The organism is Flavobacterium segetis, assembly GCF_900129575.1.
Lineage (GTDB): Bacteria > Bacteroidota > Bacteroidia > Flavobacteriales > Flavobacteriaceae > Flavobacterium > Flavobacterium segetis.
The window spans coordinates 1-57,671 of sequence record NZ_FQWE01000012.1; the positions used below are offsets into that span (position 1 = coordinate 1).

41 protein-coding genes (1 of these 41 running past the window's edge) are annotated in these 57,671 nt (G+C 33.2%); 19 read left to right on the forward strand and 22 right to left on the reverse strand.

Annotated elements, in window-relative coordinates; translation table 11 throughout:
- On the forward strand, nt 1–361 hold a 361-nt coding region (locus tag BUA99_RS13940), incomplete at its 5' end, for a transposase (protein ID WP_234972978.1).
- A gap of 204 nt (nt 362–565) precedes the next feature.
- On the opposite strand, the gene BUA99_RS13945 is transcribed toward BUA99_RS13940, so the two are convergent.
- Complete coding sequence (locus BUA99_RS13945) at nt 566–2,704, reverse strand: hypothetical protein (RefSeq protein WP_072993686.1); 2,139 nt, start codon at nt 2,702–2,704, stop codon at nt 566–568.
- Nucleotides 2,705–3,392: 688 nt separating this feature from the next.
- A complete protein-coding gene (locus BUA99_RS13950) occupies nt 3,393–4,058 on the reverse strand; it encodes an SCO family protein (protein ID WP_072993689.1) in 666 nt (221 codons plus the stop codon).
- Nucleotides 4,059–4,490: 432 nt separating this feature from the next.
- Here BUA99_RS13950 and BUA99_RS13955 point away from each other — a divergent pair, with 432 nt between their 5' ends.
- Nucleotides 4,491–6,554 (forward strand): M13 family metallopeptidase, encoded by a 2,064-nt coding sequence (locus BUA99_RS13955; RefSeq protein WP_072993692.1) that lies wholly within the window; start codon nt 4,491–4,493, stop codon nt 6,552–6,554.
- A gap of 148 nt (nt 6,555–6,702) precedes the next feature.
- A complete protein-coding gene (locus BUA99_RS13960; RefSeq protein ID WP_072993695.1) occupies nt 6,703–8,766 on the forward strand; it encodes a M13 family metallopeptidase in 2,064 nt (687 codons plus the stop codon).
- Nucleotides 8,767–8,823: 57 nt separating this feature from the next.
- Here BUA99_RS13960 and BUA99_RS13965 read toward each other — a convergent pair whose 3' ends face one another.
- The 5 genes from BUA99_RS13965 to BUA99_RS13985 all read right to left on the reverse strand — a co-directional run bounded on the left by BUA99_RS13965 (nt 8,824) and on the right by BUA99_RS13985 (nt 15,173).
- Nucleotides 8,824–9,765, reverse strand: coding sequence for a DMT family transporter (locus BUA99_RS13965; RefSeq protein ID WP_072993697.1), 942 nt, complete (start codon nt 9,763–9,765; stop codon nt 8,824–8,826).
- Nucleotide 9,766: 1 nt separating this feature from the next.
- On the reverse strand, nt 9,767–10,609 hold the full coding sequence (locus BUA99_RS13970) for an SDR family oxidoreductase (protein ID WP_072993700.1): 843 nt from the start codon (nt 10,607–10,609) through the stop codon (nt 9,767–9,769).
- Nucleotides 10,610–10,889: 280 nt separating this feature from the next.
- Nucleotides 10,890–13,283 (reverse strand): M28 family peptidase, encoded by a 2,394-nt coding sequence (locus BUA99_RS13975; RefSeq protein WP_317045047.1) that lies wholly within the window; start codon nt 13,281–13,283, stop codon nt 10,890–10,892.
- Between the two features lie 16 nt (nt 13,284–13,299).
- On the reverse strand, nt 13,300–13,647 hold the full coding sequence (locus BUA99_RS13980) for a hypothetical protein (RefSeq protein ID WP_072993707.1): 348 nt from the start codon (nt 13,645–13,647) through the stop codon (nt 13,300–13,302).
- The gene (locus BUA99_RS13985; RefSeq protein WP_072993708.1) at nt 13,644–15,173 is read right to left on the reverse strand and encodes a bifunctional GNAT family N-acetyltransferase/carbon-nitrogen hydrolase family protein; all 1,530 of its coding nucleotides are present in this window, start codon (nt 15,171–15,173) and stop codon (nt 13,644–13,646) included. Before BUA99_RS13985 ends, BUA99_RS13980 begins: the two co-directional genes overlap by 4 nt.
- A 183-nt stretch (nt 15,174–15,356) precedes the next feature.
- Between BUA99_RS13985 and BUA99_RS13990 the strand changes: the two genes are divergently transcribed.
- On the forward strand, nt 15,357–15,680 hold the full coding sequence (locus tag BUA99_RS13990) for a single-stranded DNA-binding protein (RefSeq protein WP_072993710.1): 324 nt from the start codon (nt 15,357–15,359) through the stop codon (nt 15,678–15,680).
- A gap of 252 nt (nt 15,681–15,932) precedes the next feature.
- Here BUA99_RS13990 and BUA99_RS13995 read toward each other — a convergent pair whose 3' ends face one another.
- From BUA99_RS13995 to BUA99_RS14010, 4 genes are all read right to left on the reverse strand, one after another.
- A complete protein-coding gene (locus tag BUA99_RS13995) occupies nt 15,933–17,372 on the reverse strand; it encodes a nucleoside recognition domain-containing protein (protein WP_072993712.1) in 1,440 nt (479 codons plus the stop codon).
- A 447-nt stretch (nt 17,373–17,819) separates the two neighbouring features.
- The gene (locus BUA99_RS14000; protein ID WP_072993714.1) at nt 17,820–18,533 is read right to left on the reverse strand and encodes a 3'-5' exonuclease; all 714 of its coding nucleotides are present in this window, start codon (nt 18,531–18,533) and stop codon (nt 17,820–17,822) included.
- Nucleotides 18,534–18,641: 108 nt separating this feature from the next.
- A complete protein-coding gene (locus BUA99_RS14005; protein WP_072993716.1) occupies nt 18,642–19,112 on the reverse strand; it encodes a methylated-DNA--[protein]-cysteine S-methyltransferase in 471 nt (156 codons plus the stop codon).
- Nucleotides 19,113–19,200: 88 nt separating this feature from the next.
- Nucleotides 19,201–19,590 carry a c-type cytochrome gene (locus tag BUA99_RS14010; protein ID WP_072993718.1) on the reverse strand — a complete coding sequence of 130 codons (390 nt, stop codon included), beginning with the start codon at nt 19,588–19,590 and terminating at the stop codon, nt 19,201–19,203.
- A 618-nt stretch (nt 19,591–20,208) separates the two neighbouring features.
- Between BUA99_RS14010 and BUA99_RS15035 the strand changes: the two genes are divergently transcribed.
- Nucleotides 20,209–20,337, forward strand: coding sequence for a FeoB-associated Cys-rich membrane protein (locus BUA99_RS15035; protein ID WP_143151780.1), 129 nt, complete (start codon nt 20,209–20,211; stop codon nt 20,335–20,337).
- Here BUA99_RS15035 and BUA99_RS14015 read toward each other — a convergent pair.
- The 3 genes from BUA99_RS14015 to BUA99_RS14025 form a co-directional block, all read right to left on the reverse strand.
- A complete protein-coding gene (locus tag BUA99_RS14015; protein WP_072993720.1) occupies nt 20,334–21,152 on the reverse strand; it encodes a ZIP family metal transporter in 819 nt (272 codons plus the stop codon). The genes BUA99_RS15035 and BUA99_RS14015 overlap by 4 nt on opposite strands.
- A gap of 2 nt (nt 21,153–21,154) precedes the next feature.
- Nucleotides 21,155–21,802 (reverse strand): metal-dependent transcriptional regulator, encoded by a 648-nt coding sequence (locus BUA99_RS14020; protein ID WP_072993800.1) that lies wholly within the window; start codon nt 21,800–21,802, stop codon nt 21,155–21,157.
- A 153-nt stretch (nt 21,803–21,955) separates the two neighbouring features.
- Nucleotides 21,956–23,827, reverse strand: coding sequence for an Nramp family divalent metal transporter (locus tag BUA99_RS14025; RefSeq protein ID WP_072993722.1), 1,872 nt, complete (start codon nt 23,825–23,827; stop codon nt 21,956–21,958).
- Nucleotides 23,828–23,972: 145 nt separating this feature from the next.
- Here BUA99_RS14025 and BUA99_RS14030 point away from each other — a divergent pair, with 145 nt between their 5' ends.
- The 7 genes from BUA99_RS14030 (at nt 23,973) to selD (ending at nt 31,751) form a co-directional block, all read left to right on the forward strand.
- Nucleotides 23,973–26,183, forward strand: a complete 2,211-nt coding sequence (locus tag BUA99_RS14030) for a TonB-dependent receptor (RefSeq protein WP_072993726.1) — start codon at nt 23,973–23,975, stop codon at nt 26,181–26,183.
- The gene (locus BUA99_RS14035) at nt 26,183–26,647 is read left to right on the forward strand and encodes a thioredoxin family protein (RefSeq protein WP_072993729.1); all 465 of its coding nucleotides are present in this window, start codon (nt 26,183–26,185) and stop codon (nt 26,645–26,647) included. The genes BUA99_RS14030 and BUA99_RS14035 overlap by 1 nt, the downstream gene beginning before the upstream one ends.
- 302 nt (nt 26,648–26,949) lie before the next feature.
- Complete coding sequence (locus BUA99_RS14040) at nt 26,950–27,465, forward strand: fasciclin domain-containing protein (protein WP_072993732.1); 516 nt, start codon at nt 26,950–26,952, stop codon at nt 27,463–27,465.
- 90 nt (nt 27,466–27,555) lie between these two features.
- Complete coding sequence (locus BUA99_RS14045) at nt 27,556–28,707, forward strand: lycopene cyclase family protein (RefSeq protein ID WP_084673566.1); 1,152 nt, start codon at nt 27,556–27,558, stop codon at nt 28,705–28,707.
- Between the two features lie 97 nt (nt 28,708–28,804).
- Nucleotides 28,805–29,215, forward strand: a complete 411-nt coding sequence (locus tag BUA99_RS14050) for a BrxA/BrxB family bacilliredoxin (protein ID WP_072993738.1) — start codon at nt 28,805–28,807, stop codon at nt 29,213–29,215.
- A 475-nt stretch (nt 29,216–29,690) separates the two neighbouring features.
- Entirely contained in the window at nt 29,691–30,716 is a 1,026-nt protein-coding gene (gene mnmH / locus BUA99_RS14055; protein ID WP_072993741.1) for a tRNA 2-selenouridine(34) synthase MnmH, read from the forward strand.
- Nucleotides 30,717–31,751, forward strand: a complete 1,035-nt coding sequence (gene selD, locus BUA99_RS14060) for a selenide, water dikinase SelD (RefSeq protein WP_072993744.1) — start codon at nt 30,717–30,719, stop codon at nt 31,749–31,751.
- Between the two features lie 320 nt (nt 31,752–32,071).
- On the opposite strand, the gene BUA99_RS14065 is transcribed toward selD, so the two are convergent.
- Complete coding sequence (locus BUA99_RS14065; RefSeq protein WP_072993747.1) at nt 32,072–32,683, reverse strand: beta-class carbonic anhydrase; 612 nt, start codon at nt 32,681–32,683, stop codon at nt 32,072–32,074.
- Between the two features lie 652 nt (nt 32,684–33,335).
- Here BUA99_RS14065 and BUA99_RS14070 point away from each other — a divergent pair.
- The 7 genes from BUA99_RS14070 to BUA99_RS14100 all read left to right on the forward strand — a co-directional run bounded on the left by BUA99_RS14070 (nt 33,336) and on the right by BUA99_RS14100 (nt 41,568).
- Entirely contained in the window at nt 33,336–33,527 is a 192-nt protein-coding gene (locus BUA99_RS14070; RefSeq protein ID WP_143151781.1) for a hypothetical protein, read from the forward strand.
- 737 nt (nt 33,528–34,264) lie between these two features.
- The gene (trhO, locus tag BUA99_RS14075) at nt 34,265–35,650 is read left to right on the forward strand and encodes an oxygen-dependent tRNA uridine(34) hydroxylase TrhO (RefSeq protein WP_072993753.1); all 1,386 of its coding nucleotides are present in this window, start codon (nt 34,265–34,267) and stop codon (nt 35,648–35,650) included.
- Nucleotides 35,651–35,835: 185 nt separating this feature from the next.
- On the forward strand, nt 35,836–37,125 hold the full coding sequence (locus BUA99_RS14080; protein WP_072993756.1) for a PSP1 domain-containing protein: 1,290 nt from the start codon (nt 35,836–35,838) through the stop codon (nt 37,123–37,125).
- On the forward strand, nt 37,109–37,588 hold the full coding sequence (locus BUA99_RS14085; RefSeq protein ID WP_072993760.1) for a gliding motility lipoprotein GldH: 480 nt from the start codon (nt 37,109–37,111) through the stop codon (nt 37,586–37,588). The genes BUA99_RS14080 and BUA99_RS14085 overlap by 17 nt, the downstream gene beginning before the upstream one ends.
- 9 nt (nt 37,589–37,597) lie before the next feature.
- Nucleotides 37,598–39,907 (forward strand): penicillin-binding protein 1A, encoded by a 2,310-nt coding sequence (locus tag BUA99_RS14090; RefSeq protein ID WP_072993762.1) that lies wholly within the window; start codon nt 37,598–37,600, stop codon nt 39,905–39,907.
- A gap of 246 nt (nt 39,908–40,153) precedes the next feature.
- Nucleotides 40,154–40,852, forward strand: a complete 699-nt coding sequence (locus tag BUA99_RS14095; protein WP_072993764.1) for a CoA transferase subunit A — start codon at nt 40,154–40,156, stop codon at nt 40,850–40,852.
- 59 nt (nt 40,853–40,911) lie between these two features.
- Nucleotides 40,912–41,568 (forward strand): CoA transferase subunit B, encoded by a 657-nt coding sequence (locus BUA99_RS14100; RefSeq protein WP_072993767.1) that lies wholly within the window; start codon nt 40,912–40,914, stop codon nt 41,566–41,568.
- Between the two features lie 242 nt (nt 41,569–41,810).
- Here BUA99_RS14100 and BUA99_RS14105 read toward each other — a convergent pair whose 3' ends face one another.
- The 7 genes from BUA99_RS14105 to BUA99_RS14135 form a co-directional block, all read right to left on the reverse strand.
- A complete protein-coding gene (locus BUA99_RS14105; protein ID WP_072993770.1) occupies nt 41,811–42,686 on the reverse strand; it encodes a PorP/SprF family type IX secretion system membrane protein in 876 nt (291 codons plus the stop codon).
- 61 nt (nt 42,687–42,747) lie between these two features.
- Nucleotides 42,748–44,907: a cadherin domain-containing protein gene (locus BUA99_RS14110; protein WP_072993771.1), complete on the reverse strand. Its 2,160-nt coding sequence runs from the start codon at nt 44,905–44,907 to the stop codon at nt 42,748–42,750.
- A 73-nt stretch (nt 44,908–44,980) separates the two neighbouring features.
- Nucleotides 44,981–53,743, reverse strand: a complete 8,763-nt coding sequence (locus tag BUA99_RS14115) for a T9SS type A sorting domain-containing protein (RefSeq protein ID WP_072993775.1) — start codon at nt 53,741–53,743, stop codon at nt 44,981–44,983.
- Nucleotides 53,744–53,752: 9 nt separating this feature from the next.
- A complete protein-coding gene (locus BUA99_RS14120; protein WP_072993778.1) occupies nt 53,753–54,607 on the reverse strand; it encodes a tail fiber protein in 855 nt (284 codons plus the stop codon).
- A gap of 318 nt (nt 54,608–54,925) precedes the next feature.
- Nucleotides 54,926–55,825, reverse strand: a complete 900-nt coding sequence (locus BUA99_RS14125) for a histone deacetylase family protein (protein ID WP_072993781.1) — start codon at nt 55,823–55,825, stop codon at nt 54,926–54,928.
- A gap of 3 nt (nt 55,826–55,828) precedes the next feature.
- On the reverse strand, nt 55,829–57,223 hold the full coding sequence (locus BUA99_RS14130) for a hypothetical protein (protein ID WP_072993784.1): 1,395 nt from the start codon (nt 57,221–57,223) through the stop codon (nt 55,829–55,831).
- Between the two features lie 93 nt (nt 57,224–57,316).
- Nucleotides 57,317–57,671, reverse strand: partial view of a chloramphenicol acetyltransferase gene (locus BUA99_RS14135; RefSeq protein WP_072993786.1) — the 3' portion only. The gene runs 269 nt beyond the window's last position; 355 of the gene's 624 nt are visible here — the last part of the coding sequence; its start codon lies off the right edge, out of view; it ends in the stop codon at nt 57,317–57,319.

Below are 57,671 nucleotides of genomic sequence, written 5' to 3' on the forward strand. Positions count from 1 at the left end.
TAGTGCCGTTGAAGAAAACAACAAACGGTATCAGGAAAACCCACAACTATATCGCACCAGGCAAGAGATCAACGAACATATCTTTGGAACCATTACGAGACAATGGGGCTACAACCACACTAATTTAACGGGACTAGAAAAAGTAAATGGTGAACACAGCTTAATTATGCTAGTGTACAACATCAAACGCTCCATAAACATTCTGGGCGTACCCGACTTAATAGATAAACTCAAGAAATGGAAGTCACCTTACAAAACCAAAGGTGTTATTATTTTTAGGAGGGTTTATTTAAGCCTTTTTAAGGACTTAATCGAAATGAACCTAAAATTGCTGCCTAAAAAACAAGCTTGCTTAGCGTAGTTCTATGCAATTATACAGCAATGGATTTTGAGGTTATTTAGTGAAAAACGGAGTTTTTTCACAACCTGACGTCTTGGCGCTTGGCGAGGTTGGGGACTTTTGAAACCGAGTATTTTCGGTTGAACGTAAATGTAGTAAAAAAACGCTAATTCCACTAAAACCCCAATCTCGCCAAACGGCTGTTATCTGCAGTTCTTCTTTACATTATATATTCAATTCTAAATTTTCAAAATTTTCAATTTCATTTAATTTTTGTTTTACTCTTTCTAAAATCGGATCAATAATATTTTCTTTTGCTTTGGCAGTAAGTAAATAATGGTCTTTAATTAAAGCTAAAGATTTTTCTGAATCCACTTCAACTAAGCCTAACTCAATTAATTTTGGAATTCTTTTAGACACATATTGATACGAAAAATCTGTTAATTCACCTAATTTTTTACAAGGTAAGGATACTGGTGAAAATTGACTCAAAGAATGTAAAATTTTAAATTCATCGTAATCAATATTTATAAGAGATTTAGATTCTATTCTTTTTATTTTTTGTATAATTTCTTCACTAGAAACTGACAGATTTACTTTTGTCATTGTTCCATCTTTTAAACATGTTGGACAACTCATATCAAACATTTCTAAATTTTTCTTTAATTCAAAATTAAACTCGTGACCATTTATACACTTAAACACTTGCGTTGAATTAAAGTGTTCTCTGATAATATGGTTAAGACTAAATCTAGAATCACTATAATATTTTCTTTTTTCAGTATCTTTAGGTCTACCATAAATTAAATTATGTTTTCGACATAAACCGTAGTCCAAAGCAAATAGTGTAGAAGAAATATTACTTTTATCTTTTATTTTATTGTAGGTACTTAAAAATCCATTTAATTCGAGATTATTTAATAGTTGTGCAAAATCTTCATTTACAACAAAGTGGCTTGTAGGCTGTTCTTTTCCATCAAACAATTTACTTGTTGACTTATTTATATTCTGTTTGTTAAATTTTTGCTTTTCGATTACTTTTTCCAATAAATTTATTTGACTTGCAATATTTATTTTATCATCAAAAGGTCTTGTAATATATTGATTTGCTATAAAATAACTTTCTGTTATTTCTTCGTAATACCGTTGTGCAGCATTTCCCAAAGCTGCTTTAGTAACCTTTTGATCGTGAATTAAATTTGATTCATAACAATATGATAAAATGTATCCTAATTTTCTAGGAATATTCATTGAGATTTCGAAAAGAATTTCATGTAATTCATCTTTTTTTATATCAAAAAAATCATAAAAATTTGCTGATTTAAAAAACTGTGAAGCTCTATTTTCAATTAATCGTATGTTATAATCCAAAGCAAGTTCTTCAGATTTAGAAATATTTTTGTAAATATTATAAGCTTCAAAAAAATCTAAATGGACAAAATCGATTTTTGATCGATCAATTTTACCTAGATAAAGTCTACCCCTGTATGTAGCAATTTTAAACTTAATAAAATTTTCAGATAAGTTATTTAAAGGAGCAATAAACCAATCTATAAATATTGACTGAGCTTCTATTTCAATTTCAGAAAAATCATCTAAATATAAATATAAATTTTTTACCTCTAAGATATCTTTTATAACCAAAAAATTATCAATGATTAATTCTTTGATATTAAGGAAATTTAGAAAAACACTACTGAATTGTTCTTTTATTTTTTTGGTTTTTGAAGCATCATCTGATATATTTAACTCTGGTTTGTCGGACAATTTGATACCAACATTTGAGTTATTTATAGTTTGTTTTTCAAGTTCCGTACCAATCGATTCAAATAAGTTAATATCAATTTTTTCAAAGGCATCTTTTAAGTTTAAATCAATTTTAGTCAGTTCTTCCTGAATTCTAATAATTTTAGCGGTGTCAAGTAATAAATACTTTGAAAAGAAGCCTGATGAAATAAAGTTCTCAATTTTTTTATTAATTTCTTTTATTACCTCTTTAAGAAAATTTTTATAAATTAAATACTTCGTTATTTCTTTGTTAGATATGTATTGTACTTGATTGTAGTCAAGAGTTGGTGTAGCTTTGTCAAATATAGTTTTTACATCAATATATATTGGAAATGCACTTTTTGAGTCAAATTGATCCTCAATTGATTTTTGAAAAATTGTAGATTTACCTGTACCTTTTCTACCAATTATTATTGTTGTATTAGGTAGATTAACTTTATCATTGATAGCATTATTAGGAAATAAATCTGTATATACTAATGAAATTAAACTTGTTCCCTTGGTGTCGGTTAATTCTGCCTTTTGATTTAATTTAAGGGACTCAGCAAATTTGAAAAATTCTTTAATATCGTTCATTTTAAGAAATGTGTTTTTTTGTAAAAATATATAAAAAAACTTATTAATAACGATTTGTTAACAGAATTGCAGATAACTAGTATATAGGCGAAACAAACCTTCGTATATCCACCCAAATATGGGTAGATTGGCGAAGGTTTGTTTCGCTTTATTGCTTTTCAAATAGATAAATAATTCTTTACAAATCATCAAATGAAATTTTATTTTGATTACTGTTTCAAGGGGTAAATCGCTCTTAAATTTTCTTTACTTTTCCATTTAATTTGCAACACGTCAAGTATATTCAAGATGTTGTAGGTCGAAATAACCGTTTTACTTAATTATAAATAAGAATTGTTTAATCGTTTGTGCTAAGATAATTGACAGGCCAAAGCGGCAATCATTATTAATTTTTTTAGACTATGGCAATCACCTTTAGTAGCTATCGGAAAAAAGAGTTTTGTAGGATGTGTTTTTTAAAAGTAAAATAATAAATTAAAAACTATTGAAAGTACAGTTATTCAATAGAAATCTAAAAAATTGATTTTAGTTATTGATTGATTTCAAAGCGGGAAATAACATTCTAAATAATCGATAAGTAAAGAGAAAATTGTCACTTAGTATTCTTTTAAAAAAGACTACTTTGACCATCGTTTTGTGTTGAACAAGACAATTCAGTTTTGTATTAAATCTATCTAAAGGTTATTTTTTATTCTTTGCTTAGAAAAGTGATGTCCTCGATTAAGCGTTTCATATCCTCTTTATCTGTTCCGTCATAAAAACCACGAACTCTCTTTTTAGCATCAACTAAAACAAAATTTTCAGTATGAACCATGTCGTATAGTTCTTCTGGTTTGCCTAGTTTTACTGCTAAATAGGATTTTCGAGCCATTGCATAAATTTCTTTTTTATCTCCTGTGACTAAATTCCATTTAGAATCATCTACATTATGCTCTTTGGCGTAAGCCTTCAAAACAGGAACAGTATCAGTCTCTGGGAAAACGGTGTGAGAAAGCAATTTTACTTTTGGATTATTGGCGAAAGCCGTTTGGATTTCAGATAGATTTGTAGTCATTTTTGGGCAAATGGTAGCACATGTGGTAAAGAAAAAATCAGCCACATATATTTTACCTTCATAGTCTTTTTGAGTGATTGTTTTTCCGTTTTGATTGGTAAACGAAAAATCAGCAATGGTGTGGTACTTGCTTTTGTACTGAACCGTACTATCTACTAACTCGGGGTTTACATCTGCGGGATTAAATATGGGCAATGTTTTTTTTGGCTTTAAAGCCGAATAAAATAATGACAAAACGATTACAGAGAAAACAACAAAACCCCCTAAAAAAAGACCGTATTTTTTTAAAAATGCTGACATGATTCAATTTTTATGCAAAAGTACAACAACGTGATTTGTTTCTCATTCATATTAACAGAATCTTAGTCCGTGTTGATTGTTGAAAAAGGAAATAGAATTGAACTTTTTACTAAGAAGGATTTAATGTTTTATGCGACAAGAGAAAAAATTAATTTTACTTACAATAATTTCAAAATTTCTAAGCATGACTACCTGTTCAATTTTTTACAATAGCAATGTAATTCCCAATGGTTTTTTTAAAACTAAATAGTGTGACAATGGCTATAAACGAAAAGAGGTATTTCACGATTCATTTTATTTAATTCAAAAATAGTGATACTATTTGGCAAAGTTTGCAACTAATGTTATAGAAGGCTGAAAGACAATTAGGTGAATTGTATATTTTCCTAAATTTTATCAATAGCTTTGTAATTGTAATTAAACTTAAATAAAATGAAAATAAAACTGAGTAAACGACTTCTTTTTGTGATTCCTGCAATTATGGGCTTTTCTGTATCTCAAGCGCAATCTAACGCAACAGTTAAGGAGCCAGGAATTAATATTGCTAATATTGATAAAAAAGTCAGACCTAATGACGATTTTTTTAGATACGTAAATGGAATTTGGCTAGACAAAACCGAAATTCCAAGTGATCGAACTTCTTGGGGAAGTTTTAACGAGTTACTGAAAAAGACAGATAAGGATGCAATGGATATTTTGAAGGAAGCTTCTAAAAATCCAAAATATAAAGCGGATACGGATCAAGGAAAAGCAATCAATCTTTTCAAAACTATTTTAGATACCGTTGCAAGAAATAAAAACGGTATCACTCCTTTACAACCATATTTAGCTAAAATTGATGCTATAAAAAACACTAAAGATTTAGAAAAAGTATTAATTGAAATGGAACCTATCGGTGGAATTGGTTTTTTTGGCCTTTACGTCGGTGCTGATGATAAGGACAGTAATAAGAATTCTGTTTTCTTAGGAACTGGTGAATTAGGATTACCAGATAAAGATTACTATTCAGCAGATGACAAAGATTCTAAAGAAAAACGTCAAAAATACGAATTGCATATTGCAAAAATGCTACAGTTCATTGGCGAAAGCCCAGCTAAAGCTAAAGCAAGTGCGATAAAAATTTTAGCGCTTGAAATGGCAATGTCTAAACCAAGATTAGACCGTGTGGAGCAAAGAGATGGCAGGTTGCAATATAACCCAATGACTATAGCTGATTTGCAAAAATTAACGCCTGCTATAAACTGGAAAAATTACTTTACAAGTCTTGGATTTACAAAGTTAGATACGGTGATTGTAAGTGAGCCAAAGTACATGAAGGCCTTGCAAACTATTTTTAAGGAAAATAAGGTAGAGGACTGGAAGGAATATATGAAATTTACATTGTTGCAAAGTGCAGCCAGTCAGTTGTCTCTTCCGCTGGAAGCGGCCACTTTCGATTTTTATGGTAAAACATTAACTGGAGCGCTTAAGCAAAGACCTCGCGAGGATCGTGCACTGCAAAAAATAAATGGCTCTATTGGTGAAGCGTTAGGAAAATTATATGTAGAGAAAATGTTTCCGGCTGAGGCCAAAGCAAAAGCGGAACAAATGATCCAGAATGTAGTTTTAGCATACCAAAACAGAATCAATAATTTGACGTGGATGTCTGGCGATACTAAAGTAAAAGCGATTGAAAAATTAAAAAAAATAACCATCAAAATAGGGTATCCTGATAAGTGGAAAGATTATTCTGTTTTGAAAATTACAAGTATTGAGAACGGAGGAAGCTATTTTGAAAACGAACAAAATCTTGCTCGATGGGCTTTTCAGGAAGATATAGATAAATTGTACAAACCAGTTGATAAAACAGAATGGGGAATGTCTCCACAAACGGTTAATGCGTACTACAATCCTTCCTACAATGAAATTGTGTTTCCAGCAGCGATTTTGCAACCACCATTTTACAATTACCAAGCAGATGAAGCCGTAAATTATGGCGGAATAGGAGCCGTTATTGGTCATGAAATCTCTCATGGATTTGATGATTCAGGGGCGCGTTACAATGCTGATGGAAATTTATCTGACTGGTGGACTGCTGAAGATTTGAAGCAATTTACAACTTTAGGAACTGCGCTAGCGGATCAATACAGTGCGTTAGAACCTTTACCAGGCACGTTTGTAGATGGTAAATTTACTTTAGGAGAAAACATAGGTGATTTAGGAGGCGTGAACGCAGCTTATGATGGTTTACAACTTTATTTAAAAGCAAATGGAACGCCAGAATTAATTGATGGTTACACACCACAGCAGCGTTTCTTTATATCGTGGGCAACAGTTTGGCGTACAAAAATGCGTGACGAAGCAATTAAAAATCAGGTAAAAACGGATCCGCATTCTCCCGGAATGTATAGAGCTTATGTGCCAGTTCAAAACATTGACGCATTTTATGATGCCTTTACTATAAAATCAGGTGATGGAATGTTTATCCAGCCTGAAAAACGTGTAAAAATTTGGTAAAAATTTAAGCAGAAATTACAATTTTTAATCCCATTCGCTATTTTTAATAGTGTTTGGGATTTTTTAATATGCAAACCATCTAATTTTTAACAAATAATTAAAAGATTTATTGATAGCTTTGTGAGGATAACTGATTAACTACAAAAAAATGAAAAAAATGAAAAATAAGCAATTGCTTTTTGTCATTCCTGCAATTATGGGTTTTGCTATGGGTCAAGCCCAAAACGCTCCTGCAACTAAGGAACCGGGAATCAACGTTAATTACATGGACAAAAAAGTAAAACCTAGTAACGATTTCTTTCGTTATGTAAATGGAACTTGGTTGGACAATACTGAAATTCCAAATGATCGAACTCGCTGGGGAAGTTTTGATGAATTGCGTAAAAGAACGGATGCTGATGCGCTAGCAATTCTAAAAGACGCCACTACAAACCCAAGTTATAAATCTAATACTGATCAAGGTAAAGCGGTAAATTTATACCAAACCATCTTGGACACAGTGGGAAGAAACAAAGCGGGAATCGCTCCACTGAAACCATATCTAGCTAAAATTAATGCGGTAAAAAACACTAAAGATTTAGAAGCTTTACTGATTGAAATGGAGCCACTTGGTGGTATTGGATTCTTTGGTGCTGGCGTAGGGACAGATGCAAAAAACAGTAGTCGCAATGTGGTTAATTTAGGACCAGGTGGAGTGGGACTTCCGGACAGGGATTATTACGTTTCTGAAGATGCCGATTCTAAAGAAAAAAGGGCTAAATATGTCCTACATGTTGCTAAAATGTTGCAATTTTTAGGAGATTCTCCAGCAGTTGCTAAGGCTAATGCGGATAAAATATTAGCTCTTGAAACTGAAATGTCTAAACCAAGATTAGATAGAGTAGAGCGCAGAGACCGACGTAAATCATACAATCCAATGACGGTAGCTGAGTTAAGTAAATTAACGCCATCAATCAACTGGAATACATATTTTACTAAAATAGGATTAGCAAAGGCAGATACGATTATTGTTTCTCAACCTAAATACATGACAGCTCTAGAGACAATTTTTAAAGAAAATAAAATAGCAGACTGGAAAGCATACATGCGCTGGAGTTTACTAAATAGAGCTTCCAGCCAGTTGTCTACCACTATCGAAAATGCAAATTTTGACTTTTACGGAAAAACCTTAACCGGAGCTGTTAAACAAAGACCACGGGATGAAAATGCGCTGCAAACGATCAATGGAACTTTAGGAGAAGCTTTAGGAAAATTGTATGTAGAGAAAAAATTTCCAGCTGAAGCCAAAGTGAAAGCGGAGAAAATGATCAAGAATATTTTTATAGCTTTCGAAAATAGAATCAATAATTTAGCTTGGATGTCAGCTGAGACTAAAGTTAGTGCGGTTGCTAAATTGCACAAATCAAGAATCAAAATTGGTTATCCTGATAAATGGAAAGATTATTCAGCTTTGACAATTAACAGTCCAAAAGAAGGTGGGACTTATTTTGAAAATGCTAAAAACTTAGCGCAATGGCGTTTTAATGAAAATATAGCTGAGTTGAATAAACCAGTAGATAAAGATAAATGGGGAATGTCACCACAAACAGTGAATGCTTATTACAATCCATCTAATAATGAAATCGTATTTCCAGCAGCAATCTTACAGCCGCCTTTTTACAATTACCAAGCGGATGAAGCCGTGAATTATGGTGGAATAGGTGGTGTTATTGGTCATGAAATCTCCCATGGATTTGATGATTCTGGATCGCGTTACAATGCAGATGGAAATCTTGTAGACTGGTGGACAGCTGAGGATTTAAAACAATTTTCATCTTTAACAGGAGCGCTTGCAGCTCAATACAGTGCACTTGAACCATTGCCAGGAACTTTCGTAGATGGTAAATTTACTTTAGGTGAAAACATAGGTGATTTAGGTGGTGTAAATGCTGCTTATGATGGTTTACAAATTTATTTGAAAGAAAACGGGAACCCAGGTTTAATTGATGGTTATACACCTGAGCAACGTTTCTTTATTTCTTGGTCAACAATATGGCGTTCAAAAATGCGTGATGAAGCACTGAAAAACCAAGTAAAAACTGATCCGCATTCTCCAGGAATGTATCGTGCTTATGTACCATTGCAAAACATAGATAATTTCTATAAAGCTTTTGATATTAAAGCAACTGATGGAATGTATATCGCGCCAGAGAAAAGAGTTAGAATCTGGTAATAAATTTTTAATAATGTATAAATCCCATTCACCTCGGTGAGTGGGATTTTTTATTTTTTATGGAGTGGCAATATTTTTTTTTCGAGCTCTTCGTAATGAATAGTTTACTAAGTATAATCCAAATAAGGTGACGCTTCCACCAATTGCAATTGCTGCATTTAGTATTTCTCCAAAAATTAAGGCACCTAGAAGAACAGCAACAATAGGATTTATATAGGAATAGATGGTACTAATTTCAGCCGGAAGGTTTTGAAGAGCGTAAATAAATGCAATGAAAGTAAGTATCGACCCAAAAACTACTAAGTAAGCAATAGACCACCAAGACATAGCTGGAATTTCGCTTAAAGGAACTGATAATCCAGTGGCGCCAGCATAAGCAAAAACGATAATGCTAGACAAAAACATTTGTATTCCTAAACTAAAATAAGGATTAAATGTAGCTGCTTTTTTCTTAGTGTATAAAGTGCCAAAGGCCCAAGTTAGTGTAGATACGATAGAAATTATTATTCCAAATCTAAAACTTGGATTTAAAAAATCACTCAACCGGTCGTAAAAGATGACACAAATACCTGCAAAGCTAATAAATAATCCAAATACAGATAAGTATGATAAACGACCTCCTCTAAAAAAAGTAATAATAACAATCCATAAAGGAACACAAGCGGCAATAATAGCGCCTAAACCACTACTGATATATTTCACACCCCAAGTGCTCAAAGCGTTGCTTAAAACAAAATTAAGAATACTAAGTATTATGATAGTTTTCCATTGCTTTCCTTTAGGCCAAGCCGCTTTTTTAAATAAAAAATAGGCAATGTAGAGTGATCCTCCTAGAAATTGTCTAATAGCAACAAGCTGTAACGCAGGCATGTGCTTGACTCCTTCCTTAGACGCAATCCATGTGGTTCCCCAAAAAAAACTGACAAAACATACTGCTAATATGGGTAGTCCAACAATATTTACCTTGGTAGAAATGGCATTCTTAATTTTAGTTTTCACTTTACAATTTTGGTTGCGCAAAAGTATATTTTAAAAGTCGCAGAACTTTGTCATTTTCAATAATTTTTCCAATGGATGGCTTCAAATGATCAAATATTGGCAAAGCCAGATTTAATTCGGCTGCTTTTTGAGTATAATATTCTTCTCGCGAAGGATGAAAAGAGGAAACTGCATTAAAAGTTTCATTCCAAAAATCCATTTCTATGATTTTAAGAATAATGCCAATACAATCTTCTTGATGAATTAAATTAACGGGAGCATTAGGATTTGCTATATTTTCTTTGCCTGCTAAAAACGTGGCTGGTTGACGGTCTGAGCCAATAAGTCCTCCAAAACGAACAGCAGTTATTTTAAAATTTTTATTACTTTGTAAAAGTTGTTCAGCCGCAAGCAATTGCTTACCACTTTCAGTATCGGGTTTTGGATTTGTTGTAGTAGTAACTGTTTTTTGGTCTTCGCCAAAAATAGAAGTGGAGCTGACAAATATAACTTTTTCGATAGTTGATTTTTCGATAAAAGGAATGAGTATCGCTATTTTATTTACAAAAGTTTTTTCAAGAGCTGTAATAGCACCTCCGCGTAGTTTAGGTGGGATATCGATAATTAATATTTCGCTTTCACTTAAAAAATCTTGCATTGCTGCTGAAAATATTTTTCCTTCTGCTGAATCATTATTTAAAGTCACCGGAACATCAATCAAAAAGGGTTGAATTCCTGCATTTGTTAATGCTACAAGTTTTTCAGGAGTTGTAGTTGATCCGTTTATTTGAGCTCCGTTTTCGAGTAAGGCTTTCGCCAAAGGTAAGCCAAGCCAACCGCAACCTAAAATGCTAATTTTTTTCATTTTTTAATTATTATAGTCGATTTGCGTCTGCGTTTATTGATTGTTTTTTTAATGAGCTAAAAATTAAATTTTCTTGTTAATTCCCGCAGCAATTGCACTCAGTTTATCTCATTAAGCTTCTCGAAATACTTCTTGCGGTTATAAATAATACGATCTTTTTGACAAGCTCGGAGCGAAACGCGTGTTCTTAATAGCTATACAATTTTCACTGAAATTCTAAACAATAGTAAATATTAAAAATTAAAATAAAATATAGGGTAACAATTTGGAATGAAATATTCTAATTCATCTGCAAGCTATCTTCCACTACTGTTTTTTTTGGTTTAAAATAGCGTTTTGTGATAATTGGAATTAAAGTATCTACCGCAACTACTGGGCTTGGTTTTATTTTCTGTTTAATCACCACAGCATCGTTGAGGACAAAAGGAGTGGGCATCATCCAATTTTCTCTTTTTTGCATCTTGAAAATGGGATTTGTCATTAAATCAAACGAACTTTCTAATAATTCCATGTCTAGTATTGAACTAGAATTAATACGAAATTCCATTTCTAATGGCGCATTTTCTACCACGTAATAGCTGACTATTTTTTTGCCCTTTCGCTTTAACAAGGCGCTTTTTTGATTTAAAGTTGTTACGCCATTAGCTTTAAAATTATAGATAGCCATTTTATTATTAGCGAAAATATCATACCTATTTACATTTCTATTGGGTGAAATTCGGATTTTCAAATACCTTTGATTTCCTGCAGTTCTATTTTCAAGAAATTCAATTGTGGGTTTTACTAATTCTTTTTTAGGTGCTTCAACTAGATACGTAAAACCGGAATTATATTTACTAAACAGCGGAATTGCATTAAGTGCTGTGACTTCTTTTGGGTTTTCGCCTAAATAGGTTTTCGTCCAATTATCTAAATTAGTGTCGTAGGTTGCCCAAGTAGCTTTATCGGCGTCAGCATCATAAATGTATAGTAAACTATTTGATTTTGCTTTTCCAAATTCATATCCCGAATCTAAATGCGCTTTCGTAAAAAATCCTATCGAAAGAATTAAAAACAATAGGGCCCACATTCCCTTTTTGGCGAAAGCCCCAAAAACAGGCAGCAATAAAGTGAAAGTTAAAACGGTAAGAATAGCACTTCCAAAAAGGACTTTTAAGCCCAAACCAATAGGGAACATTTGGATAAAAGGAACAATTATTATCAAAGCTGGAATACTAAGAATAAGATTTAGTACTTTGAATGATTGCTGGGTAACAATAAAAACTCCAAAAACAATAAGACCAAAATAAACCGGGATTATTAAAAATCCAGCTCCTTGTAAACTAAATGCTAATAACCCATTAATCACAATCCAGATAAATAGAGGAGCTACGTAATGGCTTATGGATAGCTTGTTAATAGAGAATCGCTGGTAAGCAGCAAAACTTATGGCTATTGATAAAAGCACAAATGCAGCAATATATTCATGCCCATTGTAAGTAAAGCCATTTAGTAAATCATTGTATTGCGGATAAAAAACAAGAAGTGCTTTCCAGCCAATAAACGTAATTAATCCTGCTATAGTAATTGACAATAACAAAGGAATAAATCCTTTTAAAATATCTTGAATTGTTATTATTTTTTTTGCAATTGCTAATACAACAAGAAAAATAAATAATAGTAAAGCAGCGGCTGCCATCACTAAAACCCAACTAAAAGGATAGCTTATAAACGTATATGGAATGGTGAAATAGACGTAATCTTCACTCGCTTCTGTTTTTGATAAATCAGTGTTGGAAAAATATTTAAGCAATGGCATTAAATAAGAACCTTGATGTGCTAAAGTGTTTTTATCCAAATGATTTAAATCATCTTGAGCAGTGTGATAATTATAATGATCATCAATGAAAGCAAAATTATAGCCTTTAATATTACCTTGTTCTCTAAAAACGGTTAGATCAGTATCATTAGGTAGCATTTTATAAATACTATACATTAAGGAATTAGATACTGGAAAAGTTGCATTTGCAGCAGCAAATTCCTGAACTAAACCAGCATTACCGCCGTTAGTTTCCATAAGCATATAACTTGGCCCTGAGGAGCCACGAGCTTCAAAATTCAATACTAAACCCACTTCTTTAGCCCACTGATGCTTTGAAACAAATAATGCTGCACCATTTAAACCCAATTCTTCCGCATCAGAAAAGAGGATGATTATGTCGTTTTTATGAGCGGTTTTGTTGTAAATAAAAGCGCGAACACTTTCAAGAATTGTGGCTACACCTGATCCTGCATCACTTGCTCCGGGCGAGTAGGAATGTGGTGCGCTATCATAATGTGACAACAGCAACAACGCTTTTGAACTATTGGTTCCTTTTATTCGGGCTAGAATATTTTTTGATTTCACTAAATTTCCCCAGTCACTTAAGGTATAACCTTCTTGTATTGAAGTTTCTAGGCCTAATTGCTGTAGTTCTCTTTGGAGATAAGTTGCAACTATTACATGATTTTGAGAACCTACGTAATGCGGTTTATTTGAAATTTCGGCAACGTGATTCAGTGCTCTTTTTGTGGAAAATTCAGTTAATGTACCTTCATCATCCGATGTCATTTGAGGCATCATGGTAAAGAAAAGCAATCCCAAACAAAAGGAGATGAAAAGGATTGCGATTAGGGGGAAATAGGTTTTTTTCATTTTGGTTTGGAGGTTGCTAAATGTCTTTCTTGACTAGAATATAAAAATCGTTATCTAAAACCATGTAGCCTTGGTCATAGAGAAAATAGTAAGTATTTCCGGTTTTAGTGACTAAAATATTTGTAAAAAACTCAAAATCAAATCCTTTACTCAGCAACTTAGCTCGCGTAGTTTTTGATTTTTGTTCTGTGTTGAGTTCTATTAGAATACGATAATTTTTGCGCAACTTGTTGTTTATGTTGCGCATATAATTAGTGCTATCCTTGTTTATTTTATTATTGTACGCATTGCGACACCCATCGCTACAGAATTTTTTATCCTCCCGTCCTATAATTTTCTCTCCGCATTCTAAGCAGGCTTTCATGGATTTATTTTTTTGATGTCGTATAAGTCGGTTCTTCTATCTTTCAATATTCTAACGCTACCATGTTCATGAAGTTCTTTAAGTAAATCTAAATCAACATCTACAATAAGGGTCATTTCTGTATTTGGAGTAGCTTCTGCTTTGATTCCATTACTTGGAAAAGCAAAATCAGAAGGAGTGAAAACGGCTGATTGTGCATACTGAATATCCATATTATTTACTTTTGGTAAATTTCCTACACATCCGGCAATGGCAACATAGCATTCGTTCTCTATTGCTCTTGCTTGTGCACAATGTTTTACCCTTGTGTAGGCATTTTGCGTATCCGTTAAGAATGGAACAAATAAGATATTCATTCCTTCATCAGCCATTAATCTGGATAATTCTGGAAATTCTACATCGTAACAAATCATAATTCCTATTTTTCCGCAATCCGTATCAAAAGTTCTAATTTTTGATCCGCCTGTCATTCCCCAGTGTTGAACCTCGTTTGGAGTAACGTGAATTTTAGCATACATTTCAGAAGTTCCATCTCGTTTACATAGGAAACCTACATTATACAAGATGCCATTTTCTAAGTACGGCATGCTGCCTGTAATAATATTGATGTTATATGAAATAGCTAATTCTTGAAAGCGTTTGCGAATAGGTTCTGAATGTTTGGCTAACTCTCTAATAGCTTCTGCTTCAGATAAATGATTGTAGTCAGCCATTAGGGGAGCGGCAAAAAGTTCCGGAAATAAGGCAAAATCGCTACCATAACCAGAAACAACATCTACAAAAAATTCACATTGTTCAAAAAGAGCTTCAAGATTATTCAATTGTCGCATTTGCCACTGAACTAAGCCTAATCGAATGACACTTTTTTCGAGGTTTATAAGCTTCGGACTTTCATCATAATAGATATTATTCCATTCTAATAAAACAGCAAATTCCTTAGAATCAGTATCGCCCTCTAAATAATTTTTCATCACCCGAATCACATGAAAGTCATTACTCAATTGAAAAGAAAGAACAGAGTCATGTAATTCTTTTCTTTTTACTTTTTCAATATATATTTTTGGAGTTAATGTATCGGAATGTTGACCGTAATTTGGAATTCTTCCAGCAAAAACTATCGCTTTTAGATTTAATTGTTCACACAATTCCTTTCGAGCATCGTATAATCGTCTTCCCAAGCGAAGTCCTCGATAACTAGGATGTATAAATATATCTATACCATATAAAACATCTCCTTTTGAGTTGTGAGTTGAAAAGGTATATTTTCCAGTTATATCAGAATAATTATGGTTTTTATCAACTAAACTTTCATCAACAATTAGTGATAAGGCTGAGCCAACCACTTTTCCGTCTACTAGTATTACTAATTGTCCTTCAGGAAAAATGCTTAATAATTTCTCTATGTGGTGTTCTCGCCAGTACGAACCTGCCATTTCTGGATAGGACTCCACCATTGAGTTTTTTAATTCTTTATAGTCGTCAAATTGAAGATTACGTAATTCTACTTTATTTATTTTGGTCTGCATAAATTATATTTTGTTCAAATATAGCCATTTAATTTCCATTTACAAACGCTTACAATTAGTTACAACCGAAAGTAATTAGTTAGCAACCGATTAAAGTTTTGAGGTCGTCGCATCTTTGCCCTGTTGATTCGAATGAACGATTTGACAAATAACTATAAACACTAATATTTAAATTTACACGCCATGAAAAACACAGTACAATTAATCGGACATGTAGGACAAGATCCAGAAGTTAAATCACTAGAAGGTGGAAAAAAATTAGCGAATATCTCGATCGCTACTAATGAAGTTTATTACAAAGAAAATGGTGATAAAGTTGAAAAAACCGAATGGCACCGCGTTACAGCCTGGGGAAAAACTGCTGAAATCATTGAAAAATATGTAACTAAAGGAAAAGAAATAGCTATTGAAGGTAAATTAACACATCGCAGTTATGACGATAAAGATGGTGTAAAACGTTTTATTACGGAGGTCGTTGCTAATGAAGTGTTACTTTTAGGAAAATAATAAACAAAGCTGAATTAGATTTACAATCTATTTAATTTATAAAAAAATGCACGAATTTCTGGAATGGAAGTTCGTGCATTTTTTTTGTTTAGAAAATTGAATTTAACATCATTAGTGCTATGTTGTTTATGACATGTAAAATCTCTAACGAAGTCTAATTATTATTTGAATTCTGTCAACGATGCTTTAAAAAATAAAAAGATATCACTAATAAATTAGAGAATGGCTAGGTTAATAATGCAGACTATTATTTTAGAAAAACCAAATTGCTACAAATATTGCTGTAATAACACAAATTAAATCTACAAGCAGCATAGTTCCAAGCGTGTATCGAGTGTTTTTTATGTTAACCGAACCAAAATAAACGGCGATAACATAAAAAGTGCTTTCGGCACTACATTGAAAAATACTACTTAATCTTCCCGTAAGAGAATCAGCACCAAAGGTGTTCATAGAATCGATCAGGAAACCTCTTGAGCCTGCAGAACTAAAAGGACGAAGCAAGGCCACTGGCAATGCATCTGTAATTTCTTTATTTACTCCCATCGCCGAAAAGAAAAAGGCAATTCCATTACTGATAATTTCAAATAATCCACTGTTTCTAAACAATGAAATAGCAACTAACATTCCTAAAACATAAGGAAAAATAATAACTCCCGTTTTTACACCATTGTTTGCTCCCACAACAAAAGAGTCATAAACCGTGGTGCTTGCTTCCGTGAATTTTTTTTCATTAATGAATGAAAATATCAACGTAAAAGCTACAATTCCGATTAATATCAAAGCAGAAAGATTAGATGTAAAATAATTTTTCCCTACTAAATCTAAATGACTTACATACATCAATAAACCAATAATTCCCGCAATAAGAGACATTAAGACTGCCACTAAAGAAGCACTTTTAAAATTGATTTTTTGTTTGATTCCTACAATCAAAAATGCCGCAATTGTACCAATAAAAGAAGTAATGATACAAGGTAACATAACGTCAGCTGGATTACTGGCATTTGCGGCAGCTCTATATCCTATAATTGATGTGGCAATTAAAGTAAGCCCAGAAGCATGCAAGCACATAAACATAATTTGCGCATCACTCGCTTTATCTTTATCAGGATTTATTTCTTGTAAACTCTCCATAGCTTTTAAGCCAAATGGAGTTGCGGCAGAATCTAAGCCTAAAAAATTAGCAGCGAAGTTCAAGGTCATATAAGAGATAGAAGGATGGTTTTTAGGGATACTTGGAAATACTTTGACAAATACAGGACTTAATCCTTTTGCTAATTTTCCAGAAGCTCCAGAAATAATCAGTAACTCCATCAATCCGCAGAAAAAGGCTAAATAGGCAATTAATGGAATAATTAAGTCTAGTAGTGTGCTTTTACAGGTGGGTAATAAACCATCTGATTTTTGAACACCGCTGTAGATCTTTACGGTTTTATTTTTAAAAACGTAAGTCGTATCGGCGTTGCTTTTATCCATATCAACTATCATAGTCTGATCTGGCGCATTCATAATACTATCTTTAATGAAAGCAGGAAGTTGCTCCGCATATTTTTCAGAAACTAAGATAGGATCGTCTTTTTTACCATTCAAAACATAATCAATGGTGTAAGTGTTAGCTGAAAACAGACTGTAAACAATGAAAAGAATAGAAGAAATAAAAATAACCAGCCAAAATCTACTTAACACCATAATTTAAAATTTTTGTAAATGTAATATTTTGTTTTTTGATAATATAATTACAAATAAAAGGGTTAGTTGCTGGAAAACAATACCATAATACCCAAAACTTAATTCATCATTTAAATTATAAAAATAAAGTACTAATAAGGATATTGTAATGCTAGATAGAATAATTACTGTTCTAATGCTATTAAAGAAAAAAAATAGGAGAAAATAGTATAGAAAATACCACTATGCAAACAGCTAAAACTTCAAGAATATTAAAATAGTCTAATGAAGGTGTTTTAAAAAAATTTATTAATGGATAAATTAAATTATTGTAATAATAGTCTAGAGCGCTACCTCCATCTAGTTCACATCCGATAATGATATTTTTACTAAAAGGTAGAAATAGTGATACTAATCCAATAAGGCTAGAAATAATAAAAAGATGTTTTTTATTTATTTTAAAGGAATTTATACATGAATAATCTCATCATCAATTAAGAGTTCCTCACGTCTTAATCGCAGGAAAATTTGTGCTACAGCTATTGTATCTTTTTCACAATAAGTGACTATACGGTCAATGTCCTTTTCTACATAAAATACATGACCAACTTGACTGCCGTCAATATCTCCTTTTGGTGAGGGAATTCCTAATATTTTAGTTAATAATTTAAGAGAAGTGTAATGTTTATAATCTCCAAACTTCCATAATTCTAAAGTATCTAAATGCGGAATTTCCCAGGGTTTTTTTCCAAATAGATTTAGTTTATTCGGAATCACTATTTGATTTATAATCATTCGTCGCGCCAGAAAAGGAATATCAAATTCCTTAGCATTATGACCACATAAAACGTGTTGTGGCTGATTGAAATGAGTATTGAGCAAATTATTAAAATCCAGTAAAATTTTCTTTTCTTCTCCAAAAAAAGAAGTGACTCTGAAGTTTCGAATATCATTTTTAATGGTAAAATAACCCACAGAAATACAAACGATTTTACCAAACTCAGCCCAAATACCAGCTCTGTCATAAAATGCTGCGGCAGTGAATTCATCTTTTCGCTGGTACTGCGTTTTGTGTTCCCATAAATGTTGCATCTCAAGATCCAAAGCATTGAAATCCGCAGATTCAGGAACAGTTTCGATATCTAAGAAAAGAATGTTATTGAGGTTTACTTTTTCAATCATACTTATAGCACGCAGATGACGCGGATTCAAAAAAGATTAGACAAATTCAGATTTTCAAATATAAATAAAAAATACTAATTAGATGATAGAAGTCAATTTTTGCTAATTTTAAAATAAACTTTGTTGAGAAGTTGGATTTTCATGGTCCAATAGCCATTTCTTTCGCCACAATCCCCCAGCGTAGCCAGTAAGCGAGCCATCTGAGCCAATGATGCGGTGGCAGGGAACAACTATCCAAAGTGGGTTTTTTCCATTGGCAGAAGCTACAGCTCGAATAGCCTTTACATCTCCTAAATTTTTTGATTGTTCTAAATAGGTTCTTGTTTTTCCAAAAGGTATTTCTAGCAGTTCTTTCCAGACTTTCTGCTGAAAATCAGTTCCTTTAGGCTGTAATTTTAAATCAAAATCTTTTCTTAGACCATCAAAATATTCGTTTAGTTGCTGTACTGCTTGTTGTAATTCTGGTGGAATTATTACTGAAATAGTACTGTTGTCAGAAATAGAAATGGAAGAAATTCCATTTTTATCTCCTGTTATTATAGCTATTCCTAAAGGAGTTTTAACATAAACTGTTTGCATAATAAGAAATATAAAAAAAATATAAAACATAAAAAAGCCACTCGATAAAGCGACTGGCTTGATTGTTAAAATAGGACTTAATTAATACCTAATTCAAAGTAGAATAAACATAAGCTTCTAATCCTTTTAGTTCCTCATCAGTCATAGCTTTAGTAATTACAAAATTAGCTTTCATCACCTCGTATTGGCTTGGATCAACAATAGGCTCACCTTCACCTTTCAAAAAAGTAACCATATCAGCTCCTTTATCTTTATAGATTTTAGCAATATCTTGTAAACTAGGCCCGATAGCTTTCTTGTTTACTTGGTGGCAGGAAACACAATTTCCTTTTCCATTGAATATTTCCTCACCTAATGCCGCCGGAGTTTGAGCTATTTCTTCAGTAGTTGTAGGGTATAAAGGTTCTACTACTTTTGATTCCTCTTTTTTACAAGAAGCTAAAGCTAAAATGGCGAATATATACAATGTCTTTTTCATGGTTTTTAAGTTTAGAATTACGGTGTAATTTACAAAAAATTTACCATTCAATGTAATAGGGAGGAACAACATTATTTAAAGTACAATAAACAATCATTTGAATACGATGATGTATTGGTGGAACCGATATTATTGTGAAAATCTGTGAATGCCTTTTAAATCTGTAAAAAGTATATTTCTAATTTAAACTATTAGGGTTTGTGTTTGATGATGTTTTTACAAACATCATCAAACTACTTTTTTAACGTTGAAATAAGTTTCTTTTTTGGAAAAATGTTTTACCATCCTTTTTGTAGAATTAATAATTTTTAAAAGCACCTACCTTTTAAAAATTTATATTTTCTTTTAGATGATGCAATTGAGCTGAAAAATCATTTCTTTTGCTTGGTTTGTAACACTATTTATCGTGTGACATTAGTTTAGAAATATTATTTCCATAGGTTTTTTAATTTTGTCTCATCCTAAATCATCAAACATAAATAATTAATTTAAAATTTTTGAGGTAGCTTTTGCAAATGCAAAAAATTAAATATTATCTTAGAAAAGTGCTCTTAAATTTTGTAATTACTTTAACTGTTTAAAACACTTTGTACCAATTGCTTTTCTTAAATTTACATTATGGATGTACAAGAAGTTATCGCTTATATTTTACTAGGAGTTTCACTTGCTTTTCTTGTAAAAAAATTCTTTTTTAAGAAGAAAAAATCAGGAAAGGATTGTGGTACGGACGACTGTGGTTGCCATTAACCTAGTGCCACATCTAGCATCATCATAATAATAAATCCTCCCACAAATCCTAATGTCGCAATATCAGTATTTTTATCTTGTTGCGTTTCTGGAATTACCTCTTCTACCACTACAAATATCATAGCGCCTGCGGCAAAAGCCAAAGCGTAAGGTAAAATAGGCGTAAAAAATGTCACTGCAAAAGCGCCTAGGACCGCCGCTATAGGTTCCACAATTGCTGATGATTGTCCGTACATAAAACTCTTCCATCTGCTCATTCCCATTCGTCGTAGCGGCATTGCAACTGCGATTCCTTCAGGAAAATTTTGAATTCCAATGCCCATTGCTAGCGTTACAGCTCCAGCAATTGAAGCTTCTGGAATTCCAGCAGCCACACCTCCAAAAAGCACTCCAACGGCCAAACCTTCTGGGATATTATGCAACGTAATGGCAGAAACTAATAATGTTGTACGTTGCCATGGCGATTTAATTCCCTCGCTGACTTTAAAATTGATATGTATGTGTGGCAATACTTTGTCAATCCCAAAAATGAAAAGTGCTCCTAAAAAAAATCCGATTGCTGCAGGCATTACTTTCGCAAAACCTTCGCCGCCTGTCATTTCTATGGCTGGAGCCAATAAACTCCAGAAACTGGCAGCAACCATAACTCCTCCTGTAAAACCAAGCATTCCGTCAAGGACCGTTCGATTCATGGTTTTGAATAAAAACACAAATGATGCACCAAGCGCGGTTAGAAACCAAGTGAACAAGCTCGCATATAGAGCAGCTAAAATGGGATCAATACTTGAAAAATAATCGATAATGGATTGAAACATAATTATTGTATATAAATATTACTAGCTATTTTATTTGAAATCGTAATCTCCTTTAATCCAACTCGAATTCTAAAAGAATTATCGAAACTTTCCTTTTCTATAATCTCAATTAGTGAACCTAAGGCAATTTCTTGCTTGTCTAAGTACTTTAAAAACTCAGATGACGTGTCTTTTACACCTACGCAAATTCCAGTTTGCTTTTTTTCAAGTTCAGAAAGTAATCGTTTCTCCATTTTTACTATTCTCCCATTTGCATCCGGAATGGGATCACCATGCGGATCTTCCGTAGGATTTCCTAAAAAATCATCGAGTTTATTAATTAATTTCTCTGATTTTATGTGTTCTAATTGTTCTGCAACATCATGTACCTCGTCCCAAGAAAAATCTAGTTTTTCGACTAAAAAACATTCCCAGAGGCGATGTTTTCTAACAATCATTTTAGCGGCTAGTCTTCCAGATTCTGTCAGTGAAACGCCTTGATATTTTATATAATTAATTAAATCTTTCTCTGCTAATTTTTTTAACATATCTGTTACTGATGAGGCTTTCGTATCCATTTTTTCGGCGATCGAATTAGTGCTGACCGCAGTTTCTGAAATTACTGTAAGATGATATATAGTTTTGAGATAATTCTCTTCTGAGTAAGTCATGTGATTTATGATTTTTAATTTTTGTCGCGAAGTTTCGGGATTCATTTCTGATTATTTTTTAGCCCGGATAGTAGTAAAAATCCTTTTTAAATTTGCGTCCTTTAGCAAATTCAAAAAGATTGTAACGGATAGCTGGATAAAGCTCCAAGAAAATTAATTTTTTACAATTAACAATGGAATAGAGATTTTATGTCTCAATTTATCGACAGTAGTTCCAAAAATTAAATCTTTAAATCCGGTGTGGCCGTGTGTTCCCATAACCAATATATCAAAATTTTCTTTGTTAATAATTGTTGGAATTGTTTTCGCTGGATCTCCAAAACCTAGTTTTGTATTAACCGTAAATCCTTTTTCTGTCAACATTTCTTTGTATTCGTTTAATAATTTCGCGTCAATTAATGTCTCATGATCATCTACTTTTTCACCGTGAATCATTGCTCCAACTGTTTCTACAATATGAATTAAGGTATATTCAGCGGCTTTACCGCCTAACTCAAAAGCAGTATTTAACGCGACTTCGTCTGAGTCTGAAAAATCTACAGTAACAGCGATATTTTTTTGTGTAAAAGTTCCCGATTCAGAAAATTTTAATTTTAAATTATGAGGTGAGTGATTTTGAATATCGATTTTAGTCTTAGAAACAAAAGGTTTAAATATAATATACAATAGCAAAACTAGAAAAGCGAATGCCAGCGGAACAACGGTTAACCATAAGACAATGGGGTTTTCAGAAATTTCTAACCAACCCTTTATTTCATCATAAACTAACTTGGCGTTTAGAGATACAATAATTAACGCTACCGTCCAACCGGCAATTTGGGTAGTGCGACTGATATGAAATCCTTTCATTTTAGATTTATCACTTACAAAATGAATCAACGGAATAATAGCAAATCCTAATTGTAAACTTAAAATTACTTGGCTCAAAATCAGCAATTTTCCCGTAACTCCTTCACCAAAAATACTAATAACAATCACAGCGGGAATAATAGCAATTAATCGCGTTATAATGCGTCGCACCCACGGTTGTATTCGTAAATTAAGATAGCCTTCCATGATAATTTGGCCTGCTAATGTTCCGGTAACTGTGGAACTTTGACCAGCAGCTATTAAGGCAACTGCAAATAAAATGGGTGCCCATTGCGTTCCTAAAATAGGTGCTAAAAACTTGTGTGCGTCTTGAATTTCGGCAACTTCGTACATTCCGCTTTTATAAAATGTGGCTGCTGCCAATATTAAAATAGCAGCATTTACAAAAAATGCCAAATTCAAAGCAATGGTCGAATCAATAAAATTATATTTTATAGCTTGCTTAATTCCTTTGGGCGTTCGATCAAATTTTCTAGTTTGCACCAGTGAGGAATGTAAGTATAAATTGTGCGGCATTACGGTTGCACCAATAATTCCAATAGCAATATACAACGCAGCTTCATTGGGCATAGAAGGAATTAAGCCGTACAAAACTTTATCTAATTCTGGCTGGGCGAAGAACATTTCGAAAATAAATGAAACTCCAATTATCAATACTAAAACGATGATAAATGCCTCCATTTTTCGAATTCCTTTATTGATCAAAAACAATAGTAGAAAAGTATCTAAAACTGTAATTATTACGCCTTCAATTAATGGAATATCAAACAATAAATTAATACCAATTGCCATTCCTAGTACCTCCGCAAGATCACAAGCCGCAATAGCAACTTCGGCGAGAAAATAAAGAATATAATTGATAAATTTAGAGTAAGTAGCTCGAGAAGCTTGCGCTAAATCGAGTTGGGTTACAATTCCTAAACGCGCACTAAAACTTTGAAGTAACAGTGCCATGATGTTACTCATTAATAAAACCCATAGTAAAGCATAGCCAAACTGGCTTCCGCCAGCAATGTCTGTTGCCCAATTTCCAGGATCCATATAGCCCACACTTATTAAATAGGCAGGACCAAAAAAGGCAAGAATCTTTCTAAAAACTGATTTTTTATTTTCTGTTGAGACCGACTCGTGAACCTCTTCTAATGATTTACCCATTTTTAACTATTTACAGCAAATATAAATATGTTTTTTTGTTTTATCCAATATAATTTTTAGATTTGTCTAAATTATAAATATATTCACATCTAAAAATTAAATATTGAAAAATCTATTACTGCTTTTTTGCACACTATTCAGCATCATGATGACTGGTCAAACTACACTAAAAGGAAACGTTTCTGCTGATGGAATGCCTTTGCCATTAGCAAATGTTGTTATTAAAACCTTGAAAAAATCCACAGTCAGCGACTCAGAAGGGAATTTTGAGATTATAAATTTTTCAAAAGGAACCTATGAAATTCAAGTTTCCTATACTGGTTTTAGAACAAAGACACGAATTTTCACGGTTAGCGATAGCACTGATGTCTACTTGAATTTTGAACTTCAGGAAAATAACACTTTAGATGAAGTGGTAATTACTGGAACTTTAAAAGCAGTATCGCGTTTAGAAAGTCCTGTTCCTGTTGAAGTTTACAAACCTATTTTCTTTAAGAAAAATCCAACTGCAAATATTTTTGAAGCCTTGCAAAACGTGAATGGTGTACGTCCGCAACTGAACTGTAATGTTTGTAACACAGGAGACATTCACATCAATGGTCTTGAAGGTCCTTATACTTTAGTTTTAATTGATGGAATGCCTATTGTAAGTGGACTTTCAACGGTTTATGGACTTTCAGGAATTCCTAATTCTTTATTGGAACGCATCGAAATTGTGAAAGGTCCAGCTTCTTCTTTATACGGAAGTGAAGCCGTGGGTGGTTTAATAAATATCATCACTAAGAATCCGAAAAATGCTCCTCTTTTTTCTGCTGATTCATTTTTAACGGATTGGGGCGAACTCAACGTTGACGTAGGTTTTAAAGCAAATGTGACTAAAGACATCTCGATGTTAACTGGAATTAATTACTTTAACTACAGCAATCCTATTGACAACAACAATGATAATTTTACTGATTTAACCTTACAAGATCGAATCTCTGTTTTCCAGAAATGGAATTTTAATCAAAAAAACAATAAGCAATTCTCCTTAGCAGGACGCTATTTTTATGAAGATCGTTGGGGCGGTGAAATGCAGTGGGAGAAAAAATACCGTGGCGGAAACGAAGTATATGGCGAGAGCATCTACACCAAACGTTGGGAATTATTAGGGGCTTATGAATTGCCTATCGCTGAGAAAATGTTATTCTCTTTTTCGTATACGGATCACGACCAAAACTCGGTTTATGGAGATATTCCGTATTTAGCAAAACAGCGCATTGGTTTTGGACAACTAACTTGGGACAAAAAACTAAACAATCACGATTTACTTTTTGGAACAGCTTTGCGCTACCAATATTACGATGATAATACGACTGCGACCGTAAAGGAGGACATCAACTGGATTCCAAGTTTATTTGTGCAAGATGAAATAGCCTTTAATGAAAATCATAAAGTACTTCTTGGTGCTCGTTACGATTACAACCGCAACCACGGTTCTATTTTTACTCCGAGATTAGCTTATAAATGGAAACTGAATGACAATAATATTTTGCGCTTCAATACGGGAACTGGCTTTAGAATTGTAAATTTATTTACTGAAGAACATGCTGCTTTAACAGGTTCTCGTGATGTAATTGTGCTTGAAGAATTAAAGCCAGAGCGCTCGTTTAATGTTAACTTGAACTATTTGACAAAACTTTACGCTCAAAATGGAACTTTTATAGGAATTGAAACAACCGCTTGGTATACTCGATTTAGCAACTCTATTATTCCTGATTACGACACAAATCCTAACCAAATTATTTATAAAAATTTAGATGGCCACGCAGTTACTAAAGGAATTAGTTCTAACGTTGACTTTGTATTCACTAATGGTTTGAAAATGATTTTGGGAGCTACTTTTATGGATGTTTCCAAGACAGAAAACAACATTACCACTAAGCAAATCTTAACAGAACAGTTCTCAGGAACTTGGGCGATTTCGTATAGAATCAATAAATTATTCTTAGACCTAGATTATACTGGAAATATTTATGGACCGATGCGCTTGCCAACTTTAGGTCCTTTAGATCCAAGAAAAGATTACTCTCCAACGTGGAGCATTCAGAATATCCAATTTACTTTTAATAAGTTCAAGAAAATCGAAATTTATACAGGAGTGAAAAACCTTTTAAACTGGACGCCAAACAAAGGAAATCCATTTATTATTGCAAGAGCAAATGATCCATTTGATAAAAATGTACAATATGACGCGACTGGAAATGTGCAAGCCACCGCTGATAATCCATACGGCTTAACTTTTGATCCAAGTTATGTTTATGGTCCAAACCAAGGAATTAGAACTTTTCTAGGATTGCGATACACGTTGAAATAATGAAAAAAATACTTTACATATTTGTATTGTTTCTTTGGACAATTCCTTCGGGTTTTGCTCAATTGAAATTAAACACTTTTGAGCAAGCAGAACAATTATCAAAGGCAAATCCAAAACCTATTGTTGTATTTACGCATACGAATTGGTGCAAATATTGTAAAATAATGGAAAATACGACTTTTAAAGATTCTACAATTATTGCAGCGCTAAATGAGTATTTCTATTTCATCTCATTTGATGCTGAAACTAAGCGAGACATTGTTTTCAATGATCACACTTTTAAATTTCAACCCAATGGAACAAATACTGGAATTCATGATTTAGCAATAGTTTTAGCTACAAGTGATAATCAAGTTGTTTATCCTAGTTTGACCATTTTAGATAAAGAAAAAATTATAATATTTCAGCAGCATTCCCTTATTTCGGCGAAAGCCTTACTGCTAATCCTTGATAAAGTGCAATAATTATAACTCCGCAAAAACAAAGAATAATATTTAATAAAGGAGTGATCATTATTGTCAATTGTTAAAAACTTTGTGAAATGATCACTTTAAACTATTTTAATATTGAGATTAATAGATATTGGATATATCGGTTTTTAAATGCCGCAGTCCCTAGCTAATTGAAATATTTCAAGTTGTAAAAACATAATTAACTGATTTTTAACATAAAAGCTACTAAGATTAAAACTAAACAGTGGTTAAACTTTTACAAACAATGATTAGTTCGATTTACAAACCTTGTATTTTTATAAAAAATTACAATTATGAAAACAAAGAAAATTTTATCGTCGGCAATTTTAGCAATTGCGCTTTTCACAGGTATTAACTCATTTGCACAAAACGTAGTGGAAGTAGCGGTGGGTTCTCCAGACCATACCACATTAGTAGCTGCAGTAAAAGCTGCTGGTTTAGTAGAAACTTTATCTGGTACAGGACCTTTTACTGTTTTTGCTCCAACTAACGCTGCATTTGATAAATTACCAACGGGCACAGTAGCGAGCTTACTAGAACCAGCGAACATGAAAATGTTACAAGGTATTTTAACTTATCACGTAGTTGCTGGAAAATTAGATAGCAAAGCGGTTGTTGCAGCTATCAAAGCTGGAAAAGGTAAAGCGGTTTTGACAACCGTTCAAGGAGGAAAGATCACGGCTTCACTTAAAGGAAGCGATGTAATCATTACTGATGAAAAAGGAGGGATGTCAAAAGTAACTGCAGTTGATTTAGATGCTTCAAATGGAATAATCCATGTAGTAGATACGGTTTTGATGCACAAATAATAGTTGTTAAATTAAGTAAATTGTTTGTTAACCACGCGAAAGCGTGGTTTTTTTATGTCAAAATCATCTACAAAAAATTATATTTGCAATGTGAAACACTATAATTATATTTTTACTGGCGCAGGACTATCCGCTTTGATGACCGTTTACAAAATGATTCAGTCTGGTACATTTGTTGACCAAAGTATTTTACTAATTGATGAAAATACTAAAAAGGAAAATGATAGAACTTGGTGTTTCTGGAAGACAACTGATTCTATTTGGGAAAACAGTATTTCTAAAAAGTGGGATTCCGCTTTGTTTGCTAATGCTACTTTTAGTCGGGATCTTGATTTAAAGCCATACCATTACAATATGGTAAAAGGATTAGATTTTTACAATCAAGTATTTGAGTTGATTGCAAAGCAAGCTAATATTACATTTTTAAATGAGAAAGTGCTTGACATCAATGAGCTGGAAAATCACGTATTTGTAGCAACGCCATTCGAAAATTTCACTTGCGATAAAGTAATTAATAGTATTTATCGAAAATCAGAAGTAGAGAATCAAACTAAATATCCACTTTTGCAACAACATTTTATAGGGTGGTTTATAAAAAGCAAAGAAGCCGTTTTTAATCCTGAAAGAGTGACTTTCATGGATTTCTCTGTAGCGCAAAAGGGAAATACTCGTTTTATGTATATTTTACCTACCTCTGTAAATGAAGCATTACTGGAATACACCTTATTTTCTGAAAAATTGTTGAAAAAAGAGGAATATGAGCAGGAAATTATTCTTTACATGAAAAGACTAGGAATTACAGATTATGAAATCGTTGATAAAGAACAAGGAAGTATTCCGATGACTTGTTATCCTTTTTGGAAAAAAAATACAAAAAAAGTTTTAAATATAGGAACGTCAGGTGGTTGGACTAAAGCTAGTACAGGCTATACTTTTAAGAGTTCTGATAAAAAATCTACAGACTTGGTAACATTTTTACAAAAAGAGACTGATTTTAGAAAATTCTATAATAAAACAAAATTTTGGTTTTACGATTTACTTCTTTTAGATGTTTTATATCAAAAAAACGAGTTGGGGGCTCTGATATTTTCCTCTTTATTTAAAAAAGGAAATCCAGATTTAATCTTTAAGTTTTTAGATGAAGAAACCTCTTTTTGGGAGGATTTTCAAGTGATTTGGAAATGTCCTAAGAAACCATTTTTACGAGCCATTTTTAATTCGGTGATTCGAGCAATAAAATAGCAATCAAACAATAACAAAACTTTATAATACAAACAAGAGAGTTCTTTCTAAACTTTGTAACTTTGCTATATAAAATTAATATTTAAAATACAACGATATGTATCCAGAAGAAATGGTAAAACCAATGCAGGCAGAATTGACGTCAGCAGGTTTTCAAGATTTACATAGTGCTGAGGCCGTAGATAATGCAATTAAAGCAGAGGGAACAACACTAGTTATTGTTAATTCGGTTTGTGGTTGTGCAGCAAGAAATGCACGTCCAGGAGCAAAAATGAGTTTAGAAGGTGCTAAAAAACCAGATCATTTAATCACAGTTTTTGCAGGTGTAGATAAAGAAGCAGTTGATGCTGCGAGACAACATATGTTTCCTTTTCCTCCATCTTCTCCAGCTATGGCATTATTCAAAAACGGTGAATTAGTTCATATGTTAGAGCGCCATCACATTGAAGGTCGCCCAGCTGAAATGATCGCTGAAAACTTGAAAGATGCTTTCAACGAGTATTGCTAAATCAATAAAAAATCAAACTAAAACCACGTTCATTCGTGGTTTTTTTATTTGGTTCTATTTTTAGCTCGCGATTTTGCCTTGCTAAAGCCGGTGTTACGCTTAATTTTTTTAAAGAAGTCTGTAAAAAGATGTTATTCCTATAGTAGCTTTATAGCTTTTCCTATCAATGATAAATTAACTACATTAACAATTTGTTTTTTAGTTTGTTTAAAGGATTATTTACTAGTATTTGTTATCACAACTGAAACTATAAAAATAAAATAATTGCGATCGTTATATTCCTTATACCAATTCCAAAGCCTAATTAAGCATACTGCAAACATGCAACGCGTAAATCGAAGTTTTGAATAAACCATTAAATCTAAAATTGCATTTACTACCCTCAAAAAATAGCAAAAATTATATAGCTTACTCGTGTAAAAAGTAACTTATTCCTTGTAATAAGTTTATCTTTGAAACATTAACACCCGTTGTAATGAAACAAGTTATTTCTGTAGATTTTTACTTTCATAATTTAAATCACATTCCAATTATTGACGTCAGGTCACCAGGAGAGTTTTGCAAAGGACATATTCCAAATGCTATTAATGTCGCGTTATTTACAGATCAAGAGCGGGCGGTAGTAGGAACTGCTTATAAAAAAGAATCTAAAGAAAGCGCATTTGCAATTGGTTACGATTTTGTAAAACCTAAACTAAATGATTTTGTAACCAAATCTGTTGCTATTGCTCCTAATAAGGAAGCAGTAATACAATGCTGGCGTGGAGGAATGAGAAGTAATGCTTTTGCAGATCACCTTATTGCAAATGGATTTGAAAAGGTATACGTAATTGAAAATGGATACAAAGCTTTTAGAAATTATGTGTTACAATTTTTTGAAAAGTCAGTAAATTTGAAAGTTTTGGGTGGTTACACTGGCTCGGGCAAGACAGATATACTTTTTTGTTTACAAAAGAATGGACAACAAGTTATAGACTTAGAAGGATTAGCTAATCACAGAGGTTCGGCATTTGGTGGTATAGACCAACAACCTCAGCCAACAACGGAACAATTTGAAAACAATTTGTTTTCAGTGATTCAAAAATTAAACGGCAACTTACCTATTTGGATTGAAGATGAAAGTAGATTAATTGGGCAAGTATCCATTCCAGACGCTTTTTATTGCAACATGAGAAATATGCCACTATATTTTTTAGATGTTCCGCTCCAAGAAAGAGCAAAACTACTAGTTCAGATGTATTCCCGTTTAAATCCTGAGCAATTAGCACTTGCTATCACCCGAATCACAAAAAGACTTGGGTATGACAATGCCAAATTTGCTTTGGAAGCTCTTGATAATAAAAACTATTATAAAGTAGTAGAAATTGCACTTCAATATTACGATAAGTGCTATCTAAAAGGGTTGCAAGCCCGGCAACAAGCACAAATTCAAGAATTTAACATACCTATTATAAATGCTGAAAAAACAGCAAAATTTTTAATAAATCTATCAATTATCTAAATGAATAACGATATTAAATTAACAAGTTTCAGTCACGGCGCAGGTTGCGGATGCAAATTATCACCAAAAGTATTAACTACCATCCTACAATCTACTGCACCCAAAATAGAAGATATAAAATTACTAGTGGGTAACGACACTAGAGATGATGCCGCTATTTACGACATCGGTAATGGAATAGGAATAATAAGCACAACCGATTTTTTTTTACCTATTGTTGATGATCCTTTCACTTTTGGACAAATTGCTGCTACAAATGCTTTAAGCGATGTATATGCTATGGGAGGAAAACCGGTGATGGCAATAGCAATTCTAGGATGGCCAATTGATAAATTAGCCCCGGAAATCGCTGCACAAGTAATGGAGGGAGGCAGGAAAGCTTGCTTTGATGCTGGTATAATACTCGCTGGCGGTCATAGCATTGATAATCCAGAACCTATATTTGGGCTGGCGGTCACAGGAACTGTAGCAATAGATAATATAAAACGAAATGACAAAGCTAAGCAAGGAAGCATCCTTTACTTAACGAAACCATTAGGCGTTGGAATTTTAGCAACTGCACAAAAGAAAGGCCTTCTAAAAGACGAACATGCAGCTATTGCTGCTAACTCAATGATCATTTTAAATGATGTTGGTCTAGAACTATCAAAAATTGATGAAGTCACTGCATTAACCGATGTAACTGGATTTGGACTCATGGGCCATTTACTTGAAGTGTGTGAAGGAAGCAATGTATCTGCTACGATTAATTATAGCAAAGTGCCTGTTTTCCGCGAAATAAATGACTATATCGATAAAAAATGCGTTCCAGGAGGCACACTAAGAAACTGGGATAGTTACGGTCATAAACTTAATATTGAAAATGAAAAGCAAAGACATATCTTATGTGATCCACAAACGAGTGGAGGTTTATTGATTGCTGTCACAAAAGAAGCTTCCCACAAAGTAGAAGCATTGTTAAGAAGCAAAGGGCTTTATGCTGAACCAATAGGTGAATTAATAGAAAAAGCAGCAATTTCAATATATATTAAATAAAACTGAAAAAGAATCGTACAGACAAAAACTGCTACAGCGTTATTATCTTTTAAGCCAAATAGCTGAATTAAACTATTAGGCCAATTGAAAAATTATAATTTAAAACCACGTTTTGGCGTGGTTTTTTTTAAATGTCTATCCGATATTTGTACCAAAATACAACTTTATACTTTAACCATTTGTACTTTCAATCAGTTTTAAATAAGACCATTGTAATTAATTTTGCTTGTTGAAGAAATGGCAATAATAAACAACTTGATGTTGCTAAGGGATAGTGCCATTTATTATTTCTTTATTAAAACAATACTATGTGATGGGATTTAACTTGCTCTCCCTACAATAGTAGCTTCGGGAATTTCGATTAACTTTCCACTTTTCACATCAAAAAGATAGCCATAAACTGGAATATGTGTAGGAACTAACGCATGGTCTTTAATTCTTCTAACATCCTCAATAATACTTTCTGCCTGATTACTAATCGTTAAAAAAGAAATGTTTTTTGCTTCTTGGGAACCGCCTTCTTCCGTAATATTTCTCCATCCATTAGCATCAACGGTAGCTGTAGAAAGGCTTGTCGCTAGTAAATCTCTTACGATCTCGTCTGTAAAAGTTTCCATTCCACAATCAGTGTGGTGAATCACAAACCATTCAGCAGTTCCTAATAATTTATAGGAAATAATCAATGAACGAATCGCATCATCACTGGCTCTTCCTCCTGCATTCCGAATAACGTGTGCATCACCTTCTGAAAGTCCAGCATACTTTGCAGGGTCCAAGCGGGCATCCATACATGTTAGAATTGCGAATTTCCTTCCTGGAGGCATTGGCAAGTTTGCTTTTTCACCAAAGCTTTCCGAATAATTTTGATTTGCAACCAAAACTTGCTCATGAACAATACTGTTCTCTTTTTGTAATAAATTTTCTTTACTCATTTAAATTTAGTTTTTGGATCTCTAGTAAAAGAAATCAGATGATAATTTTAGTTTGTTTAAAATATTTTTTTAAATACTCTATTAAACCTATAGGCAAAGATAATTATTTATAAATACAACGGAGAATCTCGAGGTTTTTATTTGACCACAAAAAGAATCTTTACTAACCATTTACTTTCGTAATTTTTATTTGGAGCTATTTACTTCGTCAGTTTCCTGCGCTCGAGTACAGCTTTTCGTTTCAATCTTTTCTTCGCTAAGAAACCTTAAAATAAAAATATTTTTAATGATACCGATTCTAAAAAGAATAGAAAATTTAATATGAATAGTTATGGTACACAAATGGATGTGGTTTAAACACCTAACAATATACTATTTAAAAATAGTAAGAGGTACATGAAATTTAGTTAAACAGTACAAAAATGCCCCCCTTTGGTTGTTTATTTTTGTTATTTTGAGGATATTAAAAGAAACTATTTATTACTATCAACTTGGAATAAATATTTTAAAATATACTAACATAATGGATATATTAATCAGTCCAATTGCTAACTTAACATTAACTCCATTAATGCTTTAAGTATTCATTGTTTATTTGATAATTCTTTACCTAATTAATTTACTTCTTACCAAAAACTTTAATAAAGATTGGTTGAAGAAAAGGATTGACTTAAAAAAGCCTATTTCAGAAATAACTGAAGAGGAAATAAAAACATTTTGTGGCATGCAACTTATCACAAAGTTTGCCATTGGTACGGTAACCTTTTTTATAGGAATAGGATTATGTAGTAGAAGGAAAGTTACGAGTAAAATTGCTAACAATGAATTACCATATACTTATTAATTAACTTTTAGCGATGGACAAACAAAAGAAATTTTTTTAAGCGGCTTAAACGGTTTTTACTATTTTTACGTCGAAAAAGGAAGTAAAATGTAAAAATAGCTCCGGTAAGCGCAATCAAATTAGTGAAAATAATCAATAATAAAGTCCCGCATTATAGAATGCTCAAAATTTGTTAAACAATCAGAGATTCTTCAATGCTCAAAATGACAAGCTAAACGTAGTAAATTGCATCAATTGTATCTTAAAATAACGCACCAAATTGTCATTCTGACGAAGGAAGAATCTCCATAAAATGCTCAACAAATAGAAATCCGTGATGCCTTACAATGACAAACTAAACGCAAAAAACAATAACCTAAATCATAACACTACTTAGGCTCAAATTGTCACTCAGAAGAAGTAAGAGTCTTCATAAATTGCTCATCAAGCAGAGATTGCTCCGCTGGTTCGCTAACACTCAGGTCTTCGTTCCCCAAAATGACAAAACAACCACAAAATAATCCCATAACTACAAATATCTTAGCCCTTATTACTTCACAGAAATATATTTTCATAGGAGTTCAGTGAACTTTGTTTACAGTGGCATCCTCTTGTTGCAGCGCTAGCGAAAACAAGAGATATATTTATAAAGTAGATGAAGCTCCTCTATTTTAAATCATTGATAAACTTTGCGAACTTTGCGGTCAAATTATCTACTTTTGCAAAAAATATATTTCTCAACTTAAACTGTTTATAGCATGCAACTGTATAACACCTTAAGCGCAGAAGAAAGAGCCATCATGATTGATGATGCTGGAAAACAAAGACTTACTTTGTCTTTCTATGCTTATGCGCAAATTCAAAATCCAACTCAATTTCGTAATGATTTATTTCTAGCGTGGAATCCATTAGGAGTTCTGGGCCGGATTTATGTCGCTAATGAAGGGATAAATGCCCAACTTTCACTTCCGGCTGATAATTTCTATGCGTTTAAAGACACTATAGAAGCGTACCATTTCATGAAAGGAATTCGTTTGAATATTGCCGTAGAACAGGATGATCACTCCTTCTTGAAACTCACCGTAAAAGTTCGTGACAAGATTGTTGCCGATGGTTTGGTAGATGAAACTTTTGATGTAACTAATATTGGAATTCATCTCAAAGCACAAGAATTCAATGACTTATTAGAAGATCCAAACACTATTGTAGTCGATATGCGCAATCATTACGAGAGCGAAATCGGTCATTTTACAAAAGCTATAAAAACAGATGTTGACACTTTTCGCGAAAGCTTGCCTATAATCGAAGAGCAATTAGCGCAACATAAGCAAGACAAAAAATTATTGATGTACTGCACGGGAGGAATTCGGTGCGAGAAAGCAAGTGCTTACTTTAAACACAAAGGTTTTGAAAACGTATACCAATTGGAAGGCGGGATCATTGAATATACACGCCAAGTAAAAGAGCAAGGATTAGAAAGTAAATTCATTGGAAAAAACTTTGTATTCGATCACCGCTTGGGAGAAAGAATTACTGATGACATTGTATCGCAATGCCATCAATGCGGAAAACCGTGTGATGTACATACCAATTGTGCAAATGAAGGTTGCCACTTACTTTTTATTCAATGTGAAGAATGTGCATCAGCAATGGAAGGCTGTTGTTCCTCTGCCTGTGTAGATGTAATTCACTTGCCTGAAGAGGAACAAAAAGTGGTAAGAAGAGGAATTAAAAACGGTAATATGATTTTCAAAAAAGGAAAATCAGATGTGTTGACATTTAAGAATAATCATGATCCATTAGCTGCGATTCCCAATCTTTCGGAATTAGCAGAAACAAAAACGGCTCGCAGAGTGGCTACTGTTTTAAAAAAAGAAGTAAAACTTAAAAAACAATACATTGGAAAAGGAACTCACTTTTTTCCAAAACCAAGCGTCGCTCAATTTTTTATTGAAGAAGGGGAAATAAAGATTGGTGATACCATCCTAATAAAAGGAGCAACTACTGGAGAACAGCAAATAATCATCGAAGAAATGTTTGTTAACGACACAGATGCTAAAATTGCGACCTTAGGAGATACCTGTACTTTTAAATTGCCATTTAGAATTCGTTTGTCTGATAAATTATACAAAGTTTTAGATTAAAATTTTTTTTTAAATTATTTCAAATTTACCCACTACACATCAAATTGTAATGGGTTTTTTTAGTATAAATTTATGATGTATTGCCGCTAATAGGCGTTGTTCCATAAAATTAAAAAATACTATCTTTACGACTTAATCGTTTTAAGAACTTAAGTTGTGTTCTTCACAACACTATATATAAAATTATGGCATGTACAAGTTGTTCAACTTCTGATGGTGGTGCACCTAAGGGTTGTAAAAATAATGGGACTTGCGGCACCGATAGCTGCAATAAATTGACTGTTTTCGACTGGCTTTCTAATATGAGTTTGCCTAATGGAGACGCTCCTTTTGACTGCGTTGAAGTACGTTTTAAAAATGGTAGAAAAGAATTTTATCGCAATACGGAGAAACTAACTTTGAGTATGGGAGACATTGTAGCTACTGTTGCTTCTCCGGGTCATGATATAGGGATCGTAACTTTGACTGGCGAATTAGTTAAGATCCAAATGAAGAAAAAAGGAGTCAATCATTTAAGCAATGATGTTCCAAAAATATACAGAAAAGCATCTCAAAAAGACATCGATATTTGGTCTGTTGCTCGTGATAAGGAAGAGCAAATGAAAGTAAGAGCACGTGAATTAGCGATTGCTCAAAAACTAGAAATGAAAATTTCAGATATTGAATTTCAAGGTGATGGATCAAAAGCAACATTTTACTACACCGCTAACGATCGAATTGATTTCCGAGCTTTAATTAAAGATTTTGCCAAGGAATTTAGTACTAGAATTGAAATGAAGCAAGTTGGCTTTCGACAAGAAGCGGCTCGCTTGGGCGGGATTGGTTCCTGTGGAAGAGAATTATGCTGTTCTACCTGGCTGACTGATTTTAGGAGTGTTAATACTTCTGCAGCGCGCTACCAACAACTATCTTTGAATCCACAAAAATTAGCCGGTCAATGTGGAAAGCTAAAATGTTGTCTAAACTATGAGTTAGATACTTATATGGATGCGTTGAAAGATTTTCCAGATTTTGAAACTAGATTAGTTACTGAAAAAGGAGATGCCATTTGCCAAAAACAAGATATCTTTAAAGGATTAATGTGGTTTGCCTATACGAACAATTTTGCAAATTGGCATGTATTAAAAATCGACCAAGTCAAAGAAATTCTAGCTGAAAATAAATTAAAAAATAAAGTTTCGTCACTTGAAGATTTTGCAATAGAAATTGTAGTTGAGGTAGAGAAAAACTTCAACAATGCAATGGGACAAGAGAGTTTAACTCGTTTTGACCAACCTAAAGCAAAGAAAAAATCAACGAAAAAACGAAAAACAGTTGGGGAAAATGCGATTGTAGCCAACAATACTAAGACTGTCAATAATAAAATAACGAGCAATAATAAATCTCCACAAAACAACCGTCCAGCTCCTGCGGAAAATAAACCTGCTGAGCCAAGAAAACCAATAATTATTACGAAGAATGTGGATAAAAAATAGTGCTTTACTCTTTTTGGTGATTATTCTTTTATCATCCTGCGATAAAAAAAGAGTTTTTGACGATTATAAATCAGTTGGAGAATCCTGGAATAAAGACAGTATTGTAAACTTTGATTTGCCGCAGCTTGATTCAACTAAACGGTACAATCTATTTGTAACTTTAAGAGCGAACAATAATTATAAGTACAACAATTTGTTCTTAATTGTGGCACTAGAATTACCCAATGGATTTACAAAAGTAGACACTTTAGAGTATCAAATGGCTGATCCAGATGGTACCTTATTAGGTGATGGTTTTTCGGACATTAAGGAAAGTAAACTTTTTTATAAAGAAAACGTGCGGTTTAGATCAACTTATAAGGTTCATATTAAGCAAGCTGTTAGAGAAAACGGTAAAGTACCAGGCGTGCAGTTCCTAGACGGAATTACTGAAGTAGGATTTAGAATAGAAAAAAAAGAATAATATAGTATTATGGCTATCAAAAAAAACAACAACCAAGCAAAAGGTGCTGAAAAAAATATTGCATATTATCAAAAGAAATTTTGGAAAATATTCTTTATTGGACTTGGAAGTATTGCTTTATTCTTCTTATTTGCTTCCTGGGGTATTTTTGGATCGATGCCTTCATTTGAAGATCTAGAGAATCCCGATTCTAATTTAGCTACCGAAGTTATATCGGCAGACGGTGTAGTAATTGGTAAATATTTCCAAAAAAATAGGTCGCAATTAAAATATTCTGATTTACCTAAAAACTTAGTTCAAGCACTAGTAGCCACCGAAGACGCTCGTTTCTATGAACATTCAGGTATTGATGGACGAGGAACTTTAAGAGCTATTTCTAGTTTAGGCACGAGTGGTGGCGCAAGTACTTTGACACAGCAACTAGCCAAACAATTATTCCATGGTGAAGGTTCTAAATTTTTACCTTTTAGAATTGTGCAAAAAATAAAAGAATGGATTATTGCTATCCGATTAGAAAGACAATACACTAAAAACGAAATTATTGCAATGTATTGCAATGTTTATGATTTTGGAAACAATTCAGTTGGTGTTAGCTCGGCAGCAAAAACATATTTTTCGAAAGAACCAAAGGATTTAACTATTGAGGAATCTGCAATCTTAGTAGGGATGTTTAAAAATTCTGGTTTATATAATCCTATTAGAAATCCGCAGGGTGTAAAAAATCGTCGAAATGTAGTGCTTTCGCAAATGGAAAAAGGTGATATCATTACCGAAGATCAAAAATTAAAATTACAAGATCTACCAATAAAGCTAAACTTCAAGTTAGAAACTCATAAAGACGGAACAGCGACTTATTTTAGAGAATATCTTCGTGATTATATGAAAAAATGGGCAGAAACTAATAAAAAGTCTGATGGTTCTGATTATGATATTTACAAAGATGGTTTAAAAATATATACCACTATTGATTCCCGCATGCAATTACACGCCGAAAAAGCTGTTGAAGCTCACATGGCAAATCTTCAAGAGGAATTTTTTAAACAAGCCAAAGGCAATAAGAACGCCCCATTTGTAAATATTTCTACAGTAGAAACTCAAAGAATTTTAAATCAAGCCATGAAATCTTCTAGTAGATGGGCTGTTATGAAATCAATGGACAAAAGTGACGAAGAGATTATAAAATCATTTAGTGAAAAGACAAAAATGACTGTATTCTCATGGAAAGGGGAAAAAGATACTATTATGACGCCACTAGATTCTATACGTTATTACAAGCATTTTTTACAATCTGGATTGATGGCAATGGAACCGCAAACAGGAAATGTAAAAGCATGGGTTGGCGGTATCAATTATAAGTATTTTCAATACGATCACGTAGGGCAAGGTGCTAGACAAGTAGGATCTACTTTCAAACCATTTGTTTATGCAACAGCTATTGAACAATTGAATATGTCACCTTGCGATTCACTTATTGATGGGCCATTTATGATTCGTAAAGGACGTCATAATGTTACTGAAGATTGGGAGCCTCGAAATTCTGATAATAAATACCGCGGAATGGTAACTTTAAAAAGAGGTTTAGCAAACTCTATAAATACAATCTCAGCAAAGCTTATGGACAAAGTAGGACCTGAAGCTGTTGTAGACTTAGCCCACAAATTAGGAATTAAATCCGAAATTCCATTACAGCCATCAATCGCGTTAGGAGCTGTCGAAATTACGGTTGAGGATATGGTTGCAGCTTACAGTACATTTGCTAATCAAGGAGTTTATATGAAACCTCAATTTATATCAAAAATTGAGGATAAAAGTGGTGTAATCATCTACGAACCAATTCCAGAATCGCATGATGTGCTAAATAAAGATATAGCTTACGCGGTAATAAAGCTACTAGAAGGAGTTACTGAAGGTGGCTCAGGAGATCGTTTAAGAACCACCGGCGGAGGTAATGGTGATAATCGCTGGACAGGTTATCCTTATCAATTTAAGAATCCAATTGCTGGTAAAACAGGAACAACTCAAAATCAATCTGACGGTTGGTTTATGGGGATGGTACCTAATCTTGTTACTGGAGTTTGGGTAGGATGTGAGGATAGATCTGCACGATTTAAAAGTATAACTTACGGTCAAGGAGCAACAGCTGCATTACCTGTGTGGGGATACTTTATGAAACTTTGTTATGAAGATCCTGAATTGAAAGTTTCTAAAGCACCATTTGAAAGACCTACAAATCTATCGATAAAGGTAGATTGTTATGTCGCCAAGAAAGTCGTAGATTCCCTAGATGTTGAGCAAGATACGGGAGAATTCGAATTATAAAATTCCTTTCTTTGGAAGCTTAATCCCGCTATTTATTACAATCTTTTTATGTTTAAACCTTTTAGGATTTAACTACAAAAAGGATTTTCATTGCAAACAAAGTTCACTGAACTCCAATAGAAATATAAAGTTGGTGAAGTAACCAGGGCTAGGGTGTTAGTTTGCTTAACGCAAAAAATGAAATACAGTATTATCAGAAACAATATTATTTTATTAATTTATAATTAGATTATTACAACTCATTTTATGATTAACAAAAAAGTAAATAACGTTCAAGAAGCACTTCAAGGTATTGAAAATGGAATGACGATTATGTTAGGCGGCTTCGGATTATGTGGTATTCCAGAGAACAGTATTGCTGAACTCGTTCAAAAAGAAACAAGAGATCTAACCTGTATTTCTAATAATGCTGGTGTAGATGAATTTGGTCTTGGTTTACTTTTAAAAAAGCACCAAATCAAAAAAATGATTTCTTCATACGTAGGTGAGAATGCCGAGTTTGAACGTCAAATGCTTTCGGGTGAACTTGATGTAGAGCTAACGCCACAGGGAACACTAGCCGAAAAATGTCGCGCTGCACAAGCCGGAATTCCCGCTTTTTTCACCCCTGCTGGCTTTGGGACAGAAGTGGCTGAAGGTAAAGAAACGCGAGAATTTAACGGAAAAATGCATGTAATGGAATTAGCATACAAAGCTGATTTTGCTATTGTGAAAGCCTGGAAAGGCGACGAAGCAGGAAATCTAATTTTTAAAGGAACAGCAAGAAACTTTAATGCTTGCATGGCGGGTGCAGCAAAAATTACGATTGCCGAAGTGGAGCATTTGTTACCTGTAGGTTCACTCGATCCTAATGAAATTCACATTCCGGGGATTATGGTTCAACGCATTTTTAAAGGTGACAACTTTGAAAAAAGAATTGAACAAAGAACAGTAAGAAAAAAGTAATAAGACTTTAGTATTCAACGCGCTGCGGTAAAATTAAGCATTTAATTAAAATATACATTATGTTAACAAAAGAAGACATAGCAAAAAGAATAGCAAAAGAAGTCAAAGACCGCTATTATGTAAATTTAGGAATTGGTATTCCAACATTAGTGGCAAATTTTGTCCCTGATGGAATTGATGTCGAGTTTCAAAGTGAAAATGGTGTCTTAGGGATGGGGCCTTTTCCTTTTGAAGGAGAGGAAGACGCTGATATTATCAATGCTGGAAAACAAACAATTACAACTTTGCCAGGAGCTAGTTTTTTTGATTCTGCTTTTAGTTTTGGAATGATCCGTAGTAAAAAAGTAGATTTAACTATTCTTGGTGCAATGGAAGTTGCTGAAAACGGTGATATTGCCAATTGGAAAATACCAGGTAAAATGGTAAAGGGAATGGGTGGTGCTATGGATTTAGTTGCGTCTGCTGAAAATATTATTGTTGCCATGATGCATGTGAATAGAGCGGGTGAATCAAAAATACTCAAGAGATGTACTTTACCATTAACTGGCGTAGGCTGTGTTAAAAAGGTAGTAACTGAACTTGCAGTTTTAGAGGTTACTACAAAAGGATTTAAGCTGCTAGAGCGTGCTCCGGGCGTTACAGTTGAACAAATTATCGCTGCTACAGAAGCGGAACTAATTATTGAAGGTGAAATTCCAGAGATGGTGATTGCTTGAGGTTAAAATAAATATTCTTGATAAGTGATGTTAAGACAATGGGAATTTTATGCAACTGTTTTCTTATAACTGCCTATTGGTAAATCAAAGCTCACTGCAAAAAGATTATAATGAGTTGAAATGAACAACTAATTTATCAAACTACAATTGATTATTACTAAAAAAACCACAGCTGCACAAATATAAATCTGCGTAGTTGTGGTTAGTGTTTGAAGAGGACTTCGGTTCTAAATTCTTAGTATTTACAAGTTGAAAAATAATCCAAATTGATGGGTGTTCCCAAAAATAGAGCTAATATTGTTATCAACATTATATCCGAAATTGTAACCTATTCCAAGACCTTTCACATTTATTCCAAATCCCATCACAACTTGACCAATATCTACATAGCCTACTTGCAACCAGCCCTTTTTTTGATAGTCTAAATTTAGGCTATTTGTTAGTTCATATTTACCGTTTTGAGTTTGCACAAATAAAACAGAGGGGATCAAATCAAGGTCTTTATTTAATTTAAATTTATATTCGGTGTATGCCGTAAATTCATTATTGTATGGTTTGTCTTGTCCTAAAGATGGGAGAGATACTGATAATTGAAAATCTTTTAATTGATATACAAAGCCGATCTCTAAGCCTAATTTATTTTGATGGTAATTCTCTAGTGATAAGTATGGATCATCCAAATCGACATAATCATTTGGAGAAAATCCATTTTTTAAATCTACATTTTGCTGGTTATAGCTCAACCCAAAACCAACGGATAAAGTTTGCTCTTCAGAAAAATCTACTTTATAAGCAAATGCTTGTTTAATTTGTATTTGTGAAAAACTACCCGTTGCTATCTTAGTAAAAATTGTAGCTGTTGATAATTTATTGGCCAATGGTAGATCGAGAGTAGCTTGTTGCCAGTTCAACGTATTTGCATCTTCTATTTTGTTTGGATTAACTCCAATAACCAGTGACATCCGTGTTTTATTGAGCTCGCCAGCATAAGCAACATTGATACCTAACTTATTTTTTTGTATTAAGCGATTGTTTAATTGATATTGTGCGTTACTCGAAGACATAATTAGTAATACAAGAACGAAGCTATACACTAATTTTTTTGCTATATATTTCATTTAATTTTAATGTTTGATAATTTATAAAGTGCAGCATACCATTGTGTGACGTTGCTCCAATCTAATTAAAGACAAGTCTAACTAACTCTTTATAAATGTGTTCTTTATTGTTTTGATCTTTTCCTTCAAAATATAAATAATAATCTCCTTCAGCTAAGCCACTACCTACCCAATCATTTTTATAATTACTAGTTGTAAAAACTATTTGACCTTTTGAATTATAAATAATCAAAATATAATTACTAAAGGAGGTTATGTTATTGATTAGTAATCGATCATTATGACCATCTCCATTGGGTGAAACTAAATTGTTAAACATTAACTTGTCGTCTAATTTAAATTCAACAGTAATATTTATTTGGATCGTGTCCGAAAGGTTAGGAGAACCATTATCCGTTACTTTGACGTTAAAACTATAAGTCCTTTTGTTATCGGCGTCAATTATACCATCAAAGCTTATGACACCGTCTTTATTTATTGAAAATGGGACATTTTGATTTGAAATTATTTCAAAACTAAGGACGCTGTTTGCGTCAACATCAGTAGCTTCTACTTTTCCAACGATAACCGCGTTATTAGATAATTGCGACAAAACAAAATCTAAAGTATTAGATGTCAAATTTTTAGTTATTACTGGATTTTCATTTACATTGACTGCAAAAACAGTTATCTTCTCTTTTACTTCACCGCCTCTTTGATCGTTACTAATAATTTCAAATTGATAAATTTGTTGCGTTTCAAAATCTAAACTTTTCTTTAAAACTAATTGATCGCCTACTATATCAAAGTTTAAATAATCAGAACCAGCATCAAAAAAACTATATCTACTAGTATCCTTGTCCTGATCTTTTGTTGTTAATGTTCCTATGACTGAACCAGCAGGTAAATTTTCATTAATTTTAGCATTACTTAATGTGATTAAAATGGGTATGTCATTAATGTCATTGATAGCAATATTAAAAGTAGCAAATAGGATCTCGCCTAATGTATTTTCAGCTTTAACACGAATTTTATAAATGTTTTTTGTTTCAAAGTCAAAAATTTCTTTTGTCTTTAAGCTATTTCCTAAAATTTCGAAAAATAAATTGTCATCGCCATCTGTTCCATTTACTAATGTTAAAGTAAAAAGATTCCTATCTTCTTTTAACACAGTAAAATCGCCTACTGCAGTTCCAACAGGCTTATTTTCATCAATAGTCAACTTTGATAAAGTAAAAACTGTTGGTAATTTATCGTCGATTACAGTGATTTCAAAACTTTTTTCTACAACTTCTTTACGATTACTGATCGCTTGAACGCGAATTTTGTAACTGCTTTTCATTTCAAAATCGAAGACGCTTTTTACTCTTAACTTATTTCCTATGATATCAAATGCAGCATTATCAAAACCACCATCACCACTCACTAAAGTAAGGTTAGTAACAGCTCTGTCTTCAATAAGTACATTAAAATCTCCAACAATTGTTCCAGCAGGCTGATTTTCGTCAATTGTTAATTTTGATAAAGTAAAAACAGTTGGTAAGGTTACGGGATAAGCGGGAAACTGTATGGCCACAATCCATTCTTTTACAACACTTTGGTCTTCTGAAAAGACTTTGAACGTAACAGGATTAGTAAAGTCTAAATTATTTGAACCTGACACCTGTTGTGTTTGTCCAATATAAACACTAGCTCCAATGCTATTAGTAAAGGTTGCGTTCAAAGAAGTTACAATTTGACCTGGATTAAGGTAAACCGTTATTTTATTACCATTGATACTTAAATCATTACGCGTAACACCTACAAAGCCCACTTCTAATAGATCTGCACCTTTTTGCAGTGTCTTGTTTGAAAAAATATAAGGCAGAGACAGGTTACCAAGATTTGCATTAGATGTAAAACTTGCGTTAGCAACAACATTTCTAACTACATTATCAGTCGAATCATAAATTTTAAAACTAATTGTTTCGTTATTCAAATTAGAAAATACCGTTAAATAAGCATAGTACTTGTTTTCAGTAGAAACATATATTAAACTTGAAACTCCTCGACACTCCCCGTTTACAAAGGCAGCAACCTTGTCATTCACATTGCCTAATCTAACACCATCAATATTTAAAGATCCAACAAAAGTCATTGTGTATTGAAAATTATTTTCATTCACAGTCCAAGGAGGAGTTTGACTAAATGTGTTAAAACTTATCAGAAACAGTAGAAGAGTACTGTATATATAATTTTTCATATTTTAAATTATAAATTGATTTAAATCTCCAAAACACCCGTAGAGGTGTCGTGGAGTCTAAATTGATTTAATTCTAATTTTTTATTACTTTTTGCGTGATGGTTTCTTCATTGATCGTAATTTGAAGTAAATAAACTCCGGACCCTACATTTGGCTGAATTTTTAATATATTTTCACCTCTAATCACGTTTTGATTTACCTCTAATACTAATTTACCTGATATTGAAAATAGTCGGATGTTAATGCTTTGATCTTTATTAGCATTCGCATTTATAGTTATTTCATTATCAAATGGACTTGGATAGATACTAACAGGATTTATCATGTCTTCTAGTATTAATGGTTTTGCTATAGTTCCTAGAACATCGTTTCCTTTAAAAATAAACTTTTTTGATGTTTTTTTGTTGCTAATTTCATCGCCAATGTAGAATACCAAATCTTCTTCCGTATCTCCATAAACTGTAATAAAACTTAATTTACCATCATTTACAGTTTGATTAACTGTTGATCCTTTTAAAACGCCTTTACTATCATACGCAAACAATTTATTATATCCTGCTGGTAATAAAACCACGGCATTCATATTATCTGGGTACTGCTTAAACTCATCTTTAATGGTTTCCTGACTTGCGTTAATTTCATTTTTAATCTTGCTCGTTTTTGCTAATTTCCGGGTGTTTGCTAAATAACTTGGATATTTAAAAGTTTGTGCTTTACTAGATTTAATCATATATCCTTTGCCTGATTCTAAATAATTGAGTGTTCCGTTCCAGCCAATGAGAGGATCGTAAATAGCAAACAGATTTTGTGATTTGACCACATCACCATCAGTGGCTTCAAAATAGGCTAATGCTTCATTAGTTTGCTGGTTGCCACTTAAAGTATATGGAAGCCAATTCCAATTCTCTTGAATTGGAAAACTCCAATTAGCAACATCTACAGCAGTGCCTTTAATAGTTAAAGGTTGTTCATGTGTCATGAATACTTTGATCATCTTAGAATTATTCAAGCCACCGTAGGTAGAGATAGTTCCTGACCAACCACTATTGGCCGGTAAAGCCTCATTTTTAAAGTAGTTTTCTAAACGTGCTGGTGAATTAGTCAACATGCGATCAGAGGTTTCTAATTTTAGGTCTTTAGTCAAAGCGTTAAGGTTTGAAAAACTAGGATCGTTTACGTTCATTGATATCCAAGTCCATCCTGCATTAAAAGCTATATTTTGCACGACTACAGTAGAATTTTCGAAAATGACAGGTAAACTTAGTTTTCCTAAAATTGCGTTTTCTTGAAAAATAATAGATGACTGTTCGTTCATTACTGCCACTTGAGTTATACCTCGAGAAGCATCCCAAATTTTAAAGTCGATAGGTTCAATACTCGTAGAATTGCTATAAATCGTCAAGAAAGCATAATACTGCTTGTAAGATGAATTATAGATTAACTTAGCTACCCCGCGGGCTTGTCCATTTGAAAATGCAGCTATTCTATCATAATTATCTTCAGAAAAATTCCCATCTACTTTAATTCTACCTACAATATTCATACTGTATTTGTAATTAGCAGGATTTACGGTCCAGTTTGGCTCAGCTGCTAAAACTCGCAATTTGATTTGCATTTTTTCATCGTAACCAAAATCAGTCTTTAAAAAAATACTTTCGAGATATTCAGCTGGAGTCAATTCTTTGTCAATAGTAGCAATAATTATTACTCTACTGTCTGGCGAAATAGTCCCGCTAGTTTTACTTAAAGTCAACCATTTTGGAAGATTACTAATAATGTAAGGCTGTCCCTTTCCTCCTTTATTCAATAATGTAATTTCAAATGATTTTTCTTCGCCAGTTTTTTTAACAATATCGATTACTTCATTGTATCCTTCTGCAAACCAACTTACTTCGTTGCGTTTTACATAGGCTGTCCATGTAATAGGGGATTGTTGCATGTTATTGGCGCTGTCAAACATTTTATCTACTGTAATATCAATAATTTGACCTTCTAAGGAAGCCCAGTCGGTTACCACTGGTTCTAAAATCATTTGATCCTGATTTACAACATTGTTTACCTGAAACTTAATTAATGTTCTTTCCGGTTTAATTGGCGGTACATCTTCAGAATACTTGAGAACACCTGCATTCAAAATAGCATTATCTGGAAATCCAGATTGTCCTTTTTCCACATGAAAATAGCGAGGACCATTTGCGGTTATAGGATCTGGTTGATTCATTTTTGCATACAGCATTAATCCGATACTTTCTGGGCTAATTTCATTAAATCGGTCGCGGGTTATTTGCTCAACATTACGTAACGTATTCCACAGTCGGAACTCGTCTAATTTACCAGTATAAGTACGATCAACAGCTACGGAACCTGTGATATCAGATGATCCACGTGCTCCTAACCAAATCTTGTTTCCAGAGAAACCGCCAATAGTTGCCATTAAATTTGAAGAAACTGAAACAGCATCGACATACGTTCGTAAAGAACCTAATCTGTTGAATAATAATGTTACATGATGCCAGGAGTTGTCCGCCATATTTTGACTGGCTAATTCATACGAATTGCCTTCAGTTTCAAAAGTTAATTTACCGTTAGATTTCAAATTGATAGCCCACTTATTAGAAAGACCATTGGACTGTATTAAATCGCTACCATCACCTTTTCCGTTTGAGAATAGAGTTGCTTCCTGCGAAATACCTGTTTTCATCCAGAATGAAATTGTAGCATCCATTTCTTTAGTTAACTGCACAGAGCCAACTTTATCTAATGTCAAATACTGATCGTTTGTAAATTCATAGGAAGTTCCTTTCGGCTTAATATCCCATACCTCTTTAACAATGGCATGTTTGAATCTTGCTTTATCATTAGCTATCGTTCCTCTGCCTTCGTCCATAGGCCAATAACCAACTAAATTAGCCTCATTTCCGATCAGTTTTGCATACATTTTGGCATAAGCCTCATCTAGATTGATATCTTTACTCCATAGTCGTAAGTCGTGCATGTTTCCAATAAATGTGTTTCCTCCTATATTTAAGGCATTATTGTTTGAAAATTGCGCATTACTCACACCTATACTAGCACCAATTTCTTTGTCGTCTTGATAAATACGAAGCGTACCACTATTGTTTTTATGGGTAAAAGTATAGTGATGAAACAATCCATCGTTTGCAACACCACCACTCACTGTCAAATTACCAAGTGTAAAATAAATAGATCCGTTTAATAATTTAATTGTTACTCCTTCTTTTTGAGAAAGTATAGTAGCTTCATTTGAAGTGGTACTATTTTTCATCCAAAATTCAAAAGCTAGATCTCCACTAGTAATTCTAGGACTATTAATAACCGCTTGATTTGTAGTTCCGTCAAATCGAAGAGATACATTGTTGTCAATTTCTAATTGATTGGTTTGACCTTTGATTTCAATGGTAGAAACTGCCGAATTATAAAAAATAGGTTCGTTAAAACTTACCTTCAAATCTTCTCCTGCTCCTAAAATACCATCAATAGGTAATGGTGTACCAAAGCGCAATGGCGCATTCAAGTCGACTCTACCAGTTGTGATGTCCGAAATAAATTCAGTATCATTTGTACACGTACTTCTAGCGCGAATTTCATATCTTCCATCCGCTAATTTCAAAGCGGCAATGTCAAATGCATAGTTTAATATCGCATCTGTACCTATGAATTTAATATTAGTTTCACTGGCTAAAACAGCTGCATCATAAAAAACTTGTGTGCCATAATAGGTTTGCAGGCGTGTCCAATTAGAAGCTGTAGCCAATCGATATTCTAAATCAATCTTTTTAAAACTAGCAAATTTAGTATTATATCCATTCAGTTTTACTTGTAACGGTTTAGTTGTTCCATCAGTATTATACGCTACTTCTCTATTATAAACCCAGTTGCTCAAAGGCGCGTTTACAAGAACTAATGAACAAGATGGAACGAATTGTGCAGAAATAGTAACTTCGGAACTTACATCTGCTCCATCACAAAGCGATTCTAATCTAATTTTAATATTTTTATAATCATATACATCCGAAATTGATTTCCCTAAGGTCAACTTGTAGGTAATCGCTTTCCCATAAGGCACATTTACTATTGTCCCATTTGGTTCAATATTGATGATGGCATTATCTGGGTTGCTGGTATTGTCAACAACTAATTTGTAATCAGCATTAATACCTGCAGCACTTTGATTCTCTAATATCAATTCAAACTCAGCATTTCTACCTTCGGTAATATTACTTACATCAGCAGCAGTAACTTTCAAAACGGGTACTTCTAGTTTTTGAGTAGCATAACTTAACCGTGCTTTGTCATCATTTACGCAACATTCAATATTACTTGAAAAGGCTTTTTCAAGATCTGATTTTTGAGTTATGATGTTTTGTTTCTGAGCTCTTAATAATGATCTCAAATACTCATTATAATCTCTTGTAGCTTTAGGAGTATTTTTATTGTCTTTTATTGCGTCAATTTCCTTCTGTTTTGCAATTATACTCTTGTCAAAAGCTAATGATGCAGCAATATAATCCTTAAACTTTTTATCACTAAAAAACACCGACTCTTCGGCTCCTTCATACGGGCAGGATGTTCTACCTCCTTGTGTTATAAATATTGGCCCATTTCCATCAAAAGCATTCACAACGTCTACACTTAAAAAGTTGGCTGTGTCATTATCTTTTAAGGTATAGCCAACTGTTGTAGTTTGGGTTGATTCTTCTGTAAGAGAAGAATTAATGTCCTGTTGAAAGACTCCTTTTGTAGAGGTTAAAATACCAGTAGAATTGACTGCAAACCCAATATCTAAACCAAAACTTTCATCAATCGTTAAATTATATGCTAAAGATGTGGTATTAATGATACTAGTTTCTACACTTTGAGAATATTCACCCACACCAGCGTCAAATGAAATATTTTTTTGAAAATACTGATTTAGTAAATCACTTGTTTTTTTAGATTCTGTCAGTTTATCTCTTAGGTTCTTTTCGGCAGTTGGCCCAGCATTTCCCTCTTCAATTTCATTAGTAATAGAAGTGTTAAACTCGTTAAGTACATTAGTTACCTTAGCTTTATAGTCTATGCGGTTATTTTTCGCTAAATACTTATTTAACTCATTGTCCAAAATCAATTTTTTCCACAATCGAATTCTTTCTAGATATTGCGCTTTGCTTAAAGCACCGTCTTTCCCGGGGATTAAAGTGCCATTGTCTATATTAGTAATAAACAATTCATATTCTGGAATTAGAGTTTCTAGAATGTGCTTTTGTGAGTATACAAAAAATGTTTCAGAAGGTTCGTCTACAAAATAAACTGCTTTTTGTTTACTAACGTATAACGGCACATCTGTAGTTCCTAAATTGACATATTCAAAAGAAGCTAATTCTTGTTGCACTCCATTAACGGTCTTCTTAGGTACGGTCGTAGACGGTTTCACATCATCAAATGAACCATAAAATTGATTTTTAGAGTTCCCTATGTATAAATCCCCCATAGAGCCTACAAAGTCAGGGTCATCACTAGTAGAAATGGTTTTACTAAAAGTATAGGTTTTAGTAAGGCTTTTTCCATCTGACGAAGAATGGTTGACGCCTATACCTACATTAATATTATTAAACCCCTCTGATTCAATTATTGGGCCAACAAGACCACCACCAGCAGCAAATTTAACACCTCCCATAATTTTAAAATCAGTTGTAAACCCTTCAGAATTTGCAAATGAATTTTCGGTAGTAAAAGAAATACTTTCTCCTTTTTCGATAGAAGCAAAACTATTAGATCCCGGTGGATCTCTTAAAATAATTTCAGGGATATCCGGAGCAGCAGTTACAAATGTTTGACTTCCATCAGACTTTCCTCCCAATATAATTCCTGTTGGATTATAACCTTCAACATCATAATCTACCTCGTTAATACGGTATTTTAAACTACTCGTAATTGTAAATGGAGGTGCAATCGATGGCAGTCCTCCTTTAAAAGTGTACGTTAATTTACTTTCATTATTTGAATCTACAACTAATTTTCCAGAATCGATCAAAGCTAAATTATTATTTGCGATCAGTTCCCCATCACTAACGGGTACTTTTATCTCAACAGCGGTACCACTATCTTTGTTAGTATAGCGTTCAAAACGGTTTAATACTATTTGATATTCTTTAAATTGCGAATAAACTGGGTTTGTAAAGTCTCCAGTCTCTACATCTGTGCCGTTAACTGTGATTTTTTTATCTGAAGTTTGCTCTGTTACTTGTAACACAGGAGTCGATCTATAAACAAAACTTTTTTCGTAGTGATACGGTTTTCCTTCTAGCTTTTTCTCGAATGAATTGTCGGTATACGTAAAAGTAGGCTTTGTAGTTGCTTCTACTTTTGCGAAATTAAGTGTTTCTGAAGTACCCGCCTTTATCAATGCAATAGACGTATTTTTAGAAATCGTTACATTTTCTGCTTTCAATTCATATTGCAACGGTAATAGCGAAACACGGTATTCTCCCGAAGTTATATTGGTGTTGAACGAAGTTCTTGTATACGGAGTTACCGTAGAGCCAGCGGGTGCATAGCCTAAAGTAAATGCTGCGACTCCAATATTGTTTCGAGTACTAACATCAATAGTTTTTGTATTGCCGCTAACGTCTTTTACAGCTACTGTTTTAAGTCCATCTTCTCCAAAACCAGCTTTTTTAGCGGCCTCAATAGATCCACCAACCACCTTACCTATTACAGTAACTTTTGTATTATCTACAAAAACAACGGCTTCGTTTGAATCTTCAAAAAATTCTTTAGTGGACCCCGTTCCAGCAGGGAATCGTCCATTGTAAGTAAATTCGTGACCGTCTTTTTTTACTGTTATGTAGTGATTACCAATAGGCACACTTATATCAAAATAGCCTGTGTCGTCTGTGACTACTGGCATGCTGTTTTCGTCCAAAACAATAATTCCGTCAATAAAAACATTGGCACCTTGGGTTTTAATACTAGCATATCGATCCAAATAATCGTCTGTAGTATCAGTAGGTGTTCCATTGTTATTCAACCAGTACTGTCCTTTTGAAAATTTCTCACTTCCTTTTGTATAATAATTGTAGCCCTCGTCTAAAATTCCAGGGCCGTTAATCCATGAGGTTCCTTCATTAGTTGGCAATTTGGTATCAACTTCTACATACGAAGGGAACACACCTCTTGTGTTATAGGCAATTTGCCCTTTAAAACTAAAAGAGGAGTTGTCTATAAAGCTAATTTTATTCACTACCTCAGAACCTTGTCCTAAAAATACTAATTGTTGTCCAGGTTCAAATTTATGTTGTCCGTACAAAGGGGTTATGGTAAAAGATTCACCCGTACCGGAATAGGGTATGGCCGTAATCTCATAGTTTCCTTTTGCATCAGTAACTCCTAGAATACCTAGTTGACTGCTCGTTGGGAAATCTCCCGCAGCATTAGCCCAAGTAACGGCAGTAATGGCGTCGCCTAATTTTCCGTGGTTTTTGTTATAATTAAATCCATCTCTAGATAAATCATATGCAAATTGGCCCACTTTTTCATTGGCTCTTAAATACGCTACTAAACGAGAATCATTACCGCTAATGTAACGGGAATAATCCGTACGGATTTGTTGCGCTTCCAAGACCGCTTTCCACACTCTAATTTCATCGTGATAAGCATCTCTTCCACCGCCCACATAGATGTTTTTCCATTGTGTATCAGCACCAGCAATTTTTAAAGTGTTGGTTGCCGTTGGAATGGTAACATTAAAATAGGGAGCTGTATAAGAGGGATCGGTACCTTGCAATTTTGTGTTAACAAGATCTTTGTATGCACTGGATATAGCTCTTCCATTAATTAATAATGTGGGCACTGCACCCTCTTTCATAATTACGGAAAAGTGCATGAAATTAGTGTTGAAGTTCGAAACCGGAATCATTACATCATCCCCCCTACTATTGATAAGTCCAGAAGGGTAATAATTTTCAAGTACGTAATCAGCGGTTCCAATTTTCACTACTATTTTTTTACTAGTAGCTTGCAATTGTACCGAAGCATCAATTGTTTTGTTGTCCAAACTTTTAAGTTGAAACAACTTGATGGCCGTTCCTGCATCATCTGTATAAGCAGATTTTGGTTTTGCCCATGCTTGGTAAGTAACTGCAGTAGTAATTGCCGAATTAAAATTCTCAATTTTTAAATTTGTAGTTGCTGGTATAAGCAAGGAACCTCCTTGATTGACACTTGTTCCAGCTGAACTAGCCATTACTATGACATCTTTTACAGGATTACCTCCTTTATAACTAATGTTTCCTGTCACAACTGCCGTTGGGTTTCTATACCCAAAACCAGTAATATAAGTGGAGTATAAACTTTCGATTTTACTAACGCCCTCAGCTACAATTTTGTACTGAAACAGCACACCACCTTCGGCATAGCGGTCTTCATATTGTGTTACACTAGGAGAAACACTTCCTACAAATTGATAGGGTTTGTCTTGTGCTACATTGTATTCTCTTTTGTAAATTTTAATACTAGTAATTTTGTCAAAATTACTTCTCAAATCCCAACTAATCAATATTTTATCACCAAAATATCCTTTAGAAACATCAAAAGATTCTTCGGCAAATGTAGGAAACAAGTACAGTACATTCCATGGGAAACGAACGTCTACAGGTTGCACTATTCTAGAAGTAGTATTTACATTTTGTCCTAAATAAGGGAGTCCTACCTGAATGGTAAACCCGTTTTTCTGAATGGCCTGAGAGGCAGGAACCACTTTGGCACCCTCGGTATTTTGCGCTCTCAGTCCCGTGGCGATGAGGCCAAGGAATAAAGCTATAATTATTTTTTTCATAATTATAACTTATAATTTTATAATATAATTCACACCGTAATTCACCGGGCGGGTTTCTGAGCCTCCTGTATTTGCAGTGTAACCTGCAATAGGATGGGTATGTGCTCCTGATCCTTCTGTTGTATTTTCAGTTGAAAAACGACCGATCTCACCAGCATACTGATCAGCGCTCTTTATTCCAGCATCATTTCCATGTCCAGATCGGTATTTATGACTATGGTCACCACCAGTTGTTATTAATCCTCCTTTTTCATGATTGTGACTTTTAATGTCATCGCCCTGAGTAGCCTTTAAACCAGGGCCAGCTTGACTATTAACCGGACTTATACCCGTACCTCTTAAAAACATTCCTTGTAAATTAGGAGCGTTATCAGTCCCAAGAAGTATTTTTAATGCTGCTGCAGAAGCATCTAAAGGTAAGGCAGATCCGTTACACAATATCCATCCTACTGGTGCAGTAGTGCCAATGAATGGCATAATAGATCCTGTTGGCACCCCATTACTGGCAGCAATAGCATAGGGTACTTGTTTTAGCTTTTCATCAGAGATGATTGTGGATCCTTCCGAAATTTTTAAAAAAGCTTGAGTATTGGCAATCACGATATTGTTGTTATCACCAGGCTCTAAAACAATAGAAAAAACACCAAAAGCATCTGTAGTAACCGTTTTTGTGTCTTCATAAATTTGAACATTTGAACCGTAATAAATACGAAACGTCAAACTTAAAGTGGCGCTAACTCTTGCCGTATTATTATTGTCTCTTGCAATTCCTTGAATTGCAATTCCTGCTGCTGATGCAGTGGTTTGAGCGTAATTGATTGTTAGTGTAAGCAACATTAAAAAAGAAAGTAATTTTGTTTTCATAATGAATTGTTTTAAAATATTTTTTTTGGAATTAGTTCGCGTTTATTTCTTTTGCGGAGGCAAAAAATGGAATTAGTTTGCGAAATTAAGATTATAATAAAGAATTTAGACAGCCCATTCGGACAAATCAATAGCCTATTCGGATATTTATTTAACAAAAATAAATGTTAAAACTAATCTTTAAATATATTTTAAAGGAGATTTCTTAATTTTCATAATAATTAAGTTACAAAAAAAATAAAGTTTGTTGATTGCTAAAAATAAAAGGACTAGCATCTAAAAATAGTCATCTAAAAATTAAAGTGGTGTTTTGTTTTTTTAAAAAATATCTTTTGCAGCTCTAAATGTATTGGCATGTGCTTCTATAATCGTTTTTATATCTGGTGAGTAACCGCCACCCATAGACACTTGAACAGGAATTTGATATTTCGCGCAAAGTTCAAAAACTGTCTCGTCCCTTTTTTTACAGCCTTCAATAGAGCATCCTAATTTACCTAACTTATCAGTTGATAAAATGTCGACACCAGCTAAGTAAAAGATAAAATCAGGTTTATGCGTTTCAATTAATTTTGGAATAGCCTTTCGGATTGTTTTTAGAAATTCATCATCATTTGTGCCATCTTCAAAGGCGATATCTAAGTCAGAGACTTCTTTTTTAAAAGGATAGTTCGTTTTTCCGTGTGTTGAAAAAGTAAAAACAGTTGGATTATTTTGAAAAATTTCAGCGGTTCCATTTCCTTGGTGTACATCTAAATCGATAATTAGAATTCGCTTTGCAAGATTGTTATCTAATAAAAACTGAGCGGCAATTGCTTGATCATTTAGTAAACAAAAAGCTTCACCGTGGGTAGAGTATGCATGGTGGGTTCCCCCTGCAATGTTAAAAGAAACTTTTGTTTCAAATGATTTTTGAGCACCAGTTATGGTTCCTTGAGCAATTATCAATTCTCGCTGCACTAATTCCTTTGAAAGAGGAAATCCTATTTTCCTTGCAGCTTTTGGATCTAAAGTTAAGTTTAGTAAATCATCTACATATTCTTTTATATGAATGGCCAAAACATGTTTCAATTCGCAAATTGAAGGTTCAAAAAAATCTAATTGGCTTGCTGTGCCTTCAAGCAATAATTGTTGTGGTAAGAGTTCGTATTTCAACATAGGAAATCGATGTCCTTCGGGAAGAGAATGCTGATATAAAGGATGAAATGCTATTGGAAACATAAATTAATGATCAAAACCGTCAGTAAATTTTCGTAAAACTATTTGTTTGGTTTTAGAATCATAATAGCTCAAGATATAGAAATTGTTAAAGAAAAAGTAATAATCCAGTTTTACATTTTTATTTTCACTTATAAATTGACCTATTTTATCAATGAATAGCGGTTGATTAACAGGTTTAATTTCCTTAAAAGAGGAATCGAAATCAACATCTATTAAATTATTTTGCAAAGCATAATTGCTGCTTAGATTTCCAAAATCTAGACCATAAAAGCTGCCATTAATTGACCCCAATTGATTTAAGAAATCATTTGAATTACCTCGATACTGAATGCCACCAAATGAAGCAATATATACTCCATTGAAATTATAGATTGAAATTCCCAATTCAGAATTTGAAATAGCACTAATGAATTTTTTAGGCGTCTTTATATTATTAGGTGAACTGTTTTCTACGATACTATAAAAAGAACTAGAGAAAGGATTTGGTTTTAAATTATCAATGGTATACGTTTTTATAATCAACTTATCTGTGTAGTTAATAAATTGTATTTCGCATGAATTAGCAGTGGAAGATAGAATAACTAAGTTGTTTTCGAATAGTAAAGAATTAGATTGTTGCACGTTTACTAACTTGCTGCTTTTAAAAATTTTTTCGCTAATGGAAAAAGAATTTAAGTTTATTTCATAAGTAGATGTTTTCGTTGAATCAAGATTTAATATTAAAATTATTTTATCACTTTCTAAATAAAATTTGATCTTTTGACTTCCATCTAGGAGAGAACTAAAACCTTTTTTCTCAATTAAGGTTAGTCCAAATTCTTCAATAAGATTGGTAATATCGCTTTTATTTGAAGGATTATTTTCAAAATTAAACGCTTTAAAATCAAGGTACTTTTTTATAAGGGTGTTTCCGTTTAATTTTATTAATTGTAATTCATTTTCATTTCTTCCTTTAGTGATAAAATAGTAGCTGCCTTTATCAGCAAATTGCGTATAAATAATTTCGCCTTTTAAATTAAGGTTCAAATCCCTAATTAAATTAGTTCTTTTTGCAAAATCAAATTCAACACTAATAACTCGTGTAAGATCTTCTGTAGAAAAATAGGCTACAGGATTATTGTTTTCCAGAAAGCTTCCACCTAATAAATAGCGGTAATTAAAAGGTCTTTTAGTACTTAAGCTATCTCTAAAAAAAACAGAGCTACTGAATTTTGCACCAAAGAGTTTTTCATTATCAGATGCAAAAGTGTAAATTTCATTTGTTTTGGGATTTACTGTAGTGATCAACTGATGAAAATCAGTTTTCTTTTTTAACTCTACGGATACGTCACTTAATCTAATTTGGCAGAAAACAGGAAAAGTTACAAGAATAAAATAGAATAGAAAGCTCTTTTTCATAGAGGTTATTTTAAATCAAATATAAATTAAAAGTAAAGAACCTTACGTTAAATAAAATAAAAATCTTTTACAAATAGAAGTGATAAAACGACATCATATATTTAATAATCTTTGTAACTCCTCAATAAATAAACCCATGTGATAACCATCTACAAGCGCATGATGAGCGACAATTGTCATTGAAATACTTTTTTCTATACCAGTTGACATGAGTTTTCCATAGGATATTTTAGGACAACTATCAGGGAAGCTATAATTTCTTGAATGCGTCAAACCTGTAAAATTAATCCACGGAATGGCAGAGAAATGAATAACATTTAATGGAAATTCACGTGTAAAAAGGCCAGGTGTTTGCTGGATTCGCGCGATCTCGTTCTGAGCCATTTTTTTAAAATCTGTACTATTTTCTGCATACTGCATTAATGAAAATCCAAAGGTATGATCTGCT

What these genes read in the sequence shown, in the direction of transcription:
- BUA99_RS14035 (WP_072993729.1), top strand. Translation starts at nt 26,183, where the DNA reads ATGAAAAAAATACTTTACATATTTGTATTGTTTCTTTGGACAATTCCT.
- BUA99_RS14085 (WP_072993760.1), top strand. Translation starts at nt 37,109, where the DNA reads ATGTGGATAAAAAATAGTGCTTTACTCTTTTTGGTGATTATTCTTTTA.
- BUA99_RS14115 (WP_072993775.1), bottom strand. Translation starts at nt 53,743, where the DNA reads ATGAAAAAAATAATTATAGCTTTATTCCTTGGCCTCATCGCCACGGGA.
- BUA99_RS13975 (WP_317045047.1), bottom strand. Translation starts at nt 13,283, where the DNA reads ATGAAAAAAACCTATTTCCCCCTAATCGCAATCCTTTTCATCTCCTTT.
- BUA99_RS13980 (WP_072993707.1), bottom strand. Translation starts at nt 13,647, where the DNA reads ATGAAAGCCTGCTTAGAATGCGGAGAGAAAATTATAGGACGGGAGGAT.
- BUA99_RS14005 (WP_072993716.1), bottom strand. Translation starts at nt 19,112, where the DNA reads ATGCAAACAGTTTATGTTAAAACTCCTTTAGGAATAGCTATAATAACA.
- BUA99_RS13955 (WP_072993692.1), top strand. Translation starts at nt 4,491, where the DNA reads ATGAAAATAAAACTGAGTAAACGACTTCTTTTTGTGATTCCTGCAATT.
- BUA99_RS14125 (WP_072993781.1), bottom strand. Translation starts at nt 55,825, where the DNA reads ATGTTTCCAATAGCATTTCATCCTTTATATCAGCATTCTCTTCCCGAA.
- BUA99_RS15035 (WP_143151780.1), top strand. Translation starts at nt 20,209, where the DNA reads ATGGATGTACAAGAAGTTATCGCTTATATTTTACTAGGAGTTTCACTT.
- BUA99_RS14105 (WP_072993770.1), bottom strand. Translation starts at nt 42,686, where the DNA reads ATGAAATATATAGCAAAAAAATTAGTGTATAGCTTCGTTCTTGTATTA.
- BUA99_RS14025 (WP_072993722.1), bottom strand. Translation starts at nt 23,827, where the DNA reads ATGGGTAAATCATTAGAAGAGGTTCACGAGTCGGTCTCAACAGAAAAT.
- BUA99_RS13995 (WP_072993712.1), bottom strand. Translation starts at nt 17,372, where the DNA reads ATGGTGTTAAGTAGATTTTGGCTGGTTATTTTTATTTCTTCTATTCTT.
- selD (WP_072993744.1), top strand. Translation starts at nt 30,717, where the DNA reads ATGAATAACGATATTAAATTAACAAGTTTCAGTCACGGCGCAGGTTGC.
- BUA99_RS14050 (WP_072993738.1), top strand. Translation starts at nt 28,805, where the DNA reads ATGTATCCAGAAGAAATGGTAAAACCAATGCAGGCAGAATTGACGTCA.
- BUA99_RS14110 (WP_072993771.1), bottom strand. Translation starts at nt 44,907, where the DNA reads ATGAAAAATTATATATACAGTACTCTTCTACTGTTTCTGATAAGTTTT.
- BUA99_RS13970 (WP_072993700.1), bottom strand. Translation starts at nt 10,609, where the DNA reads ATGAAAAAAATTAGCATTTTAGGTTGCGGTTGGCTTGGCTTACCTTTG.
- BUA99_RS14120 (WP_072993778.1), bottom strand. Translation starts at nt 54,607, where the DNA reads ATGAAAACAAAATTACTTTCTTTTTTAATGTTGCTTACACTAACAATC.
- BUA99_RS14030 (WP_072993726.1), top strand. Translation starts at nt 23,973, where the DNA reads ATGATGACTGGTCAAACTACACTAAAAGGAAACGTTTCTGCTGATGGA.
- BUA99_RS13950 (WP_072993689.1), bottom strand. Translation starts at nt 4,058, where the DNA reads ATGTCAGCATTTTTAAAAAAATACGGTCTTTTTTTAGGGGGTTTTGTT.
- BUA99_RS14010 (WP_072993718.1), bottom strand. Translation starts at nt 19,590, where the DNA reads ATGAAAAAGACATTGTATATATTCGCCATTTTAGCTTTAGCTTCTTGT.
- BUA99_RS13990 (WP_072993710.1), top strand. Translation starts at nt 15,357, where the DNA reads ATGAAAAACACAGTACAATTAATCGGACATGTAGGACAAGATCCAGAA.
- BUA99_RS14000 (WP_072993714.1), bottom strand. Translation starts at nt 18,533, where the DNA reads ATGATTGAAAAAGTAAACCTCAATAACATTCTTTTCTTAGATATCGAA.
- BUA99_RS14020 (WP_072993800.1), bottom strand. Translation starts at nt 21,802, where the DNA reads ATGACTTACTCAGAAGAGAATTATCTCAAAACTATATATCATCTTACA.
- mnmH (WP_072993741.1), top strand. Translation starts at nt 29,691, where the DNA reads ATGAAACAAGTTATTTCTGTAGATTTTTACTTTCATAATTTAAATCAC.
- BUA99_RS13960 (WP_072993695.1), top strand. Translation starts at nt 6,703, where the DNA reads ATGAAAAAAATGAAAAATAAGCAATTGCTTTTTGTCATTCCTGCAATT.
- BUA99_RS14100 (WP_072993767.1), top strand. Translation starts at nt 40,912, where the DNA reads ATGTTAACAAAAGAAGACATAGCAAAAAGAATAGCAAAAGAAGTCAAA.
- BUA99_RS13945 (WP_072993686.1), bottom strand. Translation starts at nt 2,704, where the DNA reads ATGAACGATATTAAAGAATTTTTCAAATTTGCTGAGTCCCTTAAATTA.
- trhO (WP_072993753.1), top strand. Translation starts at nt 34,265, where the DNA reads ATGCAACTGTATAACACCTTAAGCGCAGAAGAAAGAGCCATCATGATT.
- BUA99_RS14040 (WP_072993732.1), top strand. Translation starts at nt 26,950, where the DNA reads ATGAAAACAAAGAAAATTTTATCGTCGGCAATTTTAGCAATTGCGCTT.
- BUA99_RS14130 (WP_072993784.1), bottom strand. Translation starts at nt 57,223, where the DNA reads ATGAAAAAGAGCTTTCTATTCTATTTTATTCTTGTAACTTTTCCTGTT.
- BUA99_RS14090 (WP_072993762.1), top strand. Translation starts at nt 37,598, where the DNA reads ATGGCTATCAAAAAAAACAACAACCAAGCAAAAGGTGCTGAAAAAAAT.
- BUA99_RS14080 (WP_072993756.1), top strand. Translation starts at nt 35,836, where the DNA reads ATGGCATGTACAAGTTGTTCAACTTCTGATGGTGGTGCACCTAAGGGT.
- BUA99_RS14015 (WP_072993720.1), bottom strand. Translation starts at nt 21,152, where the DNA reads ATGTTTCAATCCATTATCGATTATTTTTCAAGTATTGATCCCATTTTA.
- BUA99_RS13985 (WP_072993708.1), bottom strand. Translation starts at nt 15,173, where the DNA reads ATGCAGACCAAAATAAATAAAGTAGAATTACGTAATCTTCAATTTGAC.
- BUA99_RS14095 (WP_072993764.1), top strand. Translation starts at nt 40,154, where the DNA reads ATGATTAACAAAAAAGTAAATAACGTTCAAGAAGCACTTCAAGGTATT.
- BUA99_RS14065 (WP_072993747.1), bottom strand. Translation starts at nt 32,683, where the DNA reads ATGAGTAAAGAAAATTTATTACAAAAAGAGAACAGTATTGTTCATGAG.